At 58.1% G+C, this 57,671-nt stretch carries 51 protein-coding genes and 3 pseudogenes (1 of these 54 cut by a window edge); 21 read left to right on the top strand and 33 right to left on the bottom strand.

The window, feature by feature from the left end; all coding sequences use genetic code 11:
- A protein-coding gene (locus RAD10_RS35110) for an ABC transporter substrate-binding protein (RefSeq protein ID WP_129142465.1) crosses the window boundary here: on the top strand, positions 1–462 show its 3' portion. 753 nt of this gene lie to the left of the window's left edge; only the last 462 of its 1,215 coding nucleotides appear in the window; its start codon lies beyond the left edge, outside the window; it ends in the stop codon at positions 460–462.
- Positions 463–532: 70 nt separating this feature from the next.
- The gene (locus tag RAD10_RS35105) at positions 533–2,713 is read left to right on the top strand and encodes a molybdopterin-containing oxidoreductase family protein (protein WP_461621019.1); all 2,181 of its coding nucleotides are present in this window, start codon (positions 533–535) and stop codon (positions 2,711–2,713) included.
- A 91-nt stretch (positions 2,714–2,804) separates the two neighbouring features.
- Here the strand turns inward: RAD10_RS35105 and RAD10_RS35100 are convergent, their stop codons facing one another.
- The 12 genes from RAD10_RS35100 to RAD10_RS35045 all read right to left on the bottom strand — a co-directional run bounded on the left by RAD10_RS35100 (position 2,805) and on the right by RAD10_RS35045 (position 16,569).
- Positions 2,805–3,530, bottom strand: coding sequence for an NAD(P)H-dependent oxidoreductase (locus RAD10_RS35100; RefSeq protein ID WP_129142467.1), 726 nt, complete (start codon positions 3,528–3,530; stop codon positions 2,805–2,807).
- Between the two features lie 54 nt (positions 3,531–3,584).
- Positions 3,585–4,361, bottom strand: coding sequence for an enoyl-CoA hydratase/isomerase family protein (locus RAD10_RS35095; protein WP_461621018.1), 777 nt, complete (start codon positions 4,359–4,361; stop codon positions 3,585–3,587).
- Positions 4,362–4,389: 28 nt separating this feature from the next.
- Positions 4,390–5,547 (bottom strand): acyl-CoA dehydrogenase family protein, encoded by a 1,158-nt coding sequence (locus RAD10_RS35090; protein ID WP_461621017.1) that lies wholly within the window; start codon positions 5,545–5,547, stop codon positions 4,390–4,392.
- A gap of 16 nt (positions 5,548–5,563) precedes the next feature.
- Entirely contained in the window at positions 5,564–6,628 is a 1,065-nt protein-coding gene (locus RAD10_RS35085; RefSeq protein WP_129142470.1) for an acyl-CoA dehydrogenase family protein, read from the bottom strand.
- 436 nt (positions 6,629–7,064) lie between these two features.
- Positions 7,065–7,805 (bottom strand): SDR family NAD(P)-dependent oxidoreductase, encoded by a 741-nt coding sequence (locus RAD10_RS35080; protein WP_461621016.1) that lies wholly within the window; start codon positions 7,803–7,805, stop codon positions 7,065–7,067.
- 53 nt (positions 7,806–7,858) lie between these two features.
- Positions 7,859–8,833: an NADPH:quinone oxidoreductase family protein gene (locus RAD10_RS35075; RefSeq protein ID WP_461621015.1), complete on the bottom strand. Its 975-nt coding sequence runs from the start codon at positions 8,831–8,833 to the stop codon at positions 7,859–7,861.
- Positions 8,834–8,974: 141 nt separating this feature from the next.
- A complete protein-coding gene (locus RAD10_RS35070; protein WP_461621014.1) occupies positions 8,975–9,967 on the bottom strand; it encodes an NAD(P)H-dependent flavin oxidoreductase in 993 nt (330 codons plus the stop codon).
- A gap of 3 nt (positions 9,968–9,970) precedes the next feature.
- A complete protein-coding gene (locus RAD10_RS35065) occupies positions 9,971–11,533 on the bottom strand; it encodes an AMP-binding protein (RefSeq protein ID WP_129142473.1) in 1,563 nt (520 codons plus the stop codon).
- Positions 11,534–12,060: 527 nt separating this feature from the next.
- Positions 12,061–13,074 carry an NAD(P)H-dependent flavin oxidoreductase gene (locus RAD10_RS35060; protein ID WP_129142474.1) on the bottom strand — a complete coding sequence of 338 codons (1,014 nt, stop codon included), beginning with the start codon at positions 13,072–13,074 and terminating at the stop codon, positions 12,061–12,063.
- Between the two features lie 602 nt (positions 13,075–13,676).
- Positions 13,677–14,315 (bottom strand): TetR/AcrR family transcriptional regulator, encoded by a 639-nt coding sequence (locus RAD10_RS35055; protein ID WP_461621013.1) that lies wholly within the window; start codon positions 14,313–14,315, stop codon positions 13,677–13,679.
- Positions 14,316–14,326: 11 nt separating this feature from the next.
- Positions 14,327–14,962 carry a TetR/AcrR family transcriptional regulator gene (locus RAD10_RS35050; RefSeq protein WP_461621012.1) on the bottom strand — a complete coding sequence of 212 codons (636 nt, stop codon included), beginning with the start codon at positions 14,960–14,962 and terminating at the stop codon, positions 14,327–14,329.
- 353 nt (positions 14,963–15,315) lie between these two features.
- Positions 15,316–16,569, bottom strand: a complete 1,254-nt coding sequence (locus RAD10_RS35045) for a cytochrome P450 (RefSeq protein WP_461621011.1) — start codon at positions 16,567–16,569, stop codon at positions 15,316–15,318.
- A gap of 414 nt (positions 16,570–16,983) precedes the next feature.
- Between RAD10_RS35045 and RAD10_RS35040 the strand changes: the two genes are divergently transcribed.
- From RAD10_RS35040 to RAD10_RS35025, 4 genes are all read left to right on the top strand, one after another.
- A complete protein-coding gene (locus RAD10_RS35040) occupies positions 16,984–17,829 on the top strand; it encodes an MBL fold metallo-hydrolase (protein WP_461621010.1) in 846 nt (281 codons plus the stop codon).
- 87 nt (positions 17,830–17,916) lie between these two features.
- Complete coding sequence (locus RAD10_RS35035; protein ID WP_129142480.1) at positions 17,917–19,005, top strand: Zn-dependent alcohol dehydrogenase; 1,089 nt, start codon at positions 17,917–17,919, stop codon at positions 19,003–19,005.
- Positions 19,006–19,079: 74 nt separating this feature from the next.
- Entirely contained in the window at positions 19,080–20,630 is a 1,551-nt protein-coding gene (locus RAD10_RS35030) for an acyl-CoA synthetase (RefSeq protein WP_461621009.1), read from the top strand.
- A 120-nt stretch (positions 20,631–20,750) separates the two neighbouring features.
- Positions 20,751–21,830, top strand: a complete 1,080-nt coding sequence (locus RAD10_RS35025) for a phosphotransferase family protein (protein WP_461621008.1) — start codon at positions 20,751–20,753, stop codon at positions 21,828–21,830.
- Positions 21,831–21,997: 167 nt separating this feature from the next.
- Here RAD10_RS35025 and RAD10_RS35020 read toward each other — a convergent pair whose 3' ends face one another.
- Positions 21,998–23,173, bottom strand: a complete 1,176-nt coding sequence (locus tag RAD10_RS35020; RefSeq protein WP_461621007.1) for a thiolase family protein — start codon at positions 23,171–23,173, stop codon at positions 21,998–22,000.
- A gap of 640 nt (positions 23,174–23,813) precedes the next feature.
- On the opposite strand from RAD10_RS35020, the gene RAD10_RS35015 reads away from it, so the two are divergent.
- From RAD10_RS35015 to RAD10_RS34985, 7 genes are all read left to right on the top strand, one after another.
- Positions 23,814–24,941, top strand: coding sequence for an acyl-CoA dehydrogenase family protein (locus RAD10_RS35015; RefSeq protein WP_461621006.1), 1,128 nt, complete (start codon positions 23,814–23,816; stop codon positions 24,939–24,941).
- The gene (locus RAD10_RS35010) at positions 24,938–26,134 is read left to right on the top strand and encodes an acetyl-CoA C-acyltransferase (RefSeq protein WP_461621005.1); all 1,197 of its coding nucleotides are present in this window, start codon (positions 24,938–24,940) and stop codon (positions 26,132–26,134) included. The genes RAD10_RS35015 and RAD10_RS35010 overlap by 4 nt, the downstream gene beginning before the upstream one ends.
- Positions 26,135–26,147: 13 nt before the next feature.
- The gene (locus tag RAD10_RS35005; protein ID WP_461621004.1) at positions 26,148–26,909 is read left to right on the top strand and encodes an SDR family NAD(P)-dependent oxidoreductase; all 762 of its coding nucleotides are present in this window, start codon (positions 26,148–26,150) and stop codon (positions 26,907–26,909) included.
- A 95-nt stretch (positions 26,910–27,004) separates the two neighbouring features.
- The gene (locus tag RAD10_RS35000; protein WP_129142487.1) at positions 27,005–28,168 is read left to right on the top strand and encodes an acetyl-CoA C-acetyltransferase; all 1,164 of its coding nucleotides are present in this window, start codon (positions 27,005–27,007) and stop codon (positions 28,166–28,168) included.
- A gap of 86 nt (positions 28,169–28,254) precedes the next feature.
- The gene (locus RAD10_RS34995; protein WP_208738459.1) at positions 28,255–29,043 is read left to right on the top strand and encodes an enoyl-CoA hydratase/isomerase family protein; all 789 of its coding nucleotides are present in this window, start codon (positions 28,255–28,257) and stop codon (positions 29,041–29,043) included.
- A gap of 236 nt (positions 29,044–29,279) precedes the next feature.
- Positions 29,280–29,843, top strand: coding sequence for an IS66 family transposase (locus RAD10_RS34990; RefSeq protein ID WP_461621003.1), 564 nt, complete (start codon positions 29,280–29,282; stop codon positions 29,841–29,843).
- Positions 29,818–29,931 carry a transposase domain-containing protein gene (locus tag RAD10_RS34985; protein WP_461621002.1) on the top strand — a complete coding sequence of 38 codons (114 nt, stop codon included), beginning with the start codon at positions 29,818–29,820 and terminating at the stop codon, positions 29,929–29,931. Before RAD10_RS34990 ends, RAD10_RS34985 begins: the two co-directional genes overlap by 26 nt.
- A gap of 260 nt (positions 29,932–30,191) precedes the next feature.
- Here RAD10_RS34985 and RAD10_RS34980 read toward each other — a convergent pair whose 3' ends face one another.
- From RAD10_RS34980 to RAD10_RS34960, 5 genes and pseudogenes are all read right to left on the bottom strand, one after another.
- Complete coding sequence (locus RAD10_RS34980) at positions 30,192–30,959, bottom strand: crotonase/enoyl-CoA hydratase family protein (RefSeq protein ID WP_129142489.1); 768 nt, start codon at positions 30,957–30,959, stop codon at positions 30,192–30,194.
- 45 nt (positions 30,960–31,004) lie between these two features.
- Positions 31,005–31,232 (bottom strand): hypothetical protein, encoded by a 228-nt coding sequence (locus tag RAD10_RS34975; RefSeq protein ID WP_461621001.1) that lies wholly within the window; start codon positions 31,230–31,232, stop codon positions 31,005–31,007.
- Positions 31,233–31,477: 245 nt separating this feature from the next.
- Positions 31,478–31,729 (bottom strand): annotated as a pseudogene (locus tag RAD10_RS34970) (helix-turn-helix domain-containing protein); the annotation flags it as partial.
- A gap of 3 nt (positions 31,730–31,732) precedes the next feature.
- Positions 31,733–32,098, bottom strand: a complete 366-nt coding sequence (locus RAD10_RS34965; RefSeq protein ID WP_461621000.1) for a hypothetical protein — start codon at positions 32,096–32,098, stop codon at positions 31,733–31,735.
- 288 nt (positions 32,099–32,386) lie between these two features.
- Positions 32,387–33,166: an enoyl-CoA hydratase/isomerase family protein gene (locus tag RAD10_RS34960; protein ID WP_461620999.1), complete on the bottom strand. Its 780-nt coding sequence runs from the start codon at positions 33,164–33,166 to the stop codon at positions 32,387–32,389.
- A gap of 391 nt (positions 33,167–33,557) precedes the next feature.
- On the opposite strand from RAD10_RS34960, the gene mmsB reads away from it, so the two are divergent.
- The 4 genes from mmsB to RAD10_RS34940 all read left to right on the top strand — a co-directional run bounded on the left by mmsB (position 33,558) and on the right by RAD10_RS34940 (position 37,349).
- The gene (gene mmsB / locus RAD10_RS34955; protein WP_129142492.1) at positions 33,558–34,472 is read left to right on the top strand and encodes a 3-hydroxyisobutyrate dehydrogenase; all 915 of its coding nucleotides are present in this window, start codon (positions 33,558–33,560) and stop codon (positions 34,470–34,472) included.
- A gap of 71 nt (positions 34,473–34,543) precedes the next feature.
- Positions 34,544–35,065, top strand: a complete 522-nt coding sequence (locus RAD10_RS34950) for a flavin reductase family protein (RefSeq protein ID WP_129142493.1) — start codon at positions 34,544–34,546, stop codon at positions 35,063–35,065.
- 215 nt (positions 35,066–35,280) lie between these two features.
- Entirely contained in the window at positions 35,281–36,552 is a 1,272-nt protein-coding gene (locus RAD10_RS34945) for an LLM class flavin-dependent oxidoreductase (protein WP_129142494.1), read from the top strand.
- The gene (locus RAD10_RS34940; RefSeq protein WP_461620998.1) at positions 36,552–37,349 is read left to right on the top strand and encodes an alpha/beta fold hydrolase; all 798 of its coding nucleotides are present in this window, start codon (positions 36,552–36,554) and stop codon (positions 37,347–37,349) included. The genes RAD10_RS34945 and RAD10_RS34940 overlap by 1 nt, the downstream gene beginning before the upstream one ends.
- Before the next feature lie 556 nt (positions 37,350–37,905).
- Here RAD10_RS34940 and RAD10_RS34935 read toward each other — a convergent pair.
- Positions 37,906–39,396 carry an aldehyde dehydrogenase family protein gene (locus RAD10_RS34935; protein WP_461620997.1) on the bottom strand — a complete coding sequence of 497 codons (1,491 nt, stop codon included), beginning with the start codon at positions 39,394–39,396 and terminating at the stop codon, positions 37,906–37,908.
- Positions 39,397–39,531: 135 nt separating this feature from the next.
- Between RAD10_RS34935 and RAD10_RS34930 the strand changes: the two genes are divergently transcribed.
- On the top strand, positions 39,532–40,230 hold the full coding sequence (locus RAD10_RS34930; RefSeq protein ID WP_461620996.1) for a GntR family transcriptional regulator: 699 nt from the start codon (positions 39,532–39,534) through the stop codon (positions 40,228–40,230).
- Between the two features lie 145 nt (positions 40,231–40,375).
- On the opposite strand, the gene RAD10_RS34925 is transcribed toward RAD10_RS34930, so the two are convergent.
- The 4 genes and pseudogenes from RAD10_RS34925 to RAD10_RS34910 form a co-directional block, all read right to left on the bottom strand.
- Positions 40,376–41,461: an AraC family transcriptional regulator gene (locus tag RAD10_RS34925; protein WP_129142498.1), complete on the bottom strand. Its 1,086-nt coding sequence runs from the start codon at positions 41,459–41,461 to the stop codon at positions 40,376–40,378.
- Positions 41,462–41,585: 124 nt separating this feature from the next.
- Positions 41,586–41,775, bottom strand: a pseudogene (locus RAD10_RS34920) (oxidoreductase); the annotation flags it as partial.
- Between the two features lie 608 nt (positions 41,776–42,383).
- Positions 42,384–43,604, bottom strand: a complete 1,221-nt coding sequence (locus RAD10_RS34915) for a CaiB/BaiF CoA transferase family protein (RefSeq protein ID WP_129142499.1) — start codon at positions 43,602–43,604, stop codon at positions 42,384–42,386.
- A gap of 302 nt (positions 43,605–43,906) precedes the next feature.
- Positions 43,907–45,388 carry an ABC transporter substrate-binding protein gene (locus tag RAD10_RS34910; protein WP_164936740.1) on the bottom strand — a complete coding sequence of 494 codons (1,482 nt, stop codon included), beginning with the start codon at positions 45,386–45,388 and terminating at the stop codon, positions 43,907–43,909.
- A gap of 1,283 nt (positions 45,389–46,671) precedes the next feature.
- On the opposite strand from RAD10_RS34910, the gene RAD10_RS34905 reads away from it, so the two are divergent.
- Together RAD10_RS34905 and RAD10_RS34900 are read left to right on the top strand one after the other, a co-directional pair.
- On the top strand, positions 46,672–47,841 hold the full coding sequence (locus RAD10_RS34905; RefSeq protein WP_461620995.1) for an NADH:flavin oxidoreductase/NADH oxidase: 1,170 nt from the start codon (positions 46,672–46,674) through the stop codon (positions 47,839–47,841).
- A gap of 108 nt (positions 47,842–47,949) precedes the next feature.
- On the top strand, positions 47,950–48,405 hold the full coding sequence (locus tag RAD10_RS34900) for a PaaI family thioesterase (protein WP_129142502.1): 456 nt from the start codon (positions 47,950–47,952) through the stop codon (positions 48,403–48,405).
- Positions 48,406–48,469: 64 nt separating this feature from the next.
- Here RAD10_RS34900 and RAD10_RS34895 read toward each other — a convergent pair.
- From RAD10_RS34895 to RAD10_RS34850, 10 genes and pseudogenes are all read right to left on the bottom strand, one after another.
- Positions 48,470–48,661, bottom strand: a pseudogene (locus tag RAD10_RS34895) (acyl-CoA dehydrogenase family protein); the annotation flags it as partial.
- The gene (locus tag RAD10_RS34890) at positions 48,631–48,936 is read right to left on the bottom strand and encodes a hypothetical protein (RefSeq protein WP_208738460.1); all 306 of its coding nucleotides are present in this window, start codon (positions 48,934–48,936) and stop codon (positions 48,631–48,633) included. The pseudogene RAD10_RS34895 and the gene RAD10_RS34890, both read right to left, overlap by 31 nt.
- A gap of 13 nt (positions 48,937–48,949) precedes the next feature.
- A complete protein-coding gene (locus RAD10_RS34885) occupies positions 48,950–50,173 on the bottom strand; it encodes a CaiB/BaiF CoA transferase family protein (protein ID WP_129142503.1) in 1,224 nt (407 codons plus the stop codon).
- A 38-nt stretch (positions 50,174–50,211) separates the two neighbouring features.
- Positions 50,212–50,925, bottom strand: coding sequence for an ABC transporter ATP-binding protein (locus tag RAD10_RS34880; protein WP_129142504.1), 714 nt, complete (start codon positions 50,923–50,925; stop codon positions 50,212–50,214).
- Positions 50,915–51,700 (bottom strand): ABC transporter ATP-binding protein, encoded by a 786-nt coding sequence (locus RAD10_RS34875; RefSeq protein ID WP_245509440.1) that lies wholly within the window; start codon positions 51,698–51,700, stop codon positions 50,915–50,917. Before RAD10_RS34875 ends, RAD10_RS34880 begins: the two co-directional genes overlap by 11 nt.
- Positions 51,681–52,712 (bottom strand): branched-chain amino acid ABC transporter permease, encoded by a 1,032-nt coding sequence (locus RAD10_RS34870; RefSeq protein WP_129142505.1) that lies wholly within the window; start codon positions 52,710–52,712, stop codon positions 51,681–51,683. Before RAD10_RS34870 ends, RAD10_RS34875 begins: the two co-directional genes overlap by 20 nt.
- A 1-nt stretch (position 52,713) precedes the next feature.
- Positions 52,714–53,589, bottom strand: coding sequence for a branched-chain amino acid ABC transporter permease (locus RAD10_RS34865; protein ID WP_129142506.1), 876 nt, complete (start codon positions 53,587–53,589; stop codon positions 52,714–52,716).
- A 39-nt stretch (positions 53,590–53,628) separates the two neighbouring features.
- Entirely contained in the window at positions 53,629–54,786 is a 1,158-nt protein-coding gene (locus RAD10_RS34860; protein ID WP_129142507.1) for an ABC transporter substrate-binding protein, read from the bottom strand.
- Between the two features lie 89 nt (positions 54,787–54,875).
- Entirely contained in the window at positions 54,876–55,580 is a 705-nt protein-coding gene (locus RAD10_RS34855; protein ID WP_245509441.1) for a dienelactone hydrolase family protein, read from the bottom strand.
- A gap of 181 nt (positions 55,581–55,761) precedes the next feature.
- A complete protein-coding gene (locus RAD10_RS34850) occupies positions 55,762–56,541 on the bottom strand; it encodes an IclR family transcriptional regulator (protein ID WP_129142509.1) in 780 nt (259 codons plus the stop codon).
- Positions 56,542–56,646: 105 nt separating this feature from the next.
- On the opposite strand from RAD10_RS34850, the gene RAD10_RS34845 reads away from it, so the two are divergent.
- Entirely contained in the window at positions 56,647–57,453 is an 807-nt protein-coding gene (locus RAD10_RS34845; protein WP_461620994.1) for an enoyl-CoA hydratase-related protein, read from the top strand.
- The last annotated feature ends 218 nt before the right edge of the window (positions 57,454–57,671 follow it).

Here is a 57,671-nt window from a genome sequence, read left to right as displayed (position 1 = left end):
GATTGGCACCCGGTGCACATCATGAGTAACATATCTGTGTCTGTGTCGAGTGTTCTCAAACCGGCGGGTTTTGAGCAATCCAAAGGTATCATGAGCGCCGCTTACATTAAGGATCCTAATGATCCGCAATGGAAGGATGATCCCGCGATGAACGAATATCGCGAGTTCATGGCGAAATGGTATCCCGAGGGCGATGTGACCGATGGAGCCAACATCCAAGGCTACGTGACGGCTGGCGTCATGATCCGAATCCTCAACCAATGTGGAGATGATCTCAGCCGGGAAAACATCATGAAGCAGGCTACGAGCCTCGACCTCCCAATTCCCCAATACCTTCCAGGCATCGTCGCGAAAACCAGTCCGACCGATTACACCCCCATCGAACAGCTTCGCATGATGCGGTTCAATGGCCAGTCATGGGAGCTGTTCGGACCGATGCTCTCGGGCGACGGAACCGAATAGCGGTTCCGTTCCGTGCCTAGCCGGAGCTTCTTTAGGGCCGGAAGTTGATCCGCAAGGAGTGATGAGGAAAATGGCGATCTCCAACAAGGGCGGAGCGCAAGTGTTCGCCACAGCTCCTGGCCAAGACGGCGCCCATCTCACCTACTGTAGGCTGTGCGAGGCCCAGTGTGGCCTCGTTGCCCAGGTCAAGAACGGGAGGATTGTCAAGGTCCGTCCTGACGAAGAACATGTAACCTCGGCGGGGCATCTATGCGTGAAAGGGCCCGCGATGGCGTCCGTGACGCATGATCCTGATCGCGTGTTGTCGCCGTTGCGTCGCAAAGGCGGTCCTGGTGATTTCGAACCAGTGTCGTGGGAGGAGGCGCTGGACGATATCGCGAAGCGCTTGCACAGCGTCCTAGAGCTCTACGGTTCCGGAGCCGTGGCAACCTACTCCGGTAACCCCGCCTCGTTCGCGACCATGCACTATTCCTATACGAGGATGTTCGGCGCGGCGCTCGGGTCCAAAGCCAAAGCGTTCAGCGCAATGCACACCGACACCGCATCCAAGATTCTGGCGCAGGAGCTTGTTTATGGGACCCCAGTTCCGGTTACCTTTCCAGACCTCGAGGACTGTGACTTCCTGATGATGCTCGGCGCCAACCCGATGGTATCGCATATGTCACTTGTGTCCGAGCCTCGCGTTCGTCAAAAGCTTGCCGCCATTCATCAACGTGGTCGGGTTGTCGTAGTGGACCCGCGCCGGACAGAGACGGCGCGCTTGTTCGAACATCTGCCCATCCGTCCCGATACAGATGCCTGGCTCATAGCGGCGATGCTGCAGCACATCTTTGCATCTGGCTTGGAAGATAGAAAGACGCTGGAGCAGAGGAGCGAAGGGGCTGAACAACTTCGGGAAGCAGTCAAGCCAATCACGCCTGAACGTGCCTCGTCCTACTGTGGAGTACCGTCGCAGGCAATCCGTAGCCTGGCTGTTCGGTTCGCCCAAGCGCGTACTGCGGCGTGCTACGGCCGGGTGGGAGTATGCCGCGGACGCTACGCGACGCTCGTCAACGTATTGATCGAGTTGCTAAACGTGGTCACGGGCCGCTTTGGCCAGGCCGGAGGCTGGGTATCCGGGATGTCGCCGCTGCAAGCGGACGGCGGTCCAAGGACCTATCCAGCATACGGTAGTAAGCGGTCGCGCATCGGTGACTTGCCTCTGATCATCGGCAGCTCACCCGGCGGCAGCCTCGCGGACGAGATCACGACAGGCGGCCCGGATCAAATGCGGGTACTGTTCATGGATTCTGGCAATCCGGTCGCCAGCTACCCACAGGGCGACCAGCTGGCTGGCGCTCTCGAGCAACTCGACATGATGGTCGCGCTCGACCTTTACATCACGGAGACCACCCGCCACGCCCACTACATTCTTCCCTCACCGACCTTTTATGAACGCGACGATCTCACCGACATGTGGGTCGCCAATGCTCCCCGCCCATGGATTCAGTACGTGGGGGCAGTATTACCGCCATTGGGGAAGGCACGACTGGAGTTCGACGTCTACGATGCCATTCTACAAAGGCTGGGACTACCAAGCCTGCTCTCCAACTTCGCCTCATCCGATACCCCCCGACCAAGGCTCATGGAAGCCGTCGACAGAGCACTTCGCGCTGGCGTATACGGCGATCGCTTTGGCGAACGATCGTCCGGCCTTTCGCTTGCGCGGCTGCGAGACGAATTTCCCCACGGCGTCCGTCTCTCAGACCGGGTAGATGCGGCAGCCTCATGGGCGAGGCTACGCACACCGGATGGCAAGATAAGACTGTGGCATCCTGTTTTTGGTGCCGAGTTTGCCCGGTTGCAAGGCGCAGCAACAGACGAGGACGGCCCCTTGCGCTTGATTGGCCGTCGCAAGCTCCCGTCCATGAATAGCTGGATGCACAACGTCGAAAGGCTTGTGCGCTCCGATAGACCGACCTTGCTGATGAATCCGCTTGACGCAGAAACACGCGGTATTCACGACGGGACGCGCGTCAAGATCACCAGCTCATTTGGCAGCATCGAGGTCGAAGTCGAACTCTCCACCGATATGATTGCGGGTGCCGTAAGTTACCCACACGGGTGGGGTAATCGGGGCGGCTGGACGCACGCCGCAAGCCTTCCAGGAGCGAACGTAAACCTGCTCGCCTCATCGCGACCGCAAGATTGGGAGCAGATTTCCGGAATGATCCACCTCGACGGCGTGCCGGTCATCGTCCTGCCTGTCTGAGTTCAGCCCGGCCGCGTGGCCGGACTCCCTGACGTCTCGATATCGCCAAGGCCGCCGGCGCCAGACACAACGCTCCAGCGTCCCAGCCGCGCTACATGGCCGCCCCCTTCGTCCCGGCCGAATGTCCCGGCTGCACGGGATCGAATGCTTTCATGAACGGCAACGGCGTCTCGTTAGCCAACGAGCACACCCTCTTCTGCCAGCGCTCCAACACTTCTTCGCGTTGTGCGGGTGTCATCGATGCGGGACCGTGTACTACGTGATGATCGAGTACCTCAAATCCGCAAAAATTGAGTGTGCCGACGCGAAGCGGATGGAGAACCCAGTTCAAATCGCCATAGAGGGCGGACGGTCCGAACCGGTCTTCTGCAGCTCCCATCGACAGCGACAGCAAAGCCCGCTTGCCATAGAGCGGCGCCTTCTCAAAAAAGCGGCCTCCTCCATAGGCGAAGCCGGCAGCCAAAACGCGATCAAACCACCCCTTAAGTATTGCCGGGACCGAAAACCAGTACAGCGGGAACTGGAAGATGACCAGATCTGCGCGCAACAACCGTTCTTGCTCACGTAGGATATCTGCTGAGAACCCGTGATCACCACCAGCTGCAGCATCCCTCTGTTCCGCCTGATATTTAAAAAACTTCGGATTCGAACGCCTCGTAAAATCTTGCGCGGTTGCACGCGCTTCGAACCCTTCAGCGTACAGGTCACTCACCGCAACTTCGCATCCATTCTCGGTCAGAGTGCGAACTGCGATATCCCGTAGCGCGCCGTTGAACGAGCGCGGTTCCTGATGAGCAAAGACAAGAAGCACATTCATCCAACTTCTCCAGCAAGTTTGCACAAAGCAACTACACCGCCGTCGAATGCGGGGTCAGCGCCCCTTGAAGACGGGCGCTCGGCGCTCAGCAGTTGCCTCGACACCCTCTTTAAAGTCATCGGTCTGACGAAGCCGGCTCTGCTCTGCAAGCTCGTGATCGGTCGCCTGCCGCACGCGCTCCGCCAGTCCTTCGCGCATCGTGGCGCGAGTCGCGAGCAAGCCCAGAGGCGAGCACTCCGCAATCTCTTCCGCGAGCTTGAGCGCTGCGTTTCGTACCTCGTCCTGAGATACCAGGATGTCTGCGAGTCCCATCTCATAGGCTTCTTTGCCCGTTACACGGCGGCTCGTGTAGAACATCAGGGCGGCCTTGGTGCTGCCGATCAACGCCGGGAGTGTAACGGTCAGCCCGAAGCCAGGATGAAAGCCCAACTTTGTGAAGTTGGCCGAAAAACGCGCCTCGGCGCATGTCACTCGGAAATCCGCCGACATCGCAAGTCCAAGACCACCGCCGATTGCCGCGCCGTGCACCGCTGCCACTATCGGCTTCTTGTTCCTGAAAATACGAACCGCCTCGACGTAGAGATGAGCTGCACCTTGCGAAGCCCGCTCCTCGCCGGTCTTCGCTGCCGCGGAACCAAAATCGGCGCCGGCGCAGAAGGCCTTGCCTTGAGCGGCAAGCACGACCGCACGGACCGCGGGATTCGCGTCGATCGCGTCAAGCGCATCTGCAATGCTCCTGATCAACTCAAGATCAAAATAGTTCAGTGGCGGACGACGAATTTCGATCGTTGCGACGTGGCCCGCATGCGATACATCGATATCCCGGCTCATTCAAATTCCCTTGCTCTTAATCACAATTCTACCTGAGGCCCAGGCCACGTGCGATGATGCCCCTCAGGATCTCGGTAGTGCCGCCCTGGATCGTTACCTTTGGCGCGATCTTCAGGTAGAATGCTAACTTCTCGTCAAATGTGACGTTGGGCCCGGTCTCGTGAGCGACGAGTGCGGCCAAGTCGCGAGCACGATGCGGCAAGCCCTGCTCCCAGACCGTGCCCACATCTTTGACGATGGCTGCTTCGACGACAGGCTCGCGCCCTGCCTCCAACATGCCGGCGACCGATACCGACATCCGACGCAAGGTGTGCAGCTCGGCCACGAGACGGCCAATCCCTGCTACGACCGTAGCGGGCGGCTGCGTGCCAACTGCGTCGACGAGCTCGCTGAGGGCTCCGTACGTCTCCAAGAATCGTTCTGGACCACTACGCTCATAGGCCAATTCGCTGGTCGCCTGTTTCCAGGCGCCGTCGATCTCTCCTATCGTATGATCGTCCGGAATAATGACGTCGTCGAACACGACCTCATTAAACTCCTTCTGGCCGCTCATCTGGCCAATGGGATTGCAGCTCACACCGGGAGCTTTCATATCGACCAGGAATGACGTCAGCCCGTGCCGCCGATTCTCTCTCGTAGAGGCAGATGTGCGGAACAGTCCGATCATGTAGTCTGAGTTGTGAGCGTTGCTCGTCCAGATTTTAGTTCCGTTGATCCTCCACCCGTGATCGACGCGAGTCGCCTTGGTGCTAGCCGCAAACAAGTCGGAGCCAGAATTCGGCTCGCTCATGCCAATGCAAAAGCAGATCTCACCGCGGACAATTGCTGGAAGTATCTTGCGCTTGATAGCCTCACTCGCGTATCGGATCAGCGTTGGCCCGCTTTGACGATCGGCAACAAAAAAATGGCGGGTCGGTGCATTGGCGACGCGCATTTCCTCCGTCACGACATAGCGCTCAAGAAAACTCCGCTCTTGCCCTCCGTATTGCTTGGGCCACGTCATTCCAATCCAGCCCCGCGCCCCAACGCGCTTGCTGAACTCTTTGGCAGTCGAGGACCCGCTCTCTGGATCACGCGGATCGAACGTCCCCGCCGCAACCTCTGCCGCCAGAAACTCACGAACTTCATGACGGAGTTCATTGCAGCGCGGGGGAAGGCGGACCGGATCAAACCGCAATTCAAGCATATCGAGTTCTCCCCGCTCAACGCGAAGCTAGAAGCGGCCACAGTCCTCGCGCGCCAACGCGAGCCACCATCGAGCCGAGCTCCGTGCTCCAAAACACTTCATTTCCGAAGTCATCTCGCCAGCTGAGCGCACGTAAACTGAAGCGGTGGAGCACATGTTCGTCGGTAAAGCCGATGGCGCCATGCACCTGGTGCGCGATCGCCGCGCCAACCTCAGCGGCCTGCCCACAGCGGATCTTCGCCGCCGAAATCTCCAGGATTGAGGCATCGCTCGCTAGGCCCTCATGTAAGATGGCGTCGGCAGCCGAGACGGCAGCAGCGACCGATGCCGCCACTTCGCCTCCGAGTTTCGCAAGGTTGTGCTGAACGGCTTGAAATTGCCCAATCGGCTTTCCGAACGCAATTCGCTCTGTGGCGTAGCGAACCGAAATTTCCAGCATTCGCTCGAGTGCTCCAGCAATCTGTTGAGCGCGAACCGCGGCTCCCATTCTCAATACAGCGGCATGGTTGAGGCCGGCCGGAGCTTTTGCATAGGCCAATGGGAAGACGCCGTCGAAGTCGATCGAAGCTCTGAGCTCGCCCGCAAGATTCGGTCTCCCATTGATCCGACAATCGGTGGTCCTCACGAGAGCCACATGCGGCCCCTCGTTCGAAGCAACGAGAACAGCCAAACGCTCGATCTCTGTTGCAATGGCGACGCAAGTCGCTTTGCCTGCCAGCCGCCCATCCCTTCCAACTAGGATCTGGTCGTGCGGGCCGGATGGCACAATGCTTGCCGCCTCAGGGGGCGGAGTAATGCCAGCTTGCGCGAGCATCCATGCTCCGAGCATGGCTTCTGCGAGCGGCAAAGCCAACGCCACGCGTCCTGACGCCCGCAATATGGCGAAGCCTTCATCCAGCGGAACATCGGGGCCACCGAGCACTTCCGGCACCCATGCCAGTGGGAGACCCGTTTCCAGGAGAGCGGCCCAAGCTGGCGCGCGCCAGGAGTCGTTGCGCAACTGGATGACCGATTGGGGATCGGCCAGATCAGCGAAAACCCTTTCTGCGGTCGCAACGACGTAACTCTCCTGCTCAGGCATGATGCATCCTCAAATCGTATCCTTCTTCCTGGAACGAACACTCCTGACCGCGACGATCTGGCCGCTCCAGGGGCTGGCGAGACACCTTCCGGAATTCGCCTCATGTGCGATCGACCCCGTCGCCCACAGGTCCAATTCGTCGAGAGCAGTCCGAAGCCAGTTAGGTCCCCGGCGGAGACGAAACTTTCTTGGGCTCCAAAAACTTGCTTGTCAACTAATAAGTTTGCGCAACAAGCTTTCTTCAGGATCGGAAGAGCCCCGACGCTTAGTTGCAAGCGCCCCAGCGGGCTGGAAACAATCTACTCGTCTCAGGCGCACGCAGATACAAACCCGCCATTCAAAAGCGGAAATGGGGCGCTGACCATCGCCGAAAGAGCCAGCGCCCCTTCGGGCCGCTTCCAATTGCTCTGCCCGAACAGAAGCAGGCGGCCGCGGACTAACACCTCAACAATAGTCCACCATCCACCCGCAACCCGTGTCCGGTGACAAAACTGGCGTCCTCGGATGCGAGGAAGAGCGCCGCCCGCGCGATGTCGATGGGTTGACCGAGGCGCTTTAGGGGAGATTTCCTCGACCATACTGCCGAGATTTCCGGATTAGAGAACGACTTTTGAGTAAGGCCCGTCACAATCGCGCCGGGTTCAATATAGTTTGCGGTGATTCCGTGCTTTCCGAGTTCGAGTGCCAAGGTTCGAGTGAGTCCGCCAATGCCCGCCTTTGCAGCGCAATAGGCTGCATTGCCATAATCCGTCACCTCAGCCATCACAGATGCGATATTGATTATTCGCCCGGCGCCGGATCTCTTCAGGTGAGGGATTGCTGCTCGCGCGAGAAGAAACTGCGCGCGAAGATTAATCGAGTGCACGCGATCCCACTCCTCTTCCTTCATGTCTTCGACCAAAATCCGAAGCGATACCCCGGCATTGTTCATGAGAACGTCCAACCGGTCGAATCTATCTATGGCCGCGTCGATGATGCGACCTGGCGAGTCTGGTGCAGCGATGTCTGCTCCGAAAATCCGAATCGCAGGATTAAACGATGCTGTGCCCTTCAAGTCCGATCCAGGACGATCAACGGCGAGCACCCGTGCACCATTTTCTGCAAACAGCACTGCTGTCGCTCTCCCAATTCCCGATGCAGCGCCCGTCACAATCGTCGCCTTCCCATTCAGCCGCATTGAGCCCCCTGCATTCTTGTATTTAGACGCGAAACGGCATCACACGGAATCGCTTATTTCATGATCAATGCGACCCGGCCAACCGCTCTACGATCGGTCAGCAACTCCATCGCTTCTTGCCATCGTTCGAATGGGATTCGATGCGACACATGCGGGGAAATGGCGCCCGACTCGGCCAGTCGTGCCAGCGCGCGCCATCGAAACCCAGCATGTCTCGGAGCGCGCCGGAGCGCCTCGCCTGCGCGGATTCCGTGCAGGGTGGCGTTTTTCATCAGAATCAAGTTCGTCTTGGCCATTCCGATTCCCCCGACGAAGCCGACGACCAGAATACGCGCGCCGAAATTTATACAGCGTATCGACTCTTCGAAGACGCTCCCTCCGACAGGATCGAAGACCACATCGGCTCCGCGACCAGAAGTAAACTCCTTGACTTGCTCCCGAAACGGTAGACCCGAGAGCAGAATCCGATCCGCCCCTCGGTCCTTAGCCACGACGAGTTTTTCCGGTGTCGAGGCGACTGCGATGACCTGGGCACCATAAGCTTTTCCAAGTTCCACTGCCGCAAGACCGACGCCACCTGCAGCGCCGTGCACCAGCAAGGTTTCGCCAACTCTGAGGCGTGCCCGCTCTGCCAATCCGTAAAGGGCGGTGCCATAAGCCGTCAGGAATGTCGCGCCTTGTGCGTAGTCGAACCGTACTGGGAGAGGTCGGACGGCTTCGAGATCTGCCACAATCTCTTCGGCAAACGTACCGAACTTGGATTTGACTATCACTTTGTCGCCGACGGACAGGCCTTTTACGTCTTTGCTCACTTCGATAACATCGCCCGCCGCTTCAAGACCGGGAACAAACGGCAAGGCGGGTTTGTGCTGATACCGCCCCGCAACGACGAGAATATCGGGATAGTTCAGACCGGCAGCCCGGACGCGAACCCGAACCTGGCGCCGATGTAGCGGTGCCGAGGCAACTTCCGCTAAGTCGAGTGCACTCGGGTCCCCCAGGGCTCTGCAAATCAGCGCTCGCGGCATCTCACTCCCCTGCCTCCCGGACGTGTTCACCCTCACACCTGGACGGCTAACGGTACTCGCGCGCATTTGCTTGTCAAACACGAAGTATGTGCTGGCGCGCGGACTTTGAGTTATTGCGCCCCCTCGCCGGCTGGTTTGCGATCAACTCCGGCTCGGCGGCGCCCGCGATCTTGCCGTTTCGTATTCAAGCGTAGTCTTCATAACGAGTTCCGAGACGGAGAGTATCTCGGCGACACCAGATACCGAGTGACCGGCACTCCAGATGTCCCGCCATGCTTTGGGGCGCTTCTCTCTTGCCAAGACATCGAGGTCGTCAGAGACGTCGATCGGTCCCCGCAATGGCAAGTTAGAGGGATCTAAGCCCGCGGCCACAATCGACGGGGTCAGGACGCTCGTCTGCAGCCCGGTGAAGGCGGTGGTCGCCAGGATGTCATCCGCCGTGCTGTCGACGAGCATGCGTTTGTGGTTGTCGGAGGCCATGCTTTCGTGTGTCGCGATGAATTTCGTTCCCATGTAGGCAAGGTCGCAACCAAGCGATTCTGCCGCCGCGATCGCAACTCCATCGCCGATACCGCCAGCGAGCACGAGAATGCCGCTATAGAATGAGCGAACGGCCCGAACGAAAGCAAAGGGATTTAGCCATCCTGTCTGACCACCCGCGCCAGACGTCAGAAGGACCAATCCATCCGCCCCCGCCCGCGCCGCAAGCTCGGCATGCCGGATCGATGCAACATCCGCGAGGACTATCGCACCAGCCTCCTGGAGCTCTCGGAGGACCTCAGTGGGAGCTCCAACAGACGTCACGACAATCTGTGGCTTATGGGCCACGAGCACAGTCAGATCTTCCCGGAGCCGCGTATTGGTACGATGAACGATGAGATTTGGACAAAGCGGAGCGGGTTTCCTACCGGTCTCTCCTTCGATCTTCTTCAGACGTTCTGCTATGATCGACAGCCATCCGTCTAGCTCTTCAGATGTCCTGCAGTTTGCAGTCGGAAACGCGCCGAGGACGCCATTCGCGCACGCCGCCGTGACCAGGTCGATCCCCGAGACGCGAAACATGGGCGCCGCGATTAACGGCAACGCCAGTCGCGACCGATAGCGGGCCAACCTGTCTGATGAAGCCGCTATCATGTCTTACCCGACCATACGGTCGCGTCCGCTCCAGAACTTTGCACGCAATTGTTTCTTGTCCACCTTTCCCACGGCCGTCAATGGCAGTTCCTGCACGAAGTAGAGTTGCTTGGGCGCATGCGCCGAACCCTTACGAGCTTTAACCCGCGCGATCAGATCTTCGGCCTGCACATCCGCACCGTCACGCAGCACGACGGCAGCCGTGACTGACTCGCCCCAGCGCTCGTCAGGGATTCCGAATACCGCCACTCGCGCGACGTCAGGGTGCTCGCCGAGCGCGTCCTCAACCTCGCGTGAAAAGATATTGAAGCCTCCGCTGACGATCATATCCTTCTTGCGGTCGAGGATAAACATGTAGCCCCGATCGTCGATTCGGCCGACATCTCCCGTATGAAGCCATCCTCCTTTTAACGCCTCCGCAGTGAGGTCAGGCTGCTTCCAATATTCGAGCAACACACCGGGAGAGCGAACGCAGATCTCGCCCTCTTGGCCGGTATCGACTTCGTGACCCACCTCGTCAAGGATTCGGACTTGGCAACCGGTGGCGGGGAAGCCGCACGAGGACAGCAGTTCGGGCTTTAGAGGATCATGATCACCTCGTCGCAATACCGAGATCGGATAACACTCGGTCTGCCCATAAAGCTGCGAAAAGACTGGACCGACGCGCTCCAGACATTCCGTCAAGCGCGCGGGAGACATTGCAGAAGCGCCATACAAGACGAGCTCGAGCGACTTGAGTGCGGCTCGCTCAAGCGCGGGCTCGTCAAGCAGACGGTAGATCATCGTAGGAACCAGAAGAGCGAAGTTTATGTGTTCCCGAGCGATAGCGTCGAGGACCATTGGAGGCTCGAACCTGCTCTGCAGGTACACGGTTCCACCCCGAATCAACGTTGGCAGGATATTGCTGCCGGTTACATGACTGATGGGACCCACAGCGAGATATCGAGGCCGCTCTGGAATCTCGAAGTTGGCCAGTATGGACGAGGCGTATCCCCCCATATTGGCATGCTTGCGCACGGCTCCTTTTGCTTTGCCGGTGGTTCCTCCCGTGTAATTGATGGTCGCTATGTCCCCCGGCTCGGCTAGTGCGCGAGGGGAACTCTGACCAGCGTCTTCTGCCAGATCGAGCAGGTTGCGCCCGTAATCCGCCGGTCCGAGCGTCAGAACCGCCTTGGTGCACGATGACGCCGCGGCGAGCTGGCCTCCCCGTTCACGAAAGGTCGCCGCATCGACAATAAGAATTTCGGCCTCTGCATCTTCGACCTGAAAAAGGTGATCCTGTAGCGAAGCCATGGGATGAAGCCAAAGCGTCGAGAGCCGCGCGCATTGAGCCGCTACCGCTGCACACCATGCATCCGCCCTGTTTGCAGAGAGCAGTGCTACTCGCGTTCCCGGTTTCAAGCCGAGGCGAAAGAACAGGTGCTGCATGCGCCCGATCAGTTCGTACGTTCCACGGTAAGTCAATGCACCGCCAGACCAAACAAATGCAGTGCGAGATGGGTAGCGGCCCAGCGCTGTGAGCGTCTGGTCACATAGACTGGCAAAAAGACGAATGGTTGCGGACACGCTTGATCCTCCAGCACTTCATTAAAAGAGCTATCAGGCAAAGAACGTTCAATTTGTCGAACAGCAGTCGCCCTTCGAAGCCAGCACAATCTGACTGATCGTCAATGGATTGCTTGCTCTGGGCTCCCTGCAGCAATTGCTCCTTCTCTCCGCCGCGACTAGTCGGTTCATTCACGTCCCCGATACATCATTATTTGACTTGCCGCTGAGCGAGATGGAGAACGAACTGGCCGACGTGGCACGTTCGGCAAAGACGCAATCCGCCAGCTTCTCATCTATCGGTGTCGATTGGCTGCCAGCATCGCACGCTCATCCAATTCCGCTTGCACAGTTCGGCGGCGCTCGATCGAAATAGACAAACGCGACGGTTGGATCCGAATGGCTGCGAGCGCCTTAAGATCAGCCGACGCGCAGAGAAAAAAAGCGGCTTCGTTGACCGTAGATCAAACGAGGCCGCTAAGGTTGCCACCGCCTCGGGAGTTGTCGGCGTGGCGTAATAGCTTGGTGGCGACGTCCTCAGGCCCAGCTCAGGCAGGTTCCAAGTTGGCAGCCAATTTGGTCGACTTGCCGCCGAAGAAACCCTCGAGACGCTGACGCACCAAGCGCTCCGCATCGGTCATGATCCGATCGACCAGCTCTTTGACGCTAGGGATGTCGTGGATCAAGCCTGCAACCATGCCGCAGCTCCATACCCCTCGGTCCACCAACCCCTCGAGCATCACCTTAGGATAAACTCCTCCGACATGCTCGTGAAGCTCTTCAATCGTGACAGCGCCCTGCTTCTCTCTCTCAATCTCAAGAACTATGTCGGCGGCCTTGTTCTTCAACACCCGTACGGAATTCCTCAACGGCCGCATGACGAGTCGCGTGTCGAGCTCGCTGGCAGCGAGCAGCGCCTGTTTCACATTGTCGTGGATTGGCGCTTCTTTCGTGGCCATAAACCGCGTACCCATGTTTATCCCGTCAGCACCCAGCGCGAGCGCTGCTACGAGGCTGCGGGCGTCCGCCATTCCGCCGGATGCAATAAATGGGATCTTCAATTCATCCGCGGCCCTTGGCAGCAGAATCATATTTGGTATGTCGTCCTCGCCAGGGTGTCCTCCGCATTCGAAACCATCGACGCTAACAGCGTCACAGCCGAGCTTTTCGGCTTTCAAAGAGTGTCGTACGGAAGTGCACTTGTGAATTACGACGGTGTTCGCCGATTTCAGTGCGGGGATATAACGTTCCGGATTGCTCCCAGCCGTCTCGACGATCTTGACGCCGCCGTCGATGATCGCACTGATGTATTCCATGTAAGGCGGAGGATTGAATGATGGCAGGAACGACATGTTGACGCCGAACGGCTTGTCCGTCATTCCCCGGCATCGAGCGATTTCTTTTGCCAGCAGGTCTGGCGTCTTTTGGGTAAGACCGGTGATGATCCCTAGGCCACCCGCATTCGAGACTGCTGCAGCGAGTTCGGCAAATCCTACGTAATGCATCCCTCCCTGCACGATGGGATGTTCGATGCCCAGCAGTTCCGTGATTCTGGTTTTCATCGTTCCTCTGCAAAAGTAGGCGTGTTTCCAAAGAGCATATCTACTTGTTAGCGACTAAGCAAGCGAAAAGCAAAATCGTCTCGGAGTGCGGTAAGATTTCCCGGCATGGGTTTACAGCGACTGCGGTTCGGCGGATGTTCCGCTTTGATCTTTTCGATGGTGGCATTGCCGATTGGCCGAATGGCGCCCAGCTGGCAGCCGCCCTCGCGGTCGCCCTTGAGGCTGGCAAACCCATAAAGGTATATCGACCTTTTCGCATACGTTCCCACGCTCGCGCTCGACCGCTCGGCCGAAAATGGTCGGCACATGGACCTCTGCCCTTCTGTCTGGTGATCAGAACAGGGCGAGGCGGTTGGGTTTAAGAATGGGGAGGCCGGATCGGTAGTTCTAAGTGCTCTGAAACCAGCGGTTCTCTTAGGCGTAGCAAATGGCGCCAATACGAGTGTGCGCCAGAGCAGCTTAGCCTCGTTTTCCAGGCTTTCTACGCCTTCGTCCTTCGCTTCAAGCCCGGCGCCTTCAGTCTTTGTGCCGAAGCCTGCGTCGACAAAAGAAGGCAAATATCGCCGCCAAGACTTCAGTCGGCAGATCGGAAGGGCGGCAAGTCAGGGAATCATGACTCGCTTCACACAGCTTGCAAACACCTTCCGAACGGTCTCAAGGTTGACGTCCCTAGGATCGATCAGCCACATGGCCACCAATGCGCGAAGGGCGCCTAAAATGATTATGGCTTCTCGTTCGGGATCGACCCCTGCGCGAATTTCACCCGCCGCGATCCCCGTCCGGATCATTGCAGCCAGCCGCTCCAAGGACCGATCGTTGACGTGAGAGACCGAGGAGCGCAAGGCCGGTTCAGTGAGGGATTCGGCGATGAGAGACTGGAGAGTAACCGTGTTTTTGCGCGTTCGCGGAGTACCTGTCAGGTAGTTTTCCGCAGCCCCCAAAAGGGTCGGCAGCCCCGGCTTGAAACGGGAACCTTGGTCCAAGCGGTTTGCGAAACCGTCGGCTATGTAGCTGGCTACTGCTTCGAGCAGCCCGTTCTTGTTGCCATAGTAGTGCGCCGGCAGTCCTCGGCTGTATCCGGCTGCGACGCCGACGTCAGCTAATGTAAGCCCCTCAACACCGCGCTCAGCAATGATTTCTGCAGCCGCCGTGAGCAGACGTCGCTCTGCTTCTTCGCGACGTTCCGCATGCGATCCCAGTTCCTCCGACGCGTTAGTCCCTTTTGACTTCCTGGCGGTCACTGGCCTACCCATTAATGTCCCCTTTTGGGAGAGAGGTTGGTACGTACAAAATCGGCCATTTCAGTTTTCATTTTCAGCAAGTTCAACTTATCGGGCGCCAATATCCACTGGGTACGGAGCCCACGAGTGAGCGCCAGTAATATAATTGCTTCGGCCTTCGGATCAGCGTCTTTTCTGATCTCTCCATTCGCAATTCCGGCACGTATCTCGCTCTCAAGCCGTTTCACAGCTCGTTTGTTGTACTTCCTGAAGACATCGGCCAGCCCAGACGTGTTGAAGAAGGCCTCCTTCTGCATCAGATAAATCGCCCGCGAAAGTTCGAGCCGGAGCGGCGCGCACGACATCTCGACAAATCTCATCAAGGTCTCGAGGCCCGGCTTGGCGGATGTCTCGACCAAAAGCTGCGCATACACCTCATTGACGTATTCAGCAGCGGCTTGCAGCATCCGATCCTTGGTCTTGAAATAGTGCGCCGCAATCCCCTTGCTGTATCCTGCTGCCTCCCCCACCTCGCCCAAAGTGGTCCCTTTGACCCCCCGAACGGAAATCAACGACAATGCGGCATCCAGCAAAGCTGCCTCCGCAGTTTCACGACGATGTGCTTGTGTTCTACGGGGGGGCCGCTGAATGTCGTTTACGGAGGCCATGCCTCTTCCTCGAAGCTTGCTGAAGCTACAATAAGTACGGATAAGGTGCTCAGCGCGCAAGCCCGGGGCGGCAGCTTTCACCAACTCAGAGGCGTAAAGCCAGCCGTTTTTACTTTTCGCCTGGTCCTTCGTCAGGAAGGAATAGAACCCCCGCCGCCAGTGCCAGGAACGCCAGCCCGAAGATCAGGGAAGTGGTCATGCCTTGATACCTCCATGCCTGACTAAACGCCGGCACGGCGAGTGGCCACTTCGGCAGTGGCAGGCCCGTGCGGAAGAAGATGCAGTCAATTTACCTTCCCGGACGCCCCATGAAGCGATTCGCCGCCGGGAGCCGCCGCGGCTCTCTGAACCGATCAATGGATGCGGACAGGCATCCTTCGGATACCCCGAATGAAATTCGAGTAAAGCCGATCCGGCTCACCAAGGACTTCGAACTTCAGGTCCCGCTTCAATATCTCCTCCCATAGAATCCTTATTTGCAACTCGGCCAGCCGATCGCCGACACAGCGATGGATGCCAGCTCCGAACGAAAGATGCTGGCGCACCTTCGCGCGGTCGATGATGAATTTGTCCGCATCAGGGATCTTTTCTTCATCGCGATTTCCGGAGATATACCAAAGCACGACTTTCGAACCTGCCGGAATCATGCGTCCGCGAAGTTCGATGTCGGCACGAACTGTCCGGCGCATGTGCAAAACGGGCGTATGATAGCGAATTACCTCAGAGACAAAATTTTGCACCAGTTGAGGATTGCTCCGCAGCTTCGTGGCCTCGTCGGGATTCTCGGCCAAGGCGAGCAAACTTGCCGACATCGAATTCCGAGTAGTATCGTTGCCAGCAATGATCAGCAGAACGAGATTGCCAACGAAAGTCCCCAAATCCATGTTCCTGGTGGCCTCTCCGTGAGCCAGCATCGAAATCAGGTCAAACTTGGGGGGCTCGTGGATGCGCCTGTCCCAAATCGCCCTGAAATAGGCTGCCATCTCAGCCATCTCAGCCATGCGCTCTTCCTCAGAGTTGATCAGCGAATCCGGCGCACCGACCACAGAAAGACGGACATCCGACCAATAGGTCAGCTTGCGGCGGTCCTCGAGCGGAACATCAAACAGCGTCGCAAGCATCATTGAGGTCAATTCGGTTGAAATACGATCAGCCCAATCGAACGGCTCGTTGCGAGGCAGACCATCGAGCACATTCTCGGTCCGAGAGCGGATCAAGGCCTCCAAATTGATCAGATTGGCTGGGGCAACAATGGGGCTGATCAGTTTGCGCTGAGCTGTATGCTCTGGCGGATCCATCCGGATGAAATTGACGACATTCCTCCCACCGAGGAAATCTTCGATCTGAATGCCTCCCAAGGCGGCGCTCGAAGAGAATGTCCCATGATCGAGTTCGGCGTGCGATATGTCGTCGAACTTGGTGAGGGACCAATAAGCGCCATAGGGGCTATCAGAGCAATAGTGGACCGGATCTTGGGCCCGCAGCCGGGCAAAGAAAGGCCGCCAAGCATCGTCATGGTAGAGCGCGGGGCTACTGACGTCGATTTGGTTCAAAGGGATTGACGCAGCATCCGACCATCGGAGCACGTTCCGCGCTATCGCCGCCATTTCGCTCACCTCCAAGGCATGACCAAGACTAGGCGGCCGCTCCGCTCACATCCTGTTGTCCCGCCTGTTTGCCATTCGCAGCGTTTTGGTCTTGGCCGACCGTAAAATACTTGCTACACAAAAAGCAAGTGATAAGAACTGAGATGCTGGCGCCGACTAAGGCGCTCGTGAAACGGAGGATGCCTTCAATGGAGCCGCCAAACAGCGGATTCTGCCCGCAATACAAGCCGTCATTGTCCTCGATCTTTCTCGCGCGCGCACTGCAGAGGGCCGGAGAGCCGACGGCGTCGCGGGCCCCAAATGATCAGAGCACTCGCTAGAACATCGCAACACGCCCACCACCTTTGGAAACGTCTTGGAGGGGCACCAGAGCCAATGGCTCGTCCCGTGAAATCGAAACCGAAAGGAAGCATCATGAGCTGGAAGATCGGGAACATCAAAATAACGAAGATCGTGGAGGTTCAGGGCACCGGCGCCATCAAAATGGTGCTCCCTCAAGCGACGGATGAGGAAGTCCGGAAGCTAACCTGGATGGTCCCTGATTTCGCGCAGCCAGACGGAATGCTGAAGAGTTCGATCCACTCACTTGTCCTGGAAACTGGAAATCGACGGATTGTCGTGGACACCGGGCTTGGAAACGACAAGCAAGGGCGACCCATCGATGATTGGAATGGTCTCCAGACATCGTTCTTGGACGACATGACCAAGGCGGGCTTTCCTCCCGAGAGCATCGATACCGTGGTTTGCACACACCTTCACGTCGACCACGTCGGCTGGAATACACGACTGGTCGATGGGAAATGGGCGCCGACCTTCAGCAAGGCACGCTACGTATTTGGTAAGCACGAGTTCGACTACTGGAAATCCTCGCGGCAAAGGCCGATGGATGTTGCGGTTTTTGATGACTCTATCGCACCGATTGCGGAGGCGGGCCTCGTTGACCTCATTCCTTCCGATTACAAGCTAACTGACGAGATCACGATGATCCCAAGCCCCGGGCACAGCCCAGGACATATGAGCATCCATATCAAGTCCGCTGGCGAGGAATGCCTGCTCTTGGGCGATGTGGCACATAGTCCCGTTCAAATGCACTACGTGGGATGGTCCTCCCATGTCGATTTCGATGGGGAACAATCGGCTCGAACACGATGGGACCTATTCTCACGTTTTGCGGATCGGCCTGTGCTGGTGATCGGTGGTCATTTCGATGGCGGATACATCAAGCGCAGCGGGGATGCATTCCGCTACGAACTCGCTTAGCGAGACCGATCCCGCTTGCAACGCGGGATGACATTACGCTCGGCAAGGCAGTTCTGGTTGGCTAACAGGGCCAGGAGAAAATTGCGGATGAAGGCAGCGGTATTTTACGAGTCGGGCAAGCCGCTCGCAATCGAGGATGTATGCGTCAAGAAGCCGGGTCCCAGGGAGGTTCTCGTTCGCACGAGAGCCGCCGGTCTGTGCCATTCCGATCTGCTCATGATGGAAGGCGCCTTCCCATGGCCGCTGCCGACCATTCCCGGACACGAAGCCTCGGGCGTGGTCGAACAAGTCGGCTCCGAAGTCACCTACGTCAAGCCGGGCGACCACGTCATTACCTGTCTAACGGTATTTTGTGGCTGTTGTGCGATGTGCACGACCGGACGACCCGTTCTATGCTCTTCGACGGAGATAAGACTGCCGCCAGGCGTAGCGGATCGATTCCATTGGGAGCGTCGAGAAAAGCTAAGCCAATTTGTCAACGTCTCAGCATTTGCGGAGCAAATGCTGGTTCACGAAAACGCGCTGGTGAAGATCCGGGAGGAGATGCCGCTCGATCTGGCGGCACTCATCGGCTGCGCGATTATCACCGGCTACGGTGCTGTCGTAAACACCGCCAACGTCCGCCCTGGAGAAACAGTCGCGATTATAGGCTGCGGCGGTGTGGGGATGGCTGCGATCAACGCAGCAAAGATTAGTGGCGCGGGGCGCATTATTGCTATCGATACCAACCCGGCCAAACTGCGGATTGCTGCGACGCTCGGGGCAACGGATCTAGTCAATGCCAGCGAAGTGGATCCTGTCGCACAAGTCAAGGAACTCACCGATGGGGCGGGCGTCCCCCACTCCTTTGAAGTGCTCGGATCCAAATCCACGGCGGAGCAAGCATTTGCAATGCTTGCTCAAGGAGGCTCCGCGACCATACTCGGCATAATGCCCCTTGGTACCAAAATCGAGCTGCATGGCATCGACTTCATAAGGGAGCGGAGAATCCAGGGATCTTACATGGGCTCCAGTCACATCCGGGTCGATATGCCTCGCTTGGTCGATTTCTACCTTTCGGGTCAGCTCAAGCTCGAACATTGGGTCACCGCACGGATCACACTTCAAGATGTCAACGTGGGGTTTGCAAAGATGAAGTCAGGAACGGTTCTGCGAAGCCTGATCGAGTTCAACTAGGCTGTCTACGCTACACAGGTGACACGCCCCTGTTTCGCACGTCCTCTCTTCACAATCCAATGGCGAACAAGACAATGACCAAAGCACCTCTAGAGCTCTACCGTGGCGTCGTTTGTGGCGGCGATCGCCGCACCCACGAAGAAATCGCATTGCGCGTTGCGCGAGCCGCCGGCGGATTGAGCCGTTTGGGGGTGAAGCAAGGGGGCAGCGTATCCATCCTGATGCGGAACGATATCGCATTCATCGAAAGCTCCTACGCTACTATGAGACTCGGAGCCTATGCCGTTCCGCTCAATTGGCATTTCCAGCCTGAAGAAATCCGCTACATCTTGCGAGACTCCGAATCATCAGTGCTGATCGCTCATACGGACCTGCTGCATGGCCTGGCCGACTGGATTCCCCCCGGAATTACAGTTCTCAGCTTAGCACCGCCCGCCTCTGTCACGAACTCCTTCACGATCGACCCGAACCATCTCGTCAGGCCCGCTTTTGCACGTGACTACGAGGAATGGCTCGCGCAGCAAACACCGTACCAAGGACCAGCTCTGCCTCAGCCGCAGAGTATGATCTACACGTCGGGCACGACTGGTCATCCGAAAGGAGTTCGGCGCGAGGCGCCGACGTCTGAACAGCAAGCTCACTCTGAACGTCTACGTTCGACCGTGTCCGGGCTGATTGACGGTGCGCGCGCGCTCATGCCAGGTCCACTGTACCACTCCGCACCCAACGGGTTCGCTCTCCGCGCTGGCAGGCTTGGCGGTGCTCTCGTCATAATGCCACGCTTCGAACCAGAAGAGTTCCTGGCACTGGTGGAGCGCGAGCGCATCGAAATGACCTTCATGGTCCCGACAATGTTCATCCGGCTTCTGAAGCTACCTAAAGACGTTCAAAAGAAGTACGACACGTCGTCTCTGAAGCGCGTCGTTCATGCTGCCGCGCCATGTCCGCCGGAAGTCAAGCGGGCGATGATCGAGTGGTGGGGCCCTATTATTTATGAGTTCTACGGCTCGACGGAATCCGGACCTGTGACTCTCGCAACTTCGGAAGACGCCCTGAAAAAGCCAGGCACGGTCGGCAAGGTGACGCCCTGGGCCGAGCTTCGATTCATCGGCGATGACGGCCGCGCGTTGCCTCCGGGCCAGGTCGGAGAAATCTACTCGCGCATCGCCGGAACGGCAGATTTCTCGTACCACAATCAACCTGGCAAACGTGAAGAGATCGATCGGGACGGATTTGTCACGTCGGGCGACGTTGGCTACATCGATGAGGATGGCTACGTCTTCCTTTGCGATCGCAAGCGCGACATGGTCATTTCCGGAGGCGTCAACATCTATCCAGCCGAAATCGAAGCGGTACTGCACTCCATGAAAGGGGTGCACGACTGTGCTGTGTTTGGAATTCCGGACGCGGAATATGGTGAGTCTCTCATGGCGGTTGTCGAGCCTGTTGCAGGCGCAACCCTTGAGCCGACTGCAATCCGGGACCATCTGAGAGTCTCTCTTGCCGGTTATAAGGTCCCAAAACACATCGAGATCCGGACGGGCTTGCCGCGTGAGGATTCCGGCAAGATCTTCAAGCGGCGGCTGCGCGATCCTTATTGGGCCGCCGCAGGCCGCAAAATTTAGTGCTTAGCGTATTGGACAGGAGCACAGTGAAGGCGGTACTGATCAGAACGTCTCAACTGTCGCCAGTTCGCTTACCGTCTCGCTGGTCAAAATGACATCTTAGGCGAGCTTGGAGCAACCATGATGAGTAGCTGCGCCGACATTCGACCCTACGATCGGATTGATGCGGCTTGGATGACTGCGGTATTGCGGCACGCAGGAATTGACGCGACCGTAAACCGGGTGACGGCCCAGCCAGTCGGAACCGGACAAATCGGCGACAGCGTACGATTTCGAATTGAGTATGCGAAGGCACCGGAGATCGCGCCCTCGTCCCTCGTCGGTAAATTCCCATCATCAAATCCCGAAAGTCGCGCTCACGCCATGAGGCGCGCAAACTATTTGCGCGAGGTCCGCTTTTACCAGCATCTGGCAAGCTCAGCGAGAATCCAAACGCCTCGTTGCTGGCTTGCCGATGTCGACGAGACGACACACGACTTCGTTCTCCTGATGGAGGACCTGGCGCCCGCGGAACAAGGCGATCAACTCACTGGAGTGTCGCTCGACCAAGCGCGAAGCGTCCTCGTCCAGGCAGCGAAGCTGCACGCTTCCCATTGGGGCGATGACAGTCTCGATGACTTGTCTTGGGTATCCAATTCCAAAGCATCTCCGTCTGACGGAACGTCCGAGCAGAGGATCGTTTCTCTCTGGGAGGGATTCAAGAGCCGTTACCGATCCTGGTTGCGACCGGACTGGATCGTGGTTGGCGATCAAATCGCGCCCAACTTTTATCATCTGGTACGCCTTCATGACGGTCCACGGTGCCTAGCTCATTGTGACTTCCGCCCCGACAACATGATGTTCGCGAGCGAAAGAGGCGGCAAACCCGTGACAGTGCTCGATTGGCAATCCTATGCTTATGGTTTAGGCGCGACAGACGTCGCCTACTTTCTGGCCGGCGCGCTTCCTTCGGGCACGCGACGCCGTGCGGAGCAGGATCTCCTTTCGCTGTACCATCGCACACTGATTGAAGAAGGCGTTCACGGCTACGATATGGATCTCCTTCGCCGGCAATACGGGCGCGGTGGCTATCTGCTGTTCATGACCGCCGCAGCCGCCGCAATGACCGTAGGCCGAACATCTCGGGGAGATCGAATGTTTCTCCAGATGCTTGGCGCAGCCGCCGAACATCTCCTAGAGCACGATGCCTGCAAACTGTGACCCCTCTCGAGGTCACACATGACACATGCCTTGTATCTGAGTTAGCCGTGTCTCATAGTGCCTGGGGCAGAGCACAGCGAGTCACAAGCACATCCGACAGAACGAACGAAAGAGCGGCCATTTGCCTCCCAAGCGGCAGTACTATCGGGCCACTAACATCGAGGGCATTAAAGTCTCTCAATGATGGTAGCGTTCGCCATCCCCCCGGCCTCGCACATGCTCTGCAGACCATAGCGCCCTTTGGTCCGCTCGAGCGCATTGAGCATTGTGGTCATCAGACGTGCGCCCGATCCGCCAAGCGGATGTCCAAGAGCTATAGCTCCTCCACAAGGGTTGAGTCGGGCAGGGTCGGCCTTCAATTCGCGATTCCAGGCCAGGGGCACACTCGCGAATGCCTCATTTATTTCGAAGTGGTTGATGACATCGACGGTGAGCGATGCCTTGGCCAAAGCTCTCTGCGTCGCGGGTATTGGAGCCGTCAGCATCAACAGAGGGTCGTCGGCGATTACATCGAAAGCAACGAAGCGGGCGCGAGGCCGGAGGCCCAGACGATCAGCCGTCTTCTCCTCCATGATGAGCAAAGCAGATGCGCCGTCGGTGATCTGCGAGGAGTTGCCGGCAGTCACTGCCCACGCCAGGTTGGGATACCGCTGGGCCAATTCGTCGTTGCGGAAAGCTGGCTTGAGCAGCGAAAGCGATTCAACTGTGGTCGCCGCGCGAATCGTTTCATCCTTATCGACCTTGGCATCGCCCGCGTCGACCGGTATGATCTCAGCTGCGAATGCGCCCTCTTGAGCAAGCGCTGCTTGCTTGTGAGAACGAACCGCATAGGAATCGAGCTCGTCCCGCGAAATGTTCCATCGTTGGGCAACCATTTCCGCAGCAATGCCTTGCGAAACCAAGCCCGGCGCGAACCTCGCGCGCACCGCGGGCCCAAGATCGTCCATACGCATCCTGTTCGAGCCCATCGGCACCCTGCTCATGGATTCGACGCCACCGGCGATCACGATGTCATAGGCACCGGCAGCGACGCCTTGAGCCGCGAAGTGGATTGCCTGCTGACTGGAGCCACACTTCCGATCGATGTTGGTTGCCGGTATATGCACTGGAAATCCTGCCGAAAGGACCGCCATACGTCCGACATTGGCTTGCTCACCGGATTGAGTCACGCAGCCTACGATCACATCCTCTATCCGCCCGGGATCGAGCCGATTTCGAGCGACCAGCCCTTTCAATACGGCGGCGAAGAGGTCGACGGGATGGACCTCTGATAGGGCACCGCCCTGCTTTCCTTTGCCCATAGGGGTCCGCACGGCATCTACGATTACGGCGTTGCGGGTCAAGTCGCTGCTCCACTTCCGGGTTTTCGAGAACGAACGGGATTCACTTACTGACGGTCAAGTACGATGGACGTACCCAGCCCGTCGAAAATTAGGATCCAAGATTCTGCAGCGGCGGGGACGAAGATGGCCGAGTTCTCGGCACTCCGAGAATATACGAGCCCACATTTTACCCTTCTGGCCGCAGTTCAGATCATTTACTAGCACTTGCTATGCAAATAGCAAGTAGGCACAAAAAAAGGAAAATGTCGCCTCCTTCCTTCTTCCTACCCGGGCTAGGGGCGCATTGGCTCCATCGGCATGGCGGCCCTCAGTGCTTCAGCCCTCTTGAGCATCAGAGTGGTCGCATCGTGTCGTCGAAAGGACACCAAGATCGTTGGATATTGTGGTCCTGGAGGATCGATCACGTCGAGAGCTCGCGTCGCGGCCTAATGTGGCGCTCTAAGCGCAGTGACAGGCGTGATCCGGTTCTGTTTCTATCTCTCCGTCGGCGCGCATACCTCAAACGTCCCTATAGTAAAGCTCGCCCAAAAAAAACACTTGCTTATCGATCAACTAGCAGTAGATTGGCTCCCGCGCTGCACTGTGGATCTTCTGTCACCGATCGATAGAGGTTTTGGCATGCTAATGACCGAACGATTTAATGCTTCTTTCAGAGACCCAAAGAGCCGTCGCTGAGTCGATCCGATCTTTCTCCCGGGAGAGGATCAAGCCGCATTCGCGCGCGTTCGCGGATAGCGGCGGCTTTCCCCCGCAGCTGTTCGAGGATCTGGGAGCTCTTGGGTTGTTCGGGATGATCGCACCGGCGAGCTATGGCGGCGCTGAGAGCGACTACGTCTCTTATGCACTTGCGCTCATGGAAATCGCAGCGGCGGATGGGGCCCTCTCGACCCTTGTCTCGATCCAAAACTCGATCATGGTTGCCGGCATCCTCAAGCGGGGCACCGAGGAACAAAAGGCGCGCTTCCTCCCCCTCCTGATCAACGGCCGCACCATCGGGGCGTTCGCGCTGACCGAGCCGGACGCCGGGTCCGACGCGGCCGCGGTCCGAACGCGCGCGATTCGGACCGACGGCGGGTGGATCATCACAGGTAGCAAGCAGTTCATCACGTCGGGGAAGATTGCGGGGTTGGCCATGGTCATCGCTGTAACTGACCCGACCGCAGGCAAACGGGGTCTGACAGCCTTCCTGGTGCCGACTGATCGAAACGGCTACGAAGTGGAGAAGGTCGAGCACAAGATGGGACAGACGGCGTCCGATACCTGCAGCCTTCGATTTGAACAGCTATTCGTGGAAGACGAGTTGGTCTTGGGGAGCCCCGGTGAGGGCTACCGCATCGCGCTCGCAAACCTTGAAACCGGACGGATCGGGATTGCTGCCCAATGTGTCGGCATGGCAGAGGCCGCGCTTGAGCTCGCCGTCGCGTACGCAAAGGAGCGACGGTCAATGGGCAAAGCGATCATTGAGCATCAGGCAGTAGGATTCCGGCTCGCCGATCTGGCTGCGAAGCTGGAGGCAGCACGTCAACTGACGCTCCACGCGGCCGCTCTCAAGGACGGCGACGAGCCCTGCTTGAAGGAGGCATCCATGGCCAAGCTGGTTGCGAGCGAAACTGCTGAGACGGTCGTCTCCGGCGCACTGCAGACGCTCGGTGGCTACGGCTACCTTGAGGAATTTGGGATCGCAAAGATCTACCGCGATGTCCGCGTCTGCCAGATCTACGAAGGCACTTCGGATATTCAGCGCATGGTCATTTCGCGCGCATTATGAGGAGCGACACGTTGCCTGATGCAGTGGTGATTGCAGGTTATGCACGAACTCCTATGGGTGGCTTTCAGGGATCCCTATCATCTCTCAAGGCGATAGATCTCGGGGCGGCAAGCGTTCGCGCAGCTGTTGAGCGGGCGCGCGTGCCCTTCAATTCGATCGAGCGCATCTACATGGGTTGTGTCCTTCCTGCAGGGCTGGGCCAGGCGCCGGCACGGCAAGCCGCGCTGGGCGCCGGCCTTGCAGAGTCGGTGCAGGCGACCACCATCAACAAGATGTGCGGATCCGGGATGCAGGCTGTCGTTATGGCCGCTGAAGCGCTGCAATCTGATGCCGCAGAGGTCATCGTGGCGGGCGGTATGGAGAGCATGACCAACGCACCCTATGCACTTCCAAAGCACCGCTCGGGAGCCAGGATAGGCCACGATCGCGTGATCGATACCATGATGATGGACGGTCTGGAAGATGCTTACGAACGTGGAAAGCCGATGGGCGCATTCGCCCAAGCGACCGCAGACCTCTATCAATTCAGCCGCGAGACGCAGGACGCCTACGCTTTGCGTTCACTCGAGCGTGCCCGGGCTGCCATCGCGAATGGAGCTTTTGTCGATGAGATTGTGCCCGTCTCCGTCAAGACGCGCGGCAGCGATGTACTGGTCGATACCGACGAACAGCCAGGAAACGCACGCCCCGAGAGGATCCCTTCGCTCAAGCCTGCATTTGCGAGCGACGGGACCATTACTGCCGCAAGCTCCGCGTCCATCTCCGATGGAGCCGCAGCGCTGGTGATGACGCGGGAAAGCATCGCGCAGCGGCTGGATCTACCGGTGCTCGCGCGTGTTATTGGCAGCGCAGCTCACGCGCAAAGCCCAGCCCTTTTTACGACGGCACCGGTCCAGGCGATCAAGAAGTTGCTGGCCCGTGTCCGCTGGACCGTCGCCGACGTTGACCTTTTCGAGGTCAATGAAGCCTTTGCCGCCGTCGCCATGATTGCGGCGCGTGACCTCGGCATCCCGGTTGATCGCCTTAACGTCAACGGCGGCGCGACCGCGCTTGGACACCCAATAGGTGCGTCAGGTGCGCGCATCATTGTGACTTTGCTTTCTGCCCTAAAGAACCGGGGTCTACGGCGGGGCGTTGCAAGCCTCTGCATCGGTGGCGGTGAAGCGACTGCCATGGCTTTCGAGCTCAATTGAAGGAATCCGTCGGATGAATATTGATGGCGTTGCTGCAATCGTCACTGGTGGCGCATCAGGTTTGGGAGCCGCCACGGCGGAGCGCCTGAGCCAGGCTGGTGCAAAGATCGCTATTTTCGACCTGAACGAGCCTGCTGGCAACGAGACAGCCGGGCGGCTGGGCGGCACTTTCCACATCGTCAATGTCGCCGACGACAAATCCGTCGAGGACGGAATGTCTGCGGCAGAAGCGGCGCATGGCGTCGCGCGCGTGCTCGTCAATTGCGCGGGTGTTGCGCCGGCGATCCGGGTCGTTGCGAAAGACGGCATTCCGCACCCCCTAGAAGCCTTCCGTAAGGCGATCGAGGTGAATCTGATTGGTAGCTTCAACACCACAGCGAAATTCGCCGCTCGATTGGCCGTGGCCGGGTTCGGCGGCGAAGAAGCGGGCGTGATCATCAACACCGCATCGGTCGCGGCGTATGACGGGCAAATCGGACAGGCGGCCTACGCAGCTTCCAAGGGGGGCGTCGTCGGTATGACGCTGCCGATTGCTCGCGACCTTGCCCAGCATCGCATCCGCGTGATGACGATTGCTCCTGGAATTTTCCTCACTCCAATGCTGATGGGTTTGCCAAAGGCCGCGCAAGAAAGCCTCGGCAAGCAAGTTCCACATCCTTCGCGGCTGGGGAAGGCCGAAGAATATGCGCACCTCGTCGAGAGCATCATCACTAACCCCATGCTTAACGGCGAAGTCATTCGCCTAGACGGTTCGATCCGAATGGCGCCGAGATGAACGCGTCGACATTGTCGTCATCAGTAAGGTCGTTGCGGTCTCACTACCGCGAGACAGCGGGCTAGCAAGCACAAGGCGAATGAAGGAGCGCGATTATGGCCGAAGCGTATGTTATCGATGCTGTGCGCACCGCCGGAGGCAAGCGCAAGGGTAAACTGGCTGATTGGCATCCGGCAAACTTGGGAGCCGAAGTGCTCGACGCTCTGATCGAGCGAACCGGAATTGATGCCGGTGTCGTTGAGGACGTCATTCTCGGGTGTGTGACGCAGGCGGGCGAGCAGGCGTTCGCCTTTGGGCGGAATGCGGTGCTCGCCTCTCGCAAGCTCCCGCAGACCGTGCCTGCGGTGACAATTGATCGTCAGTGTGGCAGCTCTCAGCAGGCAGTACAGTTCGCAGCGCAAGCGGTCATGTCTGGCACACAGGATGTTGTGATTGCGGCCGGGGTCGAAAGCATGACTCGCGTGCCCATGTTCTCCAATCTGTCCTTCCACGCGAAAGAGGGGGTTGGAACCGGGCCGCTCAGCGACCGAATCAAAGCCCGTTACGGCGTCGGCGAATTCAGCCAATTCGAAGGTGCCGAAATGGTCGCCACGAAATACGGTTTCAACCGCGAGATGCTCGACCGCTTTGCACTTGAGAGCCACCAAAGGGCGGCCGCCGCGAGCAAGCGCGGTGACTTCCGCCGCGAGATCGTCCCTCTAGCGATCGAAGGCGGACTGCATGACGTGGACGAGGGAATCCGCTGGGATGCATCCATTGAGGCCATAAGCTCCGTAAAACTGCTTAAAGAAGGAGGCGTGATTTCCGCCGCCAATTCCAGCCAAATCTGCGACGGGGCGTCCGCTGCCCTGATTGTCTCGGAAGAGGCGCTGAAACGACACGATCTCAGACCGCTCGCGCGCATCATCAACATGACGGTTACTGCCGGCGATCCCGTGATCATGCTCGAGGAGCCAATCAGGGCCACAAAGCGGTCACTGGATCGCGCCGGCTTGAAAATCGATGACATTGATCTCTATGAAGTCAATGAAGCATTTGCGTCGATTCCGTTGGCTTGGATTCAAGCGACCGGCGCAGATCCCGCGAAGCTCAATGTCAACGGAGGTGCTATCGCGCTCGGGCACCCGCTAGGTGCGAGCGGCACCAAACTGATGGCGACGCTGATTCACGCCCTCAAGGCACGCGGAAAGCGCTTCGGTCTTCAGACGATGTGCGAGGGCGGCGGTGTTGCGAATGTCACGATCCTCGAGGCGCTCTGATCTCGCTGCCGTTCGTGCCCGAAGGAAGGCCCTTGGAGCTATCCCCGATTCGTTAGGCTGGCGCTGGATGCTGCAGAGAGGTGCTCATGAGTGAAGCTTCAGTATTGCTTGCAGTCGAGCATAGCATTGCTCGGATCACACTAAATCGGCCCGAAAAGGGGAATGCGCTCGACCAGGCGATGGCAGACGCGCTGCTCGATATAGCTATTCGCTGTGCATCAGACGAGGCTATCCGGTGCGTTGTGCTGACCGGGGCGGGCCGCATGTTCTGCGCAGGCGGCGACGTCAGCGTCTTCGCAGCGAACAGCGACAATATCTCAGGGTTTCTGGCGCGGTTGGCCGGAACTCTGCACTTGGCGCTGTCTCAGTTCGCTTCGATGCCAAAGCCGCTTCTAACCGCCATCAACGGACCGGCTGCCGGAGCCGGTCTCAGTTTAGCGATCGCGGGGGACTTAGTACTTGCAGGCCGCTCCGCGAACTTCGTGGCCGCTTATGGGGCAATTGGGTTTACACCGGATGGCGGCATGACCTGGACGCTGCCGCGTCTGGTTGGCTTAAGGCGCGCGCAGGAGATCCTTCTCACTAACAGGCGCGTAGCGGTTGAAGAAGCGGCTGCGATTGGCCTTGTGACGCGAATGGTGGAGGACGATCAGCTTATTGCTGAAACCGACGCTGCCGCCAAGACGTTGGTGTCCGGCGCGGTGGCAGCGATGGGGCTCACGCGTCGCCTGCTACACGAGAGTATGTCGTCAGACTTTGCCAGCCAGATGGATCGTGAAGCCAGAAGCATAGCGGCTACAGGCGGATCGTCCGAGGGACGCGAGGGTCTCGCCGCGCATCTCGCCAGGCGCAAGCCGAAGGTTATCGAAGGATAATTGATGACCGAGGCGATATCGTTGAGGTCCCGCGTGCCGCCGGCGGGCGCCGCGACGGCGTCCTAGCAATCTGGCATCCAGCCGATCTTGGCGTGAAAATCATTGACGCCATCGGTGGTCGACGGGCATCGATCCGTCGCGGTCGACGACCGTCTCGTCGGCTGCTTAACTCAGGCCGATGAGCAGGCCTTCGAGTTCGGGTGCAACGGTGTTTTGGCGTCGAAGCGCCGTCGGCGGTGATCTATTACGCCTCGAGCGACCGATGGGGCGAGCATCCCCAGACGCATGTGGCCGCCTTCGCCGATATCCTGCAGGCGGATTGCTATAGCGACTTCGAGCCGTTGTTCGATTCCGCAAGGGAAGGCGATCCCGATCACGCCGGCATTCTGCTTCGCCCATGCGAGGCGGGCTTCTTCGAGCTGGCCGAGATCGAGAAGAAGGCCAAGGGAGGCAAGGGCAAACCGGTCTCCCCGATCAGGCTGGAGGCGGTCAGATGCCTCGATACGTTGTTCGAGATCGAGCGCGCATCAACGGACTCAGCGCGGACGAGCGGCGTGCCAGGAGAGAAGCAAGCCGGTGCTCGTCGATATGCACGACTGGCTACTCCGCGAGCGAGAGATCCTCTTCGCGCCCCTTCCGAGGTCCTGAAACCCATGAATTACATGCTCAGGCGCTGGGCCGACTTTGCCCGCTTCCTCGACGAGAGCAAGATCTGCCTCAGCAGCAACGCCGCCGAAAGAGCGCCGCGCGGCATGATCTTGGGAAGGCGTGCTTATGATGATCACGACCTGTCGTCTTAACGATGTCGATCCCAAGGCCTGGCTCGCCGACGTCCTCGCCCGTATCGCCGATCTTCCCGCGACGCGTCTGCACGAACTGCTACCCTAGGAATGGAAGTTCCTGCGCCAAGCCGACAAGCCCGCCGATCAGCAGGCCGTCTGACTTTCACGCAACGCCATCATAGAGCTCGCCGTTCCCCGCGCGCATACGTTAATCAGGCGGTCTTCGTCGTGCGTACAAGCTGGGTATCATTCACTCGATAGCGCTCTCAAGACGCGAGCCGGCCTGCGGCGCAGCGCTCACAAAGATCTTGAGAACCGGTTCTGCCGCAATCAAAACCGGCGCTCCGTTGTCGAGACGGCCGCTGCTTATTTGCCTTTCCAGTTCGGCGCGCGCTTTTCTGCGAAGGCAGCCGCGCCCTCGCGGGCATCATCGGACACGAAAACGGGACGGACGATCTCCTGCTGCTTCTTCCACATCTGATCTTCCGGCCAGAGCCTGGAGTCGACGATCACCTGCTTCGATGCCTTCACAGCGAGCGGACCATTGGTGCCGATCGCAGCAGCAAGCTCGAGCGCGGCGTCGAGCGCCGGGCCATCGGTCACGCGATTGATGATGCCGAGCTCGTAGGCGCGCTGTGCGCCGAAGAACTCGCCCGTCAACGCGAACTCCATTGCCACGCGGAACGGCATCTGGCGCGGCATGCGGATCAGCCCGCCGGCCGCAGCAGCCAACCCGCGCTTCACCTCGGGGATCCCGAACTTGGCGTTGCGATTGGCGACGATCATGTCGCATGACAGCGCGAGCTCCATCCCGCCGGCGAGTGCGTAGCCGTCCACGGCCGCGATCAGCGGCTTCTTCGGCAGCGCCTCGGTGAGGCCGGCGAAGCCGCGGCCCGGGATCGATGGCCGCTCACCCTTCAGGAACCCTTTGAGGTCCATGCCCGAGCAGAACGTGCCGCCGGCGCCGGTGATGATGCCGACGCTGATGGCATCGTCTGCGTCAAGCCGGTCGATCGCTGCAGCAACGCCCTGAGAGAGGGCGAGGTTGGCCGCGTTCTTAGCTTGCGGTCGGTTAAGCGTGATGATCAGAATAGGTCCGCGGACTTCAGTAAGGACCGGAATTTCTTCGGACATCGCCTTCGTCTCCTGTTGCCGTGCTTATTGTTTCAGAATGATGCTCTAGCGGGGAGCCATGCGGATGGCGCCGTTGAGGCGGACGTCTTCACCGTTGAAGTAGCCGTTGGTGATCATGGTCAGCGTCGAGGTATCGAGCTTGTTGCGCTCCTTGAGCGCGGTGGGCACGGTTGCTGCCAGGTGCTGCGGATGCAGATGCGACAGCGCACCCTTGCCCGGCTTGCCGATGCCGCGCGGCGTGCGGACCACGTCGATGACGTATGCTTCAGCCATGCGACTCCCTTGGCTTTGGATGTTCTAGTACTGTGAGCTCGTGCCAATGGCTCTGATGCCGCCGCGCTTTCCGCCTTGCGCGGACGAAGGCGTCAGCGGTGAGTCGTCACCACAAGCGGCTCAGCAGTTGTGTTGCGCTGATCTTCGGAGCGCGAGTTGATCGCTTGCAGCATGGACGGTTGCCCCGCTTCACGCTGGCGTTCGGCGGTACAATCAGGCTTGTCCGCACACAATGGGACGCCGGGCGCGGCGGCGTGCGGTCCGAGAGCATATTTCTGCGCCTGCGGCAGGTAGGTCAATTGGCCGATCTGGGTGAGAGTCAGCGTCAGACGGGAGACCGTCGATCGCGGAAGTCCACAGCGATCGGCGATTTCGCGATTGCCGAGGCCTATGCTTCGACCCTCAAAGCAACGCACAATGTCGAATGCGCGCGATACGACCTGTATCACGCGCCGGTTGTCCGCGTCGCTCATCAGTACCCGAGATCGACGTCCCATCGTTTAACCCTCCAAGTAACCCGATCCGATCCACACGCGGTTGAAGAGCCATAATGCGAGTCGGTCGCGATCCCGTAGCTCTGCTCGCTCGGTGCGAGATATCAGACCCGCCAGCGGCATCACCCGATTGATGGCCGCGTTTGGTGTCGAGTTCAGCTGCTTCGTAGTAGCCGCTGACACGGCTCGCTTAGACGCCATGCGCTGAAGTTCGTCGTAGATCCTGCCCGCTTTGGCGCCCTGGTCGCTTGCCTCGACGTCCGGGGGAATGTCGCGCGTGATGATCATGCCGACACCGCGCCACTTGCGTTCGGCGAAGAGGGCCGCTTGCCGGACAAAGGCAGTTTCGGCATGTCCGGGTCCGACATGCATTGAGCCCCTGATCGCCAGGTTCTTCAGCTGGTGAACCCGAGATCAAGCCGGGAAAGTATTTTTGTTTTCTATGGCTGACGAGCATCAAGCGCATCGTTTTCTAGGCATTGTCATCCCGCGGGCTCCAGGAGCTCTACAGACTCATCGAACGCTACGTCAGTCGTCCAAGTGGGCAATAGTTTCTTGCTCATGTGTCAATTCGACTGGGCAGCATTCTAATGCAAGAGGTGAGAACCGTCGCTTTTGACACCCGACGACGACTTTCAAGCGATCCCTCAACTCACGACCTTAAAAGCGCGGTCGTCTCTTCTGAGTGAATGCCGCCAAGCCTTCTATGAGTTCGTTGTCGCGCAAGCTGTCGCGGCTGCGCTGATCAGCCGCGGCCTCGTCGAGTTCGCCACGAGCGAATTCGTTAAGAGCGCGCTTCATGCCGGCCATGGCTTTGGGCGCGTTGCCTGCTAGAATTTCCGCTAGTCTGTCGACTGCTGCGTCAAGCCGCTCCGCCGGAACGATTGAATTGAGATAGCCGATCCTCAACATCTCTTGGGCGCTGATCTTCTGCGCTGTCAGGAACAGCATCTTGGCATTGTCCAGCCCCAAGCGCGAAACGTATCGCTTTATTCCGCTCTTGTAATAGTGGAGCCCAAGCCTTGCCGCTGGCATAAACATCTCGGCGGTGTCGACGCCAATCCGGAAATCGCAAGCAAGGGCGAGGTCCGTTGCCCCGCCATAGACACCGCCGTTCAACCGACAAATTGTAGGCATGCTGAGATCCTCAAGACGATTGACCGCTGCTTCGAATGCGGACTTTGGCTGCCCCTGCTCGGTAGCAGCACTTCCGGCCACGAGGCTCAAATCGTACCCAGCGGAAAAGGCGCGGCCTTCGCCGGTCAGCACCAGTACACGAATAGCCGGCTTGGACTCAACAACGTCAAAGAGGGTCAACAACTCGCGGAGATCTTCCTCCTGCAAACGATTCAACTGCTTTGGCCGACTAAGGCGAATAGTTGCGCGAGCGTCTTCGAGCTCAAGAACGGGCCTACCCGCCGTCACTGTGCCGTCGTTCATTGGGGGTAGTCCCTTCCTTTCTGACATTGCGACGCTCGGCCAGCTCTTCGATAACCCCTGCCAGGACCGAGGCGCTCAGTTGCTGCGGGTATACGTATCATCTCCTGAAAGCTTCGTTCCGAACGAGTCCGAGAAGCCCCAGTGAAGCTTGCAATGCCCACTTCATCCGCAGCAATTGTTCAGCTGCTCCAGGCTAGTAGGTACGACACTTGTTTGTCAAGAAGCAAATGGGACGGAGTATTTCACTTTCAGGGAGCGTTTTGCACATTGGATCCTGATGTAAACTCGCGCGGGCAGTGGCGTAAATGGTCAAATCTTTGGCGGGTTATGTCAGCAGGTGCCGGCGACCGAAAGGTACTACTACATCCAAATCTGCTTGGGAGAAGTCGAATTGGCGACGATTGGCTTTGTTGGTTTAGGGAACATGGGCATCCGAATGGCCCGGAACTTGGTAGAGAAAGGGCACCGAGTTCAGGCTTTCGATCTCAACGCCGAGGCCCTGCGCGGCGCAAAGGAGTTCGGCGCCGCAGCGAGCGCCCAGCTTGCCGATGTAACGAAGGGAGCCGAATTCATTATAACCATGCTTCCGACGGGAAAGGAATCCCGGGCCGTGTGGTTGAGCGAAGAAGGACTCTTAAAAAGCGCGAGAGCGGGAGCCGTTCTGATGGACTGCTCAACCGTGGACGTCGACACGGCGCGAGAGCTTGGAAAGTCGGCGAAGACAATTGGTCTAGAAATGCTTGATGCGCCCGTGTCTGGAGGCACGATCGGGGCTGAGAATGCCACACTCACATTCATGTGTGGCGGGGATCGTGCCACGTTCGACAAGGCACACCTAATTTTGTCTGCGATGGGGAAGCGGTTAGTTTATGTGGGAGGCCCAGGTCACGGGCAAGCTGCCAAAATTTGCAACAACATGCTTGCTGGCATCAACACTATAGCTTCGGCTGAAGCGATGGTGCTCGGGCGTAATCTTGGCCTTGATCCCGCGATACTCTTCGATGTGATCGCAAACTCGAGCGGAAGCAACCAAGCATTGCTCTTGGCTTGCCCAATTCCCGGAGTGGTACCCGCAGCGGCCGTGAATAAGGAGTTCAAGCCTGGTTTCACCGGCTCCTTGATGCTCAAGGATCTGCGGCTATCGCAACTAGCAGCACAGGCTAGTAACACGCCTACCACCCTCGGTGCGGTAGCTGCTCAGCTGTTTACGGTGCTTGAGGCCGTGGGGCTCGGACAACTTGACTGTTCGGCTATTGTGAAGCTGGTAACCGGCGAAATTGGTGGCTCGAAAGAGACAAAACGGTAGCTCTCCTAGCTTGAGGCTCTTACCCCTGGCCTCTGTGGCTGCTTATTGCAATAGAGGACATGAGTTAGATCATGTACGGACAGCACGAATGCATTCGACAGAGGCCTCTTGAACAGAGCGTCCTTAGGAGAGGTTTGGGTCAATTCCCGACAGGCGTAACAATCGTAACAACACGCGAGCCACGGACAAAGGCACCTATCGGACTTGCAGTCAGCTCGTTCAATTCGCTGTCACTCAGCCCACCCCTCATCCTTTGGAGCATTGGCTTAAGTTCGAGCAGCCTTGGGGCATTTCGAGCGCATGATTACTTCGCCGTGAATATTCTAGCTGAAGATCAGGAAGACCTTTGCAACATTTTCGCCCGGTCCGGGGGTGATAAGTTCAGAGGGGTGGAGTATGACAATGGCGTCTCTGACGTCCCTCTCCTTCGCGGCGCGGCGGCGCAATTTGAATGCAAGACAGTAAGCCGGTATGCAGCCGGTGACCACGAGCTCTACATTGGAGAGGTGGTAAGTCTAAGTAATGCAATGAAAGCACCCCTTGTTTTCCACGGCGGCGGGTTTAAACGGTTAAGCCAAATGCCGGCCGAATGATTTGCTGACTTGGAGCCTAAGCTCACTTCAGCATGAGCTCTGTCCCGCGGAGCAACTGCGTGTTTTGTTGTACTCCTTAGCTAGCTCCCACGCGCCGATGCCCACCAACTGAGTTGTCGCGTTTGGTCAAATAGTTGGCGGACATCGTCAACAATTCGTGCAGTTGATCGAATACTATTCTCGTAAGCACTCGATCAAAACCTCTCGGGGATGGCATGAAGACCATTTTTTTCCATCAGCAAGGCTATCGTGACCTCCCGGAGGACTTCGCGAAGCGCTACGAAAGTGTCTGGGTGACACTCCCCAACGATGAGGTTTGTGATCCAGCGATGGTTCAGAAGTACCTTCGTTGGAACATTGAAGAATATGAGCTGGCGGATGAGCTCGGCTTTGATGGCCTAGGATTCAACGAGCACCATCAGAACGCGTACGGATTTCCTGTTTCACCGAATATGATCGCGTCGATCCTCGCTCGACGTCAATCCGATGTTGCCTTGGTCGTTCTGGGCAACACAATCCCCCTTCATAATCCACCGTTACGAGTTGCCGAAGAATACGCGATGCTGGATTGCTTGAGCGGCGGCCGGCTGGTTGCAGGGCTGCCGGTGGGATCGCCGCCAGATACCGTGGGCAATTATGGCCTTCCGCCAACTCAGGTAAGAGACCGCTATTTCGAGGCGCACCGACTCTTGATAGAGGCTTGGACGCGAAGTGGACCGTTTCCGTTCAATGGCCGCTTTACGAAATTGCGCTACGTCAATCCGTGGCCAAAGCCAATACAGAAGCCGCATCCCCCTATTTGGCTTGCAGGCGGAGGGTCTGTTGAGACTTGGAAGTTCGCGACTGACAACAACTATACCTACAGCTATCTCAGTTTCTCCGGCCTCAAGCAGGCGAAAAGTATGATGCAAGGATACTGGGACCAGGTCGAAGCAGCAGGTTTAGACGACAACCCGTATCGAGCAGGTTTCGCGCAGCTGGTGGTGGTCGGCGCCACTGACGCGGAAGCAGAAACGCTCTACTTGCCGCATATTCGTAACTTCTATTCTAAATCTCTGCACACGCCGAGCTATATCCACAGTCCTCCCGGCTTTAGCACAAAAAAGAGCCTCGAATTTGCATTAGCGCAGAGTATCGACCGCACTGCTCACACGAAGCTCATGGGCGATCCAGCTAGGGCATCGTGGAAAGAATTCACGGAAACGTTCGGAATGGTGGTCGGCGGAAGTCCCGATACCGTTGCTGAGCAGCTGGAGGCCGGCATTCGGAACCTTAGGATTGGCCACCTGATGGTTATTCTGCAAATCCAATCGATGGATCGCGAGATCACTGAATACAACATGCGACTTTTTGCTGAAAAGGTAATGCCTCGCCTTCGTTCCCTTTGGAAGAAGGAGGGCTACCAGGATCGTTGGTGGCCCTCTGGAGCGACTCGCGAAGGTGGCCCAGCACTTCCTCTCAACTCCGCAAAACGGGTCGTGGTCTGATGAGTCTACAAAGCGACGTACGATCGATCGAACTTGGACGCGGCCTCTCGGCTAACTCTGTTCTCTCAAAAGGGAGCGGGCCAGCAGTCGTATATCTACATGGCCTGCTCGGACAACAATGGGATCGCCTACTCGACGGTCTTTCAAGCAAGCGCTCGGTATATGCACCGGAGGTCGCGGGTGCGCATGAGCCGGATGAATTGAAGGCCTTTGATACCATCCACGATCTTACCATCTATGTCGACGATGTCGTTCGGAAGCTTGAACTTGGAACATTTGACCTGATTGGTCATTCCTTCGGCGGGATGGTTGCCGCTGAGTATGCGGCGCTTTTTCCGGAGCGAGTACGGAAGCTCATCCTGATTGATCCCTTGGGATTGTGGCGCGACGACAAGCCAGTGGCTGACTTCACGTACGCTACGCCAGACAAGCAAAGGACTTTGATTCTTGGCTCATCCGATGAAGAGGCTGCGAAGAAGCTTCTGGAGCTTCCTGGCGGTACCACTCATCGAAATCGTGAAATCGTACGCCGCGCAACGAGCATGGCCAGCATCTTACATTTCATCTGGCCCATTCCTGAAAGAGGACTTAGGAAGCGAATGTATCGGATCGCTGCTCCGACGCAGATAATCTGGGGAGAAGATGATCTGATTGTGCCTCAAGCCTATGCAGATGATTTCGCGTCAGCAATCAGGAAATCAGAAATCAAGATCATTCCGAGCGCAAGCCATACACCGCAATTCAACAAGCCAGATGAAGTACTGAAGGCCGCCCTAAGCTTCCTCGATAAGGACTAGGATGGGGGATAGCCTTGCCGGGGCAAGGAGATGTAGACTGCGCATCGGCAGGAAATATCTCGTCCAGTGCGAGGCGGCGCGCCATTTTTACAAGGTGAGTTGGAGAGCTACGAAGAGTAACTGCAACCACGCGATTTCACGATGACGATGAACCACCCGTCCCAACGCGGTCGTACTTTGCCGGAAAAAGATCCCGCGGGGGATGAGCGGCGGCGAATCATTGAGGAGTACGTCGAGGACCTTCGGGCAATTGTTCGCGAGCTGCGCCAGCGGTTGCACTAATGCTGAAGTGTATCTGCGGTGGATCTGAGCGCTAACCGCGATCTGCTTGTATGACGCATCTGGATTCCTGACAAAGGGGCTTCTGGGCGCGGAGCACATCGGAATACGTGCAGCGACCTCCACCTCAAGATCCACCTCCACTCCGGCTCGGTGCTCTGTTGGAGTTGTCCGCGCCTGGCTCTCGGACTGACAGGCGATGGTCGAGAAGCAGAAATATCGTTAGCCTCGGCACGCTCGTTCGCCTAAGCGTTATCGCGAGCTGTGTAGCTGGTTGTCAGCGACTGAGGTTTACAGTAACAGACTTAAGCCGTGAGAAGGACTCAAGTAAAGACTCGAGAGCATTCTCCTTACCAAGACCACTTTCCTTGAACCCTCCGTAAGGTTGGCCCATGAGCTGGCCCTTACCTTGGTTGATTTGGATCCATCCCGCATCCAAAGCGTGGCCTATGCGGATCGCGCGCGCGGTGTTTGCGGAGAAGACAAATCCAGCGAGACCGTAGTGGCTGTCATTTGCCATTCCAACTACGTCGCTCTCATCTCGCCAGGGCACCGCCACCAGAACGGGCCCGAAGATTTCTTCGCGAGCAAGCCGCCAATCGTTCTTGGCGTTGGCGAAAATCGTCGGAACGGTAAAGTATCCTTTGCTCAGAGGACCGCTTTTCGGTGGGAGGCCCCCTGTTAACAAGCGCCCCTCCTGCCGGGACATTCCGTCTTCGATGTATCCACACACCCGATCAAACTGCTTCTTGTTGATCAACGAGCCCATGTCTGACTGTTCATCCAGAGGATCGCCGATCTTGTACTGCTCGACAAGCGCGATGAGCTTCGTCAAAAACGAGTCGTATATACGCTCATGAATGAAAAGCCGGGAACCGGCAGTGCATGATTGGCTCTGCCGAGTAAATCGCATTGCTGAGGCAACACCCTCTACCGCCCATTCTTCATTCGCATCCTCAACAACGATCGTTGGACTCTTGCCACCGAGTTCGAGTGATACCGGCAAAATGCGGTCTGCCGTTGCCGAGATGATGCCGCGCCCTACTGCGGTAGATCCCGTGAAGGACATCTTTTGAATATCAGGATGCGCTACGAGGGCAGCACCACATTCAGGACCGTACCCTGTCAGCACGTTCAGTACCCCCGCGGGAAGATGACGGTTACAGATATTTGCAATCCAGAGAACTGCGAAAGGTGCATCCTCAGCCGCCTTGAGCACAACAGAGTTGCCGGCGGCCAGGGCAGGCGCCACCTTAACGCACGCTATAGCAGCGGGAGCGTTCCAGGGAATGATCGCACCCACGACACCCAAGGGCTCCCTGCGGGTATAGCTAAGAATATCCTCGCCAAGCGGTAGCGTGGCGCCCTTCAACTCGGTTGCCAATCCTCCAAAATACCGGAAGGTGGCCGCGCATGATATTGCTTCTGGTCGTGCTTGTGTGCGAATCGCGTTGCCGGTCTCATGGGCTATTATCTTGGCGAGCTCTTCGACACCTTTCTCGATGTCGTCTGCAATCTTCAGCAGAGCGCGTCCTCTCTCGCTAGGAGGCACCCGTCTCCATTCCTCGAATGCTCTCTTCGCGGCTTGGACAGCTCGGCCGACATCGGAGGCAGTCCCTCGGGGAGTGTGGGCAATCACCGCCTTGGTGGCCGGACACTCAACTGTTATCCGTTCGCCCCCAACACTATCGGCCCACTCACCGCCAATGAGGTGCTTGTTGGGGCCGATCACAACTGAAGGATTTGCCAAACTTTTCTGGGTGTTCATCCCTATCCCTCATTTTGCATCGGGCGTCTTACATCGGGCGCCCGTAATTCGACGTCACGCTAAATGGTATGCAATACGTAGTCAATGGGATGCCAAATTCTGTACAACAGGGTGTCTTTATCCCGAGGGAGAAAAATGACAGACCGCGCTAGCGCTAACCTTAAGCTTGGCCTCTCCCCCGCAAAGGGGCAGCGTGAGCGCGTTCAACGCGCAATCGAGGACAACATCGCTGCAGGCGTGTACAAGCCTGGTCAACGTCTTGATGAGAGAGAGATCGCAGCCCGCCTCAAGGTCTCGCGAACTCCCGTTCGCGAGGCTCTTAATCGTCTAGCGTCTGTTGGATTAGTGGAAGCGCGGCCGAACCAGGGTTGCTTCGTCGCGTCCCTCAGCTTTCAAGACTTCCTGCAGCAATACGAATTTATGGCGGACTTAGAAGCGCTCTGCAGTCGACTTGCAGCTCGACGAATGGAAGAAGTCTCACGTGCTCGTTTGCGACAGTTGGCCCAGGAGGGCCTACGTGCAGCACAGCAAGAAGATCTAGAGGCCTATCTCCTCATCAACACCAATTTCCATCAAACCATCTATTCCGCGACCAAAAATCGCTTCTTGGAGCAATCCGTCGTCGAGGTCCGTAGACGAATGTCTCACTATCGTGATTTTTCAATTCGGCGCGCGGGTCGCTTGAAACAATCTGCAGATGAACACAGCGGAATAACGGACGCTATCGTTCGAGGTGATTCTGACGAAGCGCATCGATTAATGCGCTGGCACATGGAGGTTCTGCGGCCAGATGCTTCAGATTTCTTGATTGCGATATCACAAACCTTGGCTTGAGCAGAAAGATCGGCAGCCATTCTGCTCTTTTGCCGGCCCAAGCCGCCGCCCCACATCATTTCGCTCTTACGATTAATCCTTGGAGAGGCTAAAGGCTGAAAAGCTGCGACGCCCAGCCTCGGGTAGCAGCCTTCGAGGCCGATAATTAAGTGCTATGCCTTTCAGTCAGGAAAGTATCAGTCGTAAAAAAGGACGTTTGTCGGGCTGCTCGTTTAATGCTCTGCTGATGGGCGCTCAACCTCCGAGCAAGCTTTCGGGGACATTGGCCTAATCGAGATTTCACGAAGCGACTGGCCACGCTGGCATCAGAGTATCCCAGCAGCTGGGACAATCTTGTTAAAGGAGGAGGAGGATCCTGTCTTAGGTACTTCTCCGCTGCTTGTATTCGGACAAACTCAAGAACACCCGCGAAATCGGAACCTGAAGCGGCCAATCGCCGCTGGAGCGTACGAGGTGACATGGCTAGGAGAGCCGATATTGTCGTGAGGGAGACTGTACCGGTGGACAATTGAGATGCGACTAGATGTTCCACCTGGGTTCGAAGGTCCATCCGCCACATGGGTTCTTCCTGCGCGAAGTGCCTCTTGAGCATCGCGATTTTTTCGGGATTGCTCTGCGGCAAACGTCGGACGAAGTCTGAACGACTCACGACAATTGCATCTCGACCTGAGAGATACCGGATTGGGCATTTGAAGTACCGCGCCTCCGTTCCGGCGGAAGCGCGAGGGCCATGTGCCAATTCAACCCGAATTGCGTTCCATCCTGCACCCAAGAGGGTGCGGACGTTCTTTACACAGTGGGCAACAAAGAACTCAGTAAATTGGCGAGCGATTGGACGAATGGCAGGATGCACGACTACATGCATTATGACGTTATCCTGCTCTTCAGACTTTTCGAACGTCAGCGTGTTGTTTCGGATGTGGACGAACTGGCAAGCAAGGTGAAACCTTTCGGCAAGTGTAGTCGCACCCTCCCCAAGCAGCGCCATAGGCCCAAAAAGGTGCGGATCGAGCCATTCGGCAAACTGCACTCCGGCTGCGGGGCGACCAGCTAACTCCGCCGCATCCTCCATCAGACCGATCACTAGCTTCGCTGCAATGGCAATGGGTTCACTTGATTTTCGAAGAGGAATCTCAAGCACGCCAAGGTTGAGCAGGCGTTTTTCCGTTCCCGTCTCCTCCAAAAAAGACAAGAAGCGGCGAAGGATTTGACCGTCTACAATGAGTTCCACGTGAAACTTCCTCCAGCGCTCGTTTTTCTTTAATTGGGCCGCCCTATCCTACCACTTCGTGAGACATTGTATTTGGAGAACTCTCTTTGCACTTTGGCCGGCCTAGAAGGGCATTCCTGTTACGTATGGATGCCGTTAGGCCTCCATCCACCGGGAACGCTTGGCCATTCACGTAAGAAGCTTCCTGCTGAGTCATCGCAAACTCGTTGGGCTGCCCCGCGCATTTAACGCGATTGAGCCGTCCGCTTTTGCTCGATGTCACGCTTCTGGGCGCGATCGAAAACCGGTTTAGTCATGCTGGTCTCGAAGCCCGGCAATCCCGATCAGTAGTGGCGTCGACGATTACCCCCTCTGCACTGCCACCCTCCCTTTTGATCTCTGTAATTGTTTTCCAGCGTTTCCGCACAATCCATCGCGAGGAGCTCTCTCACGCGCGAGTAGGAGCGACCCTGCTCGGCCGCTCGCCGCGCCGATGACTATGGATTTGTCCTGCAACTCCGATGCCCTCCCCCTGGCCTGCGGCGCTCATGGCATGCCAGCAGCTAATCTTTGTATGCATACTGCCTCTAAAGAAGCTCTGTGACAACTTTAAAAGTGGCGTTACGAAGACTGAGCATGCGCATTTTCCGAAGGGCGATCCGCGCAAAGGCTGCTCCTTCGAGCCGCTACAGCACTGAACATTTCGCGTGGCCTTTATTCCTCCACCGGGAGACTACCTCAAAGGTACAGACTATCGGTGGTGTCGCTATCGAAGCCACACGATGGATGAGGAGCAACGAGATAAACGCAGTTCCGGAGCGTATTGAACCTGTTGGCATTATACTCAAAAAATCTCGCTACCTTTCCTGCTCGGGAGGTTTTTAGGCCTAAGACAGAGAGCACGTGCAGGAACACCAAATGCTACGAGCACTCACTTCAGAGCTCACTGAATAGTGCCGCTCGCTTGCCATCCGTCGATTAAACCTGGCGAGAAACCCAGTTCTTCCAAAACCTCCCTAGAATTCTGGCCACGATCCGGCGCGGCCGATCGCAGCTCACTGGGGGTACGACTTAGCTGGACGGGTTGGCCAACCACTTGAATATCTCCGAGGTGGCGATGCGTGACTGTCTGGGCGATTCCAGACTGAAGAACTTGCGGGTCTGAAAAAACATCCTTCACGTCGTAGATGGGGCCGCAAGGCACACCGGCTTTGTTTAGACGCTCGATCCAAACATCGGAAGTTTCTCGCGAGAGTGCTTGGGACAATATGTCTCGTAAGGAGGATCGATTCTTGGTTCGTGCCTTGTCATCAATGAATTCTGCCTTGCTCGCATACTCGGCCAAACCCAAAACCTGGCACAAACGAAGCCACATTTCGTCACCAGCAGATGCAATATTGATATTTCCATCAGCGGTCGGGTAGACCCCCATTGGAGCCACCGTGGGATGATCATTACCGGCCTGGCCCGGAACGTCCCTTTCGATGAGCCACCGTGCTGCTTGGAAGTCCATCATTGCGATTTGGGCTTCGAGCAGCGAGGTAGATACCCACTGCCCCTTATTTGATACTTCGCGCTCGAGTAACGCGATCAGAATGCCTAAGGCGCAGTAAAGTCCAGCACTGAGATCTGCTACAGGTATGCCTGCGCGGACGGGACCTTGTCCGGCCAATCCTGTTACCGACATCAATCCACCCATGCCCTGAGCTATTTGATCGAATCCAGGGCGAAGCGCATAAGGACCCGTTTGCCCGAATCCCGAGATGCTAGCGTAGATCAGCCGCGGATTGATTTCCTTTAGGTCTTCATAGGCAATATGCAGACGCTGCTTCACGTCGGGCCTGAAGTTCTCCACTACCACGTCTGCCTTTGCGGCAAGCCGCTTCAGCAGCTCAATTCCGGCCCGATCTTTCAAATTGATACATAGGCTTCGCTTACCTCTATGCAAATTCTGGAAGTCCGCGCCGTGCCGTGGACCGCCCAAGCCGTCTCCGGGCGCAACGGTCTCCGGCGCCTCTATCTGAATCACCCGAGCGCCCCAATCGGCCAGCTGACGTACTGCAGTCGGGCCTGATCGCACGCGGGTCAAGTCAAGCACCAGGAACCTGCTTAACGGCCCATGTGTGTGGGAGGTGCCGCGTTTTCCTTCAGTTTGCAACGCCATTACGGTCGAGCTCCTAAATGTGCCGCCTGGACCGCGCGCAAGGCCGCTCCTTCTACGTCGCCTACACACCCGAAGCGCTTAAGGTACTGTAGGCCGAGAGGGCGATGGTCAAGGTGAGCCTGCACTTGGAGACTACGTTCCGAGAGTTGCAGACACGGCCCTTATCAATTGATGTCCCTGGGAGACGTGGATAGGGATTTGCTGACAGCAGTACTAACCCACAGATCGTCAGTCATCCAACCGCACACGGTGGCGCATGCAGCGCGGAACGACCCTGCTGATGCTGTGCTTCCTCTTCTCAATCAGTTCCCATCCTTCTCGATGTTCCACAGCACCGTTACCGGCGACTGAACGTTGCCTCTGATTGTCTTGCGACGGGCGGTTGGAATGTAGAACTGGCCCAGTATGACGTAAGTCGGATATTCAACTGACGCGACTTGGATGGCTTCAGCAATCGCTCTCTGCCGTTTATCGTCCAACGTACTCTCAAACTCTTTCCGGAGATCCCTTAATCGCTTATCGCAGGGCCAGCCCACCCAAGCGCTGTCACACGAAGCATTGGTAAATCCATTGAGTGCAGGATTGGATACGTCGACAGCAGAAGGATTGGTAAAAAATGCATTCCACCCAACGGGGGGTGGGTCTTTCTTGGCCCTACGCGCCACGAGTGTGGACCAATCCATGCGCTGCAGGTCGACTTTGAATCCAGCGCGCTCTAAAAGCACTTTTGCGACGGGTGCAAGATTGTTCAATACTTGTATGTCAGTCGTCGCCATGAGAACTACTGGAGTGCCGTCGTACCCCGCCTCTTTGAGCAAAGCCTTCGCTTTCTCCATATCAGAGGTGAGCTTGTCCTCCCAGCCCGTCTTCAAATCGAAAGGAGTGCCACAACCAAATAGCGCCTTGCACGTTCGGTAATACCTTGGATCACCGACTGCTGCTTTCAGAAAATCTTCCTGATTGAACGCGTATAGCACTGCCTGACGGACCTTCGCGTTGTCAAACGGCTTGTGCAGTACGTTGAAGCGAAAAGTATACTGCGCCCCGTAGTGGTCTAGTGTGACAAGTTCCAGGCTAGGGTCGCCCTCCAGCAAGGGCAACAAATCATACTGCGGTTGTTCGATCATATCGATTTCGCCGTTGATTAGGGCGTTAACCGCTGTTTGCTGATCGTTAATTGCAATCCACTCAATCTTGTCTACTTTTGCGATCTTTCCTCCTGCCAACCCCGAGGGCGGCTCGGACCTCGGCTTATACTTTGGATTTCGCACGTATACAGCCTTCTCTCCCGGCCGCCATTCGTCGTTTTTGAAGACGAAAGGCCCCGAACCAGTGGTGTCGGTCAACTGGGTACCAGGATCCAGCTCGGCAACACGCCTTGGCATGATGAAGAGAGGAGCCGACGGCTTTGAAAGGCCGATCATCAGCAGATTGGATGGTTCGGCTAGCACTATCTGAAACGACCGCTCATCAATTGCAGTGATGCTCTGGACGATTTTCATTAGGGCTTGCGCAACCTGCGGATCACGTGCTGCCCAGCGCCTAATGGAGGGGATTACATCAGCGGTGGTAACCGGCTTGCCGTCATGCCATTCGAGCCCATCGCGAAGCCTAAACGTGTAAGTGCGCTGATCGTCGCTGATGGTCCAGGTATCCACCATCTGCGGCTGTACTTGCAATTTGTCGTTCAGCGCGAACAAAGTGTCGTAAATGAGGTATCCATGGTTGCGAACGATATAGGACGTTGTCCAGACAGGATCCAGCGACTTGAGATCAGCTGCCATGACAACACGCAACGTGCTCTGAGCGCGCGCAACTTCGGATGCGCTAACTAGGCTTAGGATCGCAAATGCAAAACTGACTAAAATACGCCGGAGACCCCACATGTTGTGATTTCCCTTGAACGGTTATCGATCATTTCATGCATTCTTGAATAGGACAAAGCGCGACGTTCCGGGGGCCAAGTTAGCTCCACATGCCGCGGCAAATATTGATCGATCCTGCCATTTTGTTGATCGAAGGCGTCAATTACCTGTCCCTTGTATTCCGATTGGCGATTTGACGGCGGGATGCGGTTTCCGCTCGAAGTGACGCGCGCCGTGAGGCGGCGCTGCTCTCCTCCACGCCGCCGTTACCACGCGTCTCAGCGACGCTCAGCGAGCCAAATGACGATTTGATATATGACTTAGATCATCCGAAAAGAATCAACTGCTCTAATCTATTGTTCCAGGCGCGACGGTTGCATCGTAAGAAATGCTCACTCGGCGCTGGATTGTTTCGTACCAATTCGTTGACCTAAGGAAAGGATCGCCGCAAGGCGGCGCTTTCTGCAGTTTATCTTGCGTGGAGTCCTTGCCAGTCACGATGTCCTTGCGGTCGAGCCGAACACCTACAGCTGGGCATGGACCTTGGTCTCGAACGTGCGAGCGGTTGCCCGGTCTGGCTTCACCTTCCGAAAGCCCGGCTCTTGTGCTTATTCATCGACCCGAGTTTGAGATATCGACGACCCGCTTCGGGGGAGCGAGTCCATGACCGACTGACGAGAGAAGCCGTCGTACTTTCACTGAAGAGCCGTAAATCGGACAACCGGCAATCCGATCTCGTGCGTGGCTGCCGGTATGAGAAGCTCTTGACTGGCGCCTTTGCAGGTTCTGGGCCGAGCAGATGAACCGGCGGGCCGACAGCTCGATTTCGTTCGATCATAGAGTACTCAACGATCTCGGAGTCGAGATGGTATTCCAGAAGGTGGCACCAACCGTCGAGCGGATCGCGTAAGTGAGAGAGAAGATTCTCGCGAAATCGGGAAAGGCCTTGGCGACAATCTTTGCAGGCTATTCCGAGACCAAATAGCAGCGAGCGCGATCGACATCGGGAACGACAGAGTGATATCAGCCGTCCCGTTTATTCGGATCGCCGCTGCCACCGATCGAGGGAACGATGCGGTCTGGAAAAGCCAGAAGGGATCGCAGCATCTCTTTTCACATCTATGGAAATGCAACGTCGTCGCTGACGCGCATTGGCACGCCCGGAGTAGCCCCCTAGTCTTCCAGCCACAAGGGAGGCCGGGATGAACGAAACGCTGCTGTTCTCGCCATTACGTATTCGGGACGTCGCATTCAAGAACCGGATCGTGGTCCCGCCGATGCTGCAATACGTTGCAGAGCGCGGCTTTCCGACCCCTTGGCACATCGCCAACGCGGGCAAGTTCGCCGCGGGTGGCGCCGGTCTCGTGATAGTGGAGTCGACCAAGGTCGAACGCCGCGGCTGCGGGACGGTTGGAGACCTCGGCATCTGGGATGACAAGTTCGTCGCTCCCCTCCGCGACATCGCAAGTTTCATCAAGTCGAACGGCGCCGCAGCCGGCATCCAGCTCGGACATACGGGCCGGAAGGGAAAGGCCCGGCGCCCCTGGGAGGGAGACGGGACCCTCTCCGCTCTGGAGCTTGCGGAGGTCGAGGACGTGGACGGCTGGGATCTGATCGGTCCGAGCGCACTTGCGTTCGGCGACGGCTATGTTACGCCGCGCGCGCTGCAACGCAGCGAGATTCCCGATGCGATCGACGCCTGGGGCAAGGCGGCGGCGCGCGCCGTTCAGGCGGGATTCGACGTCGTCGAACTGCATGCCGCCCATGGCTATCTGATCCACTCGTTCCTATCGCCGGAAGCGAACCAGCGAACAGACGACTATGGCGGCAGCGAAGCCAACCGGATGAGATTTGCCATCGAGGTCGCCGAGTCCGTGCGCGCCAACTGGCCTGCGTCAAAGCCGCTGTTCGTCCGTCTTTCGATCGAGGACGAGGCGGGCTGGGGGCCGGCGGAGAACGCCAGGTTGGTGCGCATACTCAAGACGAAGGGCGTCGACGTCATCGACTGCAGCACCGGCGGCCTCAACAGCAAGGTGCCCAACTTCTTCCGCCTCAACGAGTACGGCTATCAGGTCCAGTTCGCGGACTATATCCGCCGACAAGCGGACATCATGACCATGGCGGTCGGTCTCATCATTCACGGCGATCAGGCCGAAGCAATCCTTCAAGACAAGAAGGCCGACCTCGTCGCTGTCGGTCGAGAGTTCATCCACAACCCGAACTGGGCGATGGATGCGGCGCAGAAACTGGGCGTTGACCCGACCTTCAGCTCGGTCCCGCCGCAAATGGGCTACTGGCTCGAAAAGCGGGCCCGCCGCGGCTTTGGCGGAAATCCCTCCACATGGCAAAAAGGCATCGCGGCGGATAGCTGATCTCCGCCGGGCGCGGTTGTGTAGCGACATTGCCTGTGCTGAGTGTTTGCGAGGCGCGCTGCCGCTCGCCTTCGTGAAACCACCAGCAATTGCGAGCCATCACCAGACATGTCGTACGACGACCTGATCAAACAGACCGAGGCTAGACGGCCGGCGGCGTGGGAGTTGCTCGGCGTCGGCGCCGTAGCCTACGATCAGACACGCGACCGCGTCATGATCGAATGGCATGCCGAACCGCGGCATTGCCATTCCACCGAAGGGCATCCCAAGGGCGGCATCGTGCAGGGCGGGATTGTTACGGGCTGGCTCGATGCGACCATGGCGACTGCAAGTCTGCTGCGCGGCGAAAACCTGATTACGGTCGCCAGCCTCGAGATCAAGGTCGCATTTTTGCTGCCCGCACACCCAGGCCTGTATCGGACTTTCGGCAAGGTCGTCCGGCAAGGACGCAGCGTCGGCTTCCTGGAAGCCGAGCTCCGGGATCCGAACGACGTGCTTATCGCAACGGCGAGTTCGACGGCGGCTCTACGGCCCAAGACTCCCACCGGGACCAGCCCGGCGTGATATTTTTGCAGCGCTCGGCCCTCAAAAGCCGTAGAGCCGGACCCGGATTGTCGAATGACAAGATCATAAAAGCATCCTGGAATACGACCTCGTTGGTGTCGTTCTGACCGCTCATCCGGCCGATTGGCCGACAGGTGATGCCGGGGTCTTCATGTCGACCAGGAAACAGGTCAGGCCGTACCCCCCTGTGTTCCTTGGTCGAGCCGGAGGTCCGGAACAGGCCGATCATGTAGTCCGCGATGTGCGCGCTGCTGGTCCGGACAGCAACCCTGCCAAAAGCGCTTCAGCGAGCGGCACTCCCAATGCCGCTCGGCCGGCCTCGCGAATAATGCCGAAGCCATCGCCGAGCGACGCCCCTGCCCCGCAGGCGGTCTCGGAAGCCCATGCGAGATCCAGTCCGATATCCTGAAGCGACGACCAGAGCGCCGCCTTCCGGGCATCGTCGCGCTTCAGGATTATTGTCTGCGGATCGGCCAAATCCGCAAGGACACGCGAGGCGGTATCGACAACGAGGGTTTCCGAAGCTGACATCGTCCTTTTCTCGTTAAGTGGATGAAGGGCGCGGGCCAATCACGCCCTCGGTTCGGAGCGTTGCGATTTCGGGCTCCGACATGTCGAGCATGGACGACAGTACCTCGTCGGTGTTCGCACCCAATCTCGAGGAGACCGCAGCGGGCAACCTGTCAGCACCGTGGATGCGGATCGGACTGTCCGGAATCACGATGCGTCCAAACTGCGGATGCTCGAGCCATTCCAGCATCCCGCGGGCATGCATATGCCGGTCGTTGCAGACCTCTTCCAGGTCGCGCACCGGCGCGGAGGGAACCTTGAAGTTCGCCAGCGCCGCGCAGGCCTCCTCGCGGGTGATCTTTGAGCTCCAGTCCGCGATCAGCTGGTCGGTTTCGTCCATGTTGCGAACGCGCGCAACCTTGTCCCGAAAACGCGGATCGTCGGCGAGCTCGGTACGCCCGATGGCTTGCAGCAGGGCGGCCCAATGCTTTTCGTTGGTTGCGATGATCGCGATGTAGCCGTCGCTCGCCGGATAGACATTGTAGGGCGCAGCGGACAAACCGCCGTGGCGATTGCCGGTGCGCGGCGGCGCCCTGCCGATGTCGTACATATAGCCAAGGTTGGACGCGAGCGCGGGAAATACGGCTTCCTGCATCGCCACTTCCACTAACCGCCCGACGCCCGTGATCTGCCGCTCGTATAATGCGGTCATCACGCCGGCATAGAGGTGAATGCCGCTCATGAAGTCGACCAGCGCGGGACCGGCCTTCACCGGCGGGCTATCTGGAAAACCCGTGACGCTCATCAGCCCCGACACGGCCTGAACGGTCACGTCCATCGCCAGATTGTCCTTGTCCGGACCCGACAGCCCGTAGCCGGATCCAGAGGCGTAGACCAGCCGGGGATTGAGCTCGTGGAGTACCGACCAGCCGATGCCGAGACGATCCATCACGCCGGGCGCGTAGTTTTCAAGCAGAACGTCGGCGCCCTCGGCTAGACGCTTAAGAATTTCCTTGCCCTTGGCCGATTTCAGATCGAGCGTGATGCACTTCTTGTGGCCGTTCAGCATCGCAAACGGCGCGCCCGAGCCGCGGCTGACGCTGTCGCGCTGACGAACTGGCTCGCCGGCAAGCGGCTCGATCTTGACCACTTTGGCCCCGGCTTTGGCCATCAGGTAAGTTGCGTACGGCCCTTGATAGACCTGACCAAGATCGATGACTGTAAGGCCATCGAGCGGAAGATTGCGTCGACCCTGCATGTGTCCTTCTCAGATTTCTTTGCAATAAGTTATCTCTGCTAAGCGCCGAGATAGGCTTCCTGGATGTCGGGCGCGTCGGCGATCTCGCAGGCCGATCCCTCGCGGACGATCGAGCCCACCCTCAGCACGTAGGCGCGATCGGCAATCTTAAGCGCCGCACGCATATTCTGTTCGACCAGAAGGGCCGAGAGGCCCTTGGCCCGCAGCGCGCCAATCGCGCCGAGCACGAATTTTGAGAAGAACGGCGACAAGCCGAGCGACGGCTCGTCGAACAAAATAAGCCGCGGCCGCGCCATCAGACCGCGACCGATCGCCAGCATCTGCTGCTCGCCGCCGCTTAAGTTGCCGGCGGCCTGCCCGAAGCGCTCGCGCAGGCGCGGAAACATGTTCAGGACGTCCTCGACCGAGAACACGGGGCCACTGCCGAACGCGTCGACGATCTTCAAGTTCGCCTCGACGGTCATCGACGGGAATATCTCGCGCCCCTCGGGCACGTGGCTGATCCCCGCGCGGCTGAGCTCCCAGGGCCTGCGCCCGTCGATGCGTTGTTCGGCAAACTCGATGCGCCCTGCCGTGATCGGCAAGACGCCGGAAAGTGCGTTCAACAGCGTCGTCTTGCCGGCGCCGTTGGCGCCGAGAATGGCAACGATCTCGCCGCGCTTGACGGAGAGCGAGACGCCGCGAAGCGCAACGACCTTGCCGTAAGCCGCCGATACGTCCTTAACGCTCAGCAGCGTCCCATCACTCGTCATCGTCAGCCCCCAGATATGCGGTCACGACCTCCGGATGACTGAGAACTTGATGCGGCGCGTCTACCACGACCGGCATGCCGTCGACGACGACGAGCGCACGGCCGCAGAGTTGCCGGATCACGCTCATGTCGTGCTCCACGATGAGGATGGTCCGCCCCGGCGCGATCGCACGGATCAGTGCAATGAAGTCGGCAGTCTCGCGGCCGTTCATGCCGGCGGCCGGCTCGTCTAGAAACATGATTTTCGGATCGGTCATCAATGCGATGCCGACAGCGAGCCGGCGCTGCACGCCATACGCGAGCACGCCCGCCTTTCGGTGCCGCTCTCCGTCAAGGCCGATAAGCTTGAGCACCTCCTCGACGCGAGCTTGGAAGGCCTGCTGGTCCCCGACAAAGGTTTTGCTGCCGAAGATTCGGCCCAAGACCCCGTGATGGAAGCTGGCATGGCGCCCGAACAGGAGATTTTCAAGCACCGTGCTTTCGGCAAACACCGCCGTCCTTTGGAAGGTTCGGGCGACACCCGAGCGCGCGATGTGATGCGGCGGCATCCCCGCGATCTCGCTGCCCATAATGCGGATCGATCCGCTAGTCGGGACTGTAATACCGCAGAGAATGTCGAACAACGTCGACTTGCCCGCGCCATTCGGACCGATGATGCCGAAAATCTCGCCTTCCTGAACGTCGAGGCTGACGCCGTTCAGGGCTGTCACGCCTCCATACCGCTTGACGACATCCCGGGCCGAGACGGCCGGACGCTCAGCGACTGCGATCGTCATCTGTCTTCCCTCCGAACCGGTCACGCAGGGCGACGCCCACTTGATGCAGACCCCCTGGGGCAAACATCATGATCAGAATGATGACCGACGAAAACAGCAGGATCCTTATGTTCGGATCGAGGTTCATCGCCTGAGGAATCAACGTGAACACTGCAGCACCGATGACGGGACCGATCACGAGTTGAGCGCCGCCCAGCAGCACCATCAAGAGTCCGTCAACAGTGTTTGCGACGCTGAACACCTCGGGTGTCACGATCTGGGTGTAGGGAACAGCTAGCGCGCCGGCCAACGCAGCGAACGGCGCGCTCAGCATGAATGCCTTCAGCCGGACACGCGCGACATCGACACCCACGGAGCGGGCGAGATGAGGATTCTGACGCACACTGTCCATCGCCGCGCCGAAGGGAGACCGGCGCAGGGCTACAAGGAACAGGATCGCGACCAGGAGAATGGTGGCGGTGACCGCAAAGTAGGTTGGCGGATCCGACAATTGAAGTGGACCGATCTCGATTGGTGGGAACCCGAACAGACCGAGCGGACCTCCGGTGATTTCGTCGAGATTTGTCGCCGCGACCATAGCCACGCCGGTAAGCCCCCACGAGACGATCGAGAAATACGCACCGGTCAAGCGCAGCGTAATGACGCCGATGATCGCGGCCAGCACTACGGACAAGACGAGCGCGATGAGCACCGAGACGTCGAAAGGTAGCCCCAGTTTGCCCATCCCTATCGCCGCGCCATAAGCGCCGAGACCGAAGAACAAGCATTGGCCGAGCGGGACTTCGCCGACACCACCGAGGATGATGTTGATGCTCAAGGCAAACAGGGCGAACGCGCAGGTATAGCCTGCCAGCGTTACCACAAACGGGTCGGTGAAGGTGTAACCGCACACCGCGATGACGAAGAGAGAGCAAATGGCGTAGGAGGCTTCCCGGGCGGTGCGTCCGGACCTGTTCTTGTCCGAAACAGCCACCAGTTTCCTGTCAATCATGGTGCCGAAGTGGGTCGCCATATTAGTGCCGATGCTGCTGGAGTTGACCGAGCAGTCCCTGTGGACGGAACAGCAGTGTGGCGATGACAAGCGCCCAGCCCAACGCGGGCGTCCAAGAGACGGAGACATAAGTTTCAAACAACGCGTTGGCGACACCGATCAGAAGCGCTCCCAGCATCGCGCCGGGAATACTGCCCATGCCGCCCAGAATGACGACGGTAAATCCGACGATTAGGGCGCTGTATCCCATGGTTGGGTAGATCGTCGAGATCGGCGCCAGAAGCGCACCGGCAAGACCCGCCGCGGCGACCCCGAGCACAAAGGCCAGCGTGCGTATCCAGGGTACGTCAATCCCGCAATAGAGCGCGCCGCGCGCGTTCTGGGCGACCGCGACGACCTGCTGACCTCTAATACTCAGGCGAAGCCAAAGGCCGAGGGCACCGAGCACGAGCACTGAGCAGACGAAGATGAAAACGCGCTGCGAAGTAACGAAGATCCCGAAAAATCGCATCGTGCTCTGGCCTAGCGGCGACGGCACAGCAAGCGGATCCGGCCCGAAGATCAGGATCAATCCGGCCACCGCGGCCTGACCGAGCGCGAAGGTCACGATCAATGAGCCGTGATGCGAGTTTCCGTAGAGGCTGCGCCGGATGACCATCCATTCGGTGATCGCACCGATGATCACGACGATCAGGACGGCCAACGGTACAGCGGCCAAATAGTTAAGGCCTTGCGACGCCAGCAAATAGCAGGCGTAGCCGCCCATGGCGAAGAACGCGCCATGGGCAAAGTTTGCGATGCCGACGATTCCAAAGATCAGGGTTAGGCCGACGGCGATGACCGCATAGCCGGCGCCCAGCACCAATCCGTTGACCAAGGTTTGAGCCAAAAGTTCCAAAGCCGTCGCACCTTCTACTTTTTGATCAGTGGTCGGTCCTCAATTCGCGCTGACGCGCTCAAGCTGAACGACTTCCCCGTTCTCGACTCGCTGAATGTAGAAGTACGGCGCGCGTGCCCTTCCCTTTCCGTCGAACTTCAGCAGACCACGCGGGCTCTGCCAAGCGCCTTCACGAATGACCTTCGAGATCCTGTCGTAGTCGCTATCGGTGGCCGCTTTGTCCATCGCAGAAGCGATCAGATTAATCGCTTCGAAGATCACAAGATCGCCCTTGCCGGGCAGGCTGTTGAATTTCTTTTGGTAGTTCTCCACGAATTCCTTCCCATCATGCCCCGGATCGGAGGCCATGAAGATTTCACCCGTGATGACGCCATTCATGGCCCCCTCAGAGGGCTTGATCATGCCCGCCGTTACCACCCCCGGCGACATCGCCTCAATCTTGAAGCCGCCGATTTGTCGCACCTGTTTCCAGAGCTGAGCTGCACGCGCCGGATAGGCATCGGCGACGTAAATCATGTCGGGATTGCTCGCCTTTATCTTGGTGAGGATAGACGTGAAGTCATTGGTCTCGGCATCGTAGGTCGATGTGCTGACCAGTTCGATGTCGGCTGACTTGAGGCTTTCTTTCAGCTTCTCCAGAACGGTCTTATTAAACTCAGAGTTCTCGCCCATGTAGGCCACCGTCTTGGGCTTCAAGGTTTTGACGATGTAGGCATTGAAGGCTTCCGAATTCAGCGAAACGGTATTGTTTATTTGGAATAGCCAAGGGCTGCCCTGATCGGTGATGGCATCGGCCTGTGCTGCCGCGTTAACCTGAAGAATGCGCTTCTTCGTGACGGAGGATTCCGCGAGCACGACCGAGCTGTTCGTGCCGCCGGTAATCGCCTTCACGCGACCGACGGACATCAGCTTCTGCACCGCTGCAACCCCGCCCTGCGGCGTGCCCTTTTCGTCCTCGAAGACTAGTTCGATCTTCCGGCCCCCGAGAATACCGCCGCGTTGATTAATGAGGTCCGCCGCATACTCGGCGCCGCGCTGCAACTCCTGGCCGTAAGTCGCTGCCGCGCCGCTCAGCGGCAGCGCAAGACCGATCTTTACCGGGTCGGCTGCCATCGCGTTGGGCGCGTAAGCGAGCTGCAAGGTGCTGGCAACGATGGCCCCAACCGAAAAGATGCTCCTTAGTCGATCCGCATGCATAATCGTTCTTCCCCCATGATTGTATCGCGAGGCGCACTGCGACGCCGCCGCGGCTCTCTTGAATGTATGTTCGTCTCGGGCCTTTGAGCTCAATTCAGATTGCGCTGAAAGAGATCGAACAGGCGCTCCCAATGCCGCTCGGTGCTCGCCTTGTGGTAAAGGCGACGGGTTGGAAAGGCGAAGCCGTGTTCGGCTTCCGGATAGTATTCCATCCGTCCGTTGATGCCGGTTGCCTTGATCGCCTGCGACACCTGCTCGAGCATCTCGGGCGGCGCGTAATGATCATGCTCAGCCAGAGCAAAATATATCTCGCCCTTGATCTTGTCGGTGACGAGATGAGCGGAATCCGGTTGGTCGGTGACGAGACGCGCGCCGTAGACGGAGGCGCCGGCGGCCATGCGATCGGGAAACATGCCCATCGCATAGTAGACGTAGCGGCCGCTCATGCAATAACCGACGCATCCCGTCTTGCCTTGCCGCGCCGCCGGCTCATTGGCGAGGAAGTCGAACATCGCCTGCGTGTCTTCCATCACCATGGTGTTCGTGAGGTGGCGATTGAGCTTCCACATCAGCTCGAGCTTATCCGCGCAAGCAGGATCCCACAGCCGATTGGCGTCAAGGTCGACGCAGCGGACCATGCGGTAATACATGTTGGGCATGATGACGTAGTAGCCGACCGTTGCGAGACGCCGGCACATGTCTGACAGCTCCTCGCGGAGGCCGACCGAGTCCATATAGAAGATGACGACAGGGAATGGCCCTGGACGATCCGGATGAAACACATACGTGTTCATCACCCCATCCCTGGTTCTCAGATCGACCACCTTCTCTTGCACGACTCCACCCTTTTTTAGCCATCTTGTATCCCCGCGCGTTCAAGGCGTGGGTGGGCAGGAGCATGTGCCGGGCTGAACCTGAAAGCCAGAGCTTTACAGATAAGGGTGCGTATTTACAGATATGTGAAAATGGATTTCCTCAGTTGCGAGCTTTCGTCGCGGGCGTGAGATCCTCCTGGGAGACGAATTTGTCGATGCCCTCGCGAAGTGATCTCAGGATTTGCGTTCGCTTGGAGACAAGCCGATCGACTGGCCCGCCGACGCCGATCGCCAGGATCCGGCCGTGGCGTCGCTCGGGCAACAACATGCCGATGACGCCAGCACCAGGCGTGACGGTATGAAGCGAAACGACGTAGCCCTCCTTGCGGATCTTTCGGACTTTCTGCATCAGCTCTTTCAAATCGATCTTCTTTTTCCGATCCTCTTCTTCGAAGTTGATGCGGCGCACAAGCTTCTCGATCATGTCATCCGAACGGGCGCTCAATAGCATCCATCCGAGGCCCGAACGCGCGAGGGGCCGAATCGTCCCGGGCCTCACCAAGAACTGAATCGCACGCGGCGATGGCTGAACATGGATATATTGCATGTACAGGTCGCTTTGAGTCGCGATGCTGACGGTCTCTTCCGTTTCCTTGTTGAGGTGGTTGACTAACGCGGAAATTCCGCGTTCGCCGAATAGCGCGCTCTGCACCCAGTTTCCGAGTTGCACGATACGCATGGTCGGCATGTAGGTGCGCGAATATCGGTCAAAGTCGACATAGCCAAGCACCACCATGCTCTTGAGCACCGCAGAAGCGCTTGAGACGGGGTAGCCGAAGCGCAGCGCGACCTCCTTGAGACTCAATGGCCTCTGCACTTCGTCGAAATATTCCAAGATTTCGAACAGCCGCTTGGCTGTTTTGATAACCTCTTTGGACATGGCACCCCTCTCTGCTTTTCACATAGATAGAAAACTTTTCGCCGAAACGAAAGCCGTTCTGCGCATTTCCGGTATTTGCTAGAAGGCTCCTCAACGGAGGTCACCATGGTTTCTGCCGATCAGATGAAGTTCGACGTGTCCGATCGCGTCGCGACGATCACGTTCGACCGGCCGGACAAGATGAACGCGTGGACTCCTGTCATGGAGCGCGAGCTGCGGCGCTTGATGGCGATCGCGTCCGAAGACGACGAGGTCCGCGCGATCGTGATCACCGGCGCGGGCCGGGGCTTCTGCGCCGGCGCCGACATGAGCCGCCTCTCAGACGCGTCGTCGGGAAACGCGGCCGCCGCCGCACCGGCCGTTCCCCGTTCGCGCGACGACGATCTGGGACAGCGATACAGTTACCTGCTCGCCGCTCCGAAGCCCATTATCGCCGGCATCAATGGCGCGATCGCGGGCGTCGGTCTTTGCATCGCGCTGTATTGCGATCTTCGCTTTATGGCCGCTGGTGCGAAGCTGACCACGTCCTTCTCCCGGCGTGGACTGATCGCTGAGCACGGCAGCGCCTGGATGTTACGACAGCTGATCGGACCGATGAATGCCGCGGACCTTCTGCTGTCGGGGCGGGTGGTCGAGGCCGCGGAGGCCGATCGGCTTGGACTGGTCAGGATGCTGCCCGCGGACACCTTCCGCGAGACCGTGCAGCAGACGGCATCCGATTTCGCCAACCTCTGCTCACCCCGGTCCATGCGTATCATCAAGCAGCAACTGACCGCAGCTGCCCGGCAAACTTTGGCTGAGGCCACGCAGCTCGCAAACAGGGAAGTCGCGATCTGCGGCGGAACGGAAGATTTCAAGGAGGGCGTCGCCCATTTCATCGAAAGGCGTGCACCGCGCTTCACCGGCAAGTGACTGCGCGAGCACGAGTGCCGTTCACCAAAATTGAGGTGCGGCCCGAACGCTTTCGAATAGGCGCGAATCTTCTGAGAGCTGCCGCGCCTCGCGGCCAAGCCGGACTTCGTGTCAAAGCTGCACGCATCCGGCGACAAGGCCCGCAATCAGCAGCCCCAGCGCGGCGGGCCGCCGTGGCCGAGCACCGCTATGAAAGACCCTTCAGTTGAACGGCAGCG

It is taken from the genome of Bradyrhizobium sp. 23AC, assembly GCF_054863025.1.
Note: the sequence above shows the minus strand (reverse complement) of the source record. Positions and strands in the feature narration are given on the sequence as shown.

What these genes read in the sequence shown, in the direction of transcription:
- RAD10_RS34960 (WP_461620999.1), bottom strand. Translation starts at nt 33,166, where the DNA reads ATGAACGACGGCACAGTGACGGCGGGTAGGCCCGTTCTTGAGCTCGAA.
- RAD10_RS35050 (WP_461621012.1), bottom strand. Translation starts at nt 14,962, where the DNA reads ATGGCCTCCGTAAACGACATTCAGCGGCCCCCCCGTAGAACACAAGCA.
- RAD10_RS35080 (WP_461621016.1), bottom strand. Translation starts at nt 7,805, where the DNA reads ATGCGGCTGAATGGGAAGGCGACGATTGTGACGGGCGCTGCATCGGGA.
- RAD10_RS34965 (WP_461621000.1), bottom strand. Translation starts at nt 32,098, where the DNA reads ATGCATGTCGGACCCGGACATGCCGAAACTGCCTTTGTCCGGCAAGCG.
- RAD10_RS34870 (WP_129142505.1), bottom strand. Translation starts at nt 52,712, where the DNA reads ATGGCGACCCACTTCGGCACCATGATTGACAGGAAACTGGTGGCTGTT.
- RAD10_RS34940 (WP_461620998.1), top strand. Translation starts at nt 36,552, where the DNA reads ATGAGTCTACAAAGCGACGTACGATCGATCGAACTTGGACGCGGCCTC.
- RAD10_RS34855 (WP_245509441.1), bottom strand. Translation starts at nt 55,580, where the DNA reads ATGAACACGTATGTGTTTCATCCGGATCGTCCAGGGCCATTCCCTGTC.
- RAD10_RS34875 (WP_245509440.1), bottom strand. Translation starts at nt 51,700, where the DNA reads ATGACGATCGCAGTCGCTGAGCGTCCGGCCGTCTCGGCCCGGGATGTC.
- RAD10_RS34910 (WP_164936740.1), bottom strand. Translation starts at nt 45,388, where the DNA reads ATGGCAGCTGATCTCAAGTCGCTGGATCCTGTCTGGACAACGTCCTAT.
- RAD10_RS35105 (WP_461621019.1), top strand. Translation starts at nt 533, where the DNA reads ATGGCGATCTCCAACAAGGGCGGAGCGCAAGTGTTCGCCACAGCTCCT.
- RAD10_RS34905 (WP_461620995.1), top strand. Translation starts at nt 46,672, where the DNA reads ATGAACGAAACGCTGCTGTTCTCGCCATTACGTATTCGGGACGTCGCA.
- RAD10_RS35060 (WP_129142474.1), bottom strand. Translation starts at nt 13,074, where the DNA reads ATGAAAACCAGAATCACGGAACTGCTGGGCATCGAACATCCCATCGTG.
- RAD10_RS35040 (WP_461621010.1), top strand. Translation starts at nt 16,984, where the DNA reads ATGAGCTGGAAGATCGGGAACATCAAAATAACGAAGATCGTGGAGGTT.
- RAD10_RS34950 (WP_129142493.1), top strand. Translation starts at nt 34,544, where the DNA reads ATGTACGGACAGCACGAATGCATTCGACAGAGGCCTCTTGAACAGAGC.
- RAD10_RS35085 (WP_129142470.1), bottom strand. Translation starts at nt 6,628, where the DNA reads ATGCCTGAGCAGGAGAGTTACGTCGTTGCGACCGCAGAAAGGGTTTTC.
- RAD10_RS35005 (WP_461621004.1), top strand. Translation starts at nt 26,148, where the DNA reads ATGAATATTGATGGCGTTGCTGCAATCGTCACTGGTGGCGCATCAGGT.
- RAD10_RS34890 (WP_208738460.1), bottom strand. Translation starts at nt 48,936, where the DNA reads ATGTCAGCTTCGGAAACCCTCGTTGTCGATACCGCCTCGCGTGTCCTT.
- RAD10_RS34845 (WP_461620994.1), top strand. Translation starts at nt 56,647, where the DNA reads ATGGTTTCTGCCGATCAGATGAAGTTCGACGTGTCCGATCGCGTCGCG.
- RAD10_RS34880 (WP_129142504.1), bottom strand. Translation starts at nt 50,925, where the DNA reads ATGACGAGTGATGGGACGCTGCTGAGCGTTAAGGACGTATCGGCGGCT.
- RAD10_RS34900 (WP_129142502.1), top strand. Translation starts at nt 47,950, where the DNA reads ATGTCGTACGACGACCTGATCAAACAGACCGAGGCTAGACGGCCGGCG.
- RAD10_RS34980 (WP_129142489.1), bottom strand. Translation starts at nt 30,959, where the DNA reads ATGTCCGAAGAAATTCCGGTCCTTACTGAAGTCCGCGGACCTATTCTG.
- RAD10_RS34945 (WP_129142494.1), top strand. Translation starts at nt 35,281, where the DNA reads ATGAAGACCATTTTTTTCCATCAGCAAGGCTATCGTGACCTCCCGGAG.
- RAD10_RS34930 (WP_461620996.1), top strand. Translation starts at nt 39,532, where the DNA reads ATGACAGACCGCGCTAGCGCTAACCTTAAGCTTGGCCTCTCCCCCGCA.
- RAD10_RS34850 (WP_129142509.1), bottom strand. Translation starts at nt 56,541, where the DNA reads ATGTCCAAAGAGGTTATCAAAACAGCCAAGCGGCTGTTCGAAATCTTG.
- RAD10_RS34995 (WP_208738459.1), top strand. Translation starts at nt 28,255, where the DNA reads ATGAGTGAAGCTTCAGTATTGCTTGCAGTCGAGCATAGCATTGCTCGG.
- RAD10_RS35010 (WP_461621005.1), top strand. Translation starts at nt 24,938, where the DNA reads ATGAGGAGCGACACGTTGCCTGATGCAGTGGTGATTGCAGGTTATGCA.
- RAD10_RS34935 (WP_461620997.1), bottom strand. Translation starts at nt 39,396, where the DNA reads ATGAACACCCAGAAAAGTTTGGCAAATCCTTCAGTTGTGATCGGCCCC.
- RAD10_RS34885 (WP_129142503.1), bottom strand. Translation starts at nt 50,173, where the DNA reads ATGCAGGGTCGACGCAATCTTCCGCTCGATGGCCTTACAGTCATCGAT.
- RAD10_RS34975 (WP_461621001.1), bottom strand. Translation starts at nt 31,232, where the DNA reads ATGGCTGAAGCATACGTCATCGACGTGGTCCGCACGCCGCGCGGCATC.
- RAD10_RS34915 (WP_129142499.1), bottom strand. Translation starts at nt 43,604, where the DNA reads ATGGCGTTGCAAACTGAAGGAAAACGCGGCACCTCCCACACACATGGG.
- RAD10_RS35035 (WP_129142480.1), top strand. Translation starts at nt 17,917, where the DNA reads ATGAAGGCAGCGGTATTTTACGAGTCGGGCAAGCCGCTCGCAATCGAG.
- RAD10_RS35090 (WP_461621017.1), bottom strand. Translation starts at nt 5,547, where the DNA reads ATGCTTGAATTGCGGTTTGATCCGGTCCGCCTTCCCCCGCGCTGCAAT.
- RAD10_RS35045 (WP_461621011.1), bottom strand. Translation starts at nt 16,569, where the DNA reads ATGGCGGCGATAGCGCGGAACGTGCTCCGATGGTCGGATGCTGCGTCA.
- RAD10_RS35000 (WP_129142487.1), top strand. Translation starts at nt 27,005, where the DNA reads ATGGCCGAAGCGTATGTTATCGATGCTGTGCGCACCGCCGGAGGCAAG.
- RAD10_RS34860 (WP_129142507.1), bottom strand. Translation starts at nt 54,786, where the DNA reads ATGCATGCGGATCGACTAAGGAGCATCTTTTCGGTTGGGGCCATCGTT.
- RAD10_RS35030 (WP_461621009.1), top strand. Translation starts at nt 19,080, where the DNA reads ATGACCAAAGCACCTCTAGAGCTCTACCGTGGCGTCGTTTGTGGCGGC.
- RAD10_RS35025 (WP_461621008.1), top strand. Translation starts at nt 20,751, where the DNA reads ATGATGAGTAGCTGCGCCGACATTCGACCCTACGATCGGATTGATGCG.
- RAD10_RS35095 (WP_461621018.1), bottom strand. Translation starts at nt 4,361, where the DNA reads ATGAGCCGGGATATCGATGTATCGCATGCGGGCCACGTCGCAACGATC.
- RAD10_RS35070 (WP_461621014.1), bottom strand. Translation starts at nt 9,967, where the DNA reads ATGATAGCGGCTTCATCAGACAGGTTGGCCCGCTATCGGTCGCGACTG.
- RAD10_RS35015 (WP_461621006.1), top strand. Translation starts at nt 23,814, where the DNA reads ATGCTTCTTTCAGAGACCCAAAGAGCCGTCGCTGAGTCGATCCGATCT.
- RAD10_RS35075 (WP_461621015.1), bottom strand. Translation starts at nt 8,833, where the DNA reads ATGCCGCGAGCGCTGATTTGCAGAGCCCTGGGGGACCCGAGTGCACTC.
- RAD10_RS35100 (WP_129142467.1), bottom strand. Translation starts at nt 3,530, where the DNA reads ATGAATGTGCTTCTTGTCTTTGCTCATCAGGAACCGCGCTCGTTCAAC.
- RAD10_RS34985 (WP_461621002.1), top strand. Translation starts at nt 29,818, where the DNA reads ATGATGATCACGACCTGTCGTCTTAACGATGTCGATCCCAAGGCCTGG.